The sequence below is a fragment of the Rhodoplanes sp. genome (genome assembly GCF_013377085.1).
GTDB lineage: Bacteria > Pseudomonadota > Alphaproteobacteria > Rhizobiales > Xanthobacteraceae > Rhodoplanes.
On the sequence record NZ_JACAAX010000041.1, the window covers coordinates 1 to 56,528 of the forward strand.

Genomic DNA, 56,528 nt, shown 5'->3' on the forward strand with positions numbered 1-56,528 from the left:
GGGTCATTTGCGGACTTATCGACGGCCGGAGAAGCGCCTTTCGCCCGTCCGTTCCTCATCGTTGAAGCCGAGGCCGGTTCGGTGGTGTGCCCGAACTCAAATTCGGTGTTCCCATCTCCGGAAAATAATCCTATAGTACTCCCGTCTCGCTCGTCGAGGGACGTCGACCGGTGACGTCGGGCGGCGGAGCGAGCCGGCGTTTTCGCGTGACGATCTCGCGCGGAAAAAAGCCGGTCGCCGGAACTCCCGGGAAATCCGGCCGGCGGATGCGGCGCCTGCGGGTCCGGCCTCGTCCGCCGGGCTCCCGGGGGTTTTTGGGGCTCCGCCCTCCGGGCACAACGACCCGGGCGCGAGGAGCATCGCTGAAGAGATCCGTCACCCCGGTCGGGCCGGATCGCAAGCGCGGCCCGAAAGCCGAAAATCGCCGCGGCGGAGCGCCGGGAGGCGGGCGCATCGACGCTTCGATGCGCGCTGCGCTTCTGGCGAAGCGCAGAAAAAGGTGTGGCGCCTGCCGGCGCTCCGCCTCCCTCGGCTTTTCAGGACGCCGGGGCACGGGTCATGGGCACACCCCGGGCGCGAACGCCGCGCCGCGGGATCAAAGGAGTTTTGCCTTCGAGCGCGCGCATACGTTCGGCACGAGGGCACGGCGGCGGAAAACCAGAACGGACCATGCCGTCATGTCCGGGCGAGACCTGCGTCCCTCCGACGAGAAAAGCGTCTGATTCACAAAATGATGGGTCGCCGGGTCGGAGCCCGGCAAGGCCGCCCGGAACGATCGGTCCCGGCACTCGCCCTGCTCTCGCCCCGATCGGGGGCCAGGAGAACCCCGGGGAACGGCTGTGGCGTCGGGGGACGCTGCGGCGGCATGCGGGATGACGGGCGATATGGGTTCGAACGAAACAGCGCTGTCGCGGCGGACGCTTTTGCGCGCCATGAGCTCGGCCGGTGCCGCGCTCGCGCTCGGCGGCTGCGCGGGGCTGGGCACCGAGGCGCCGGCTTTCGACGCGTCCGCTCTGGCGGCGCAGCCGAGCCTGATGGTGGCGACCAACCGGCGTGCCGTGAACGGCGCGCAGGCCCAGCCCTGGTTCGGATCGGAGCGTGGTTCCACCACCATCGCGCGGGCCCGGCTCGCGGCGCCGGACGGCGGCCGTTTCTCGCTCGCCGCGGTCGGGCTGTCCGACTGGAGCCTGACCGGCGTCGAGCGGGTGCCGCAGGTCGAGGATCTGTTCCGCGGCATGCCGACCGGCCGCGACGTCCTGGTCTATATCCACGGCTACAACACCACCTTCGAGACGGCGGTGCTCGACGCCGTGCATCTCTCCGACGGCATCAGCTTCCGCGGCTCGACCATGCTGTTCTCGTGGCCGTCGCGGGCCAAGCTCCTCGACTACGGCTACGACCGCGAGAGCGCCATGTGGTCGCGCGACTCGCTCGAGCGCGTGCTCGACCAGCTCATCGTCAGCCCGACGGTGGGGCGGATCAACATCGTCGCGCACAGCATCGGCACCATGCTAACGCTCGAGGCGCTGCGGCAGGTCTATGCGCGGCGCGGCGACGACCTGGTGTCGCGCATCGGCGCCGTGGTGTTCGCCTCGCCCGACATCGACATGGACGTGTTCACCTCGTCGGTCGGCCGCATCGGCGGCCTCGCGCCGAAGATCACGGTGGTCACCGCGACCAACGACCGGGCGCTCGCCGTGTCGCGCCTGATCGCCGGTGGCGTCACCCGGGTCGGCGCCGCCGAGAAGGCGCAGCTAGAGCGGCTCGGCATCCGGGTGATCGACGCCTCCGACAGCGGCTTCGGCGTCATCAACCACGACCTGTTCCTGTCGAACGAGGCGATCCGCGGCGTCATCCGGCGCGCCATCGAGACCGGCACCTATGCCGGCGTGCCGATGTCCGGCCCGCTGCCGGGCGGCCCCGCCGGTGGCCCTGTCGATCCGCTGTCGCCCGCCGCGGCGGCGTCTCTGCAGCCATACTGAGCCCGGCCGGTCGATCCGCCGGCGGCGCAGATTGTCGGCGCTGGGCCGGGCCGTTATGGTTTCGCGCCGGTCCGTGATCCTCCGTTCCCCCGACGGGCCGTCCGGACGGGAGTGCACATGCGACGACCTCTCAGGGCCGCGGCCGTCCGCTCGATCGGTCCGGCGCTCGTCGCGATCCTGTGCGCCCTGCTGCTGGTGGCGGTCGCCGCCCCGAGCGCGGCTGCCGAGGCGCGCACCGCGCTGGTCGTCGGCAATGCCGCCTACGGCTTCGCGCCGCTCGCCAATCCGCTCAATGACGCCACCGACATCGCCGCGGCGCTGCGTGGCGCCGGCTTCGAGGTGACGCTGGCGACAGACGCCGACCAGCCGACCCTGAAGGCCGCGGTGCGCCGCTTCGCCGACACGCTCAAGAGCCGCGGCGGCGTCGGCCTGTTCTTCTTCGCCGGCCACGGCGTGCAGGTCGGCGGCGAGAACTACATCGTCCCGATCTCGCCCCGCGCCCCCTCGGCCGAGGAGCTGAGGACCGCCTCGGTCACCGCCTCCGAGGTGGTCGACGCCATGACCAGCGCCGGCAACGTCCTCAACATCGTGGTGCTCGACGCCTGCCGCGACAATCCGATCGCCGGCACCAGCACGCGCGGCCTGTCGCGGATCGACAGCGGCGCCAGCCTGTTCGTTTCCTTCTCCACCTCGCCGGGCGCCGTGGCCCTCGACGGCTCGGGCCGCAACAGCCCCTACGCCAAGCACCTGACGCAGGCGCTGGCGACGCCCGGCCTGACCCTGGAGGACACCTTCAAGCGCACCCTGAAGGGCGTCTATCAGGAGACCCGCGGCCAGCAGACGCCGTGGCTCTCGTCGTCCTTCTTCGGGGACTTCGTCTTCCGCGAGGCGGCGCTCGCACCGCGGCCGATGCCGTCGCCGGCGCCTGCTCCGCCATCGTCCTCCTCGCCGCCGCCGGTCGCCGATCCGCGTGTCGCCCCGCGCGAACCGCGCCCCGTCCAGGCCGCCGTGGCACCGCGGCTCGCCGGCCTCTACCGCGCCGACGGCAAGAATCCCGACGGCAGCCGCTATCGCGGCATGGTGGCGCTGCAGCCGGCCGGGGAGGGGATGCGCTTCACCTGGTGGATCGGCCGCGACGTGTTTCGCGGCACCGGCGAGTTCGCCGGCCGCATGCTGGTGGTGAACTGGGGCCAGACCCATCCGGTGATCTACGGCTTCGGCGGCAGCCGCGATCTCGATGGCGAATGGGCCGACGGCACCGCGACCGAGCGGCTGACGCTGTTCGCCGCGGCCGCCGACCGCCCGGTGGCACCGCCGCAGGGCCGCTACCGGGTCGCCGGCCGCAATGCCGACGGCAGCCGCTATGCCGGCACGCTCGCCATGCGGCGCGAGGGCGACCTCTATCGGCTGAGCTGGCGGGTCGGATCGAGCGGCTATCAGGGCACCGGCCGGCTCGACAGCAATGTGCTCACCGTCGACTGGGGTGCGGCGACGCCGGTCGTCTACGCCCTCGCCGCCGACGGCACCCTGACCGGCCTGTGGGACGCCGGCCGCGGCGAGGAGATTTTGACGCCGGAGTGAGGCGTTCCCTCCGGTTGTGCCCAATCATCATGCGTCGGTCGTATTGTCGCGGCATGACGGCCCTGCGGGCCGGTGCGCCCGCGGGCGGCACCGGTGTGCTATCGGGGGTCGGCTTCGGACCCCGAGGAGACGCCGTGTTCGGCAATCCCGACATCAACCGGCTGGCCGTGCATTCCGGCCTGCGCCAGATCGCCTGGGGCCTCGCCGGCGTGTTCTTCTTCGCCGTGCTGCTGCGGGCCGGCTTGTCGCCGGCCGGCGCGTTCCTGGCTGTCGCGGCGACGCTTGCCGCGCGGCTCGCCACAAGGCCGCTCGCCTTCGCGTTGATCCGCGCCTACGGGGTCCGCACCACCATGCTGCTCGGCAGCCTGCTTTACGTCGTCGAGTTTCCCGTGCTGGCGATGACCGATGTCGGCCGGTGGTGGACGGTCGCCGCCTATGTGCTCGCCGTGGCGCTCGCCGACGTGACCTACTGGACCTGCTACCACGCGGTGTTTGCGGCCGCCGGCGATGTCGGCGAGCGTGGCGCGCAGGTCGGCGTGCGCACCCTCGTGCTGGTCGGGGCCGACGCCGTCGCCCCGGTGGTCGGCGGGCTCCTGCTGACCTGGCACCCCTGGGCCGCCTTCGCGGCGGCATCCGTCGTCGCGCTGGTCGCCATCGTGCCGTTCTGGTCCGTGCCGGTCCCGGCCGTCGACCTTTCCGGCAACCACGGCTGGGCGCCGTTCCGCGAGGGGGTGCGTTTGTTCGCGGCCGACGGCTTCCTGCTGTGCGGCATGGCGATCACCTGGGGCCTGATCATGTTCGAGGCGTTCGACCGCCGCTTCGACGCCTTCGGCTGGCTGCTCGGCGCTGCGGCGATCGCCGGGGCGTTGGGCGGGCTGGTGCTCGGCCGCCTGATCGACGCGGGTCACGCGCGCCGCGCCGTCTGGCTGAACCTCGCCGCCATGGCGGTCGTGGTGCTGCTGCGCACCTGGCTTGCCGACACCCCGACCGGCGTCGTCGTCGCCGCGCTCGCCACCCAGGCGCTGTTCGGCCTCTATGTGCCCACCCTGATGACGGCTGTTTACAACGCCGCCAAGAGGTCGCCCTGCGCGGTGCGCTTCCACTATCTGGCGGAGGCCGGCTGGGACGTCGGTGGGATCGTGGTCTGCCTGCTGACGGCGGCGGCCCTCGCCCTCGGCGTGCCGGCCCGCTTCATCTTGCTGCTGGCGCTGCCGGTGCTGGCGCTGCAGGCCTGGTGGCTCGACCGCGGCTATGCCGCGGCGCGTGAAGCCGATCGAACGCCCGCCACAGGGACACCGGCCGCCGCTGTGCTCGCCGGCCGGCTCGACTGAAACCGCACGGCCTCAGAGCGCGCGGCTCGAAAACGAATGCTCGACCGGGTCGTGGTGCAGCCGCTGGCGGGCGATCAGCAAGCGCATTGTCGCCGCCAGGCTGACGATCAGCAGCAGACCGATCAGGACCAGGCCGGCCTGCGACCAGGCGTCGGCCGAGACGTGCGTCGGGGCCTTGGCGATCGCCATCGCGACATGGGTGAGTCGTGCGATCAGGAACAGGCCGCCGAGACTGCCGACGAAGACGACGAGGCCGATCAGGGTTCCAGGTGTCCGATCCTCGTTCATTTCAACCTCCGGGATCGACCCGGCCGCCCGTATGCCGGGCAGCCGGATGACGACCAGAATCCTAAGCCCGCGCGGTGGGGCCGGGCATCGGGGTTTTCATGGAGGCCGGTCGCTTCGAGCCAAGTAAAGTGACCGCGACGAAGGATTGCTTGGGCAGAGGCCCGGGTTCGGGCCATGATGCCCCGAGAACCGGCCATCGCGTCGATGGTCGGCGGCTGTTTCGGAGGACCGTGATGCACGCGCCGGGCTTTCTCGATGGGTTCGACCGGCTGGTCGCCTTCGACGCCGAGACCACCGGCAAGCGCGCGCCCGATCCCGCTTTCATCCGCAAGCAACCGTTGGGATGGCGGCCGCCGGGCCTCGTCATCGAGGTCGGCTTCGTGGAACTGCGGCGCGAGGCCGACGGGTGGCGCAAGGGCGAGACCTGGCGCTCGCTGGTCAACCCGGACGCTCCGATCGATCCCGCCGCCATCAAGGTGCACGGCATCCGCCCGGCGGAACTCAAGAACGCGCCACGCTTTCCGGCGATCCTGCCGCAACTGCGCGACTTCGTCGCCGACTCGCCGATCGTCGCCCATGCCTGGGAGAACGAGCGGGACTTTTTGGATTACGAGTTCGCCCGGGCCAAGGTGATCGGCTGGGGCGAGCGCGCCTATGACGAAGCGCGCTATCTCTGCACCCAGAAGCTCTACGCCCAGATTTTCCCCGGTGCCTCGATGTCGCTCACCGCGATGTGCGACCGCCTGGCGCTGGACGCCAGCGAGCGTGACAACCGCCACGGTGCGCTCCTCGACGCCGACATGACGGCCGACGCGCTGCTGCTGCTCGACCAGATCCTCAAGGACGGCGGCAGCGGCAGCGCCACGCCACGAAGCTGGACGTTCGGAGGGTGAGGCTCGGTCGGCGTCGCGGCGGGCGCTCGACGGCTGCGGCGGCTGCGGGCCGCGATGCGATCATCCGTCTGGAAAGCCGCCGAATGCGCCGGTCACTTCAGCTTCATGTCGATGCGGAGCGTGTCGCCGCGGTAGAGCCCTTCGCCGATGAACACCAGGCATCCGTCACGATCGACGACCGTCCGGTGCACGATCGCGACCGGCGCGTTGAGGGAGATGTCCAGATATTTCGCGGTCTCCACGTCGGCGGTGCCGATCGTCAGGGTCTGACGGGCGTCCTTGATCTTCAGTCCCGGAATGTCGGCGATCAGCTTCAGGGCCGGCTTGCTCTGAAAGTCCTTCCTCGAAATCTTGCTGGCGAGGCGCTCGTCGATATAGAGGTCGCTGAGATAATACGGCGTGCCGGTGCGCGAATGCAGGCGGCGGATGCGCTGATAGGACGGCGCCAGCGTGCCGACCGGATGCATCACGTGGTGCGGCTGCATGCCGCGTTCCTCCGAGAGCGTCTGGATCACGGCGTTCTTGCGCGGCATCAGGAGGCCGGACCAGTCGGTCGCGACCTCGCACCAGAGCTGCACCTCCGGCCGCTTGCGGACGAACGTGCCCTTGGCGCGGAAGCGCTCGATCAACTGATCCTTCGCCAGGATATCGAGGGCCTGCCGAATGGTGGCGCGCGCCACGCCGACCTCGACGGCCAGCTCGTCCACGGTCGGGATCTGCTGCCCGACGGTCCACTGCCCGGATTCGATCCGACGCCGGAACAGACTGGCCAACTGGATGTAGCGGGCGACGGCGCTGCGGTTGAGGTCCGGAGCGGCGTCTGAGCTGGATGCTTTCATGCTCTATTCCCGGTCGACGCGCGTGCCACATGACGACGCGACGATCGACGCGACAGTCTGCGATGTCGAACCGCATGCATGTCCCGGACCACTGTCTGCGCTGGCGTCGTCGCTCGGCATGACCCGCGCGGCCGCCGGCGCGAGACGCTCTCGCCGGACTTTCGAAGACGACCGCGTCGTCATGCGTCGCACCCGACACCTAAAACAAGCAAAGCGTTCGGCGCCACATCAGACGGCCGAGATCGATGCCCTGAACCGATAGACCATTCGCCTAGTCAATGCAACTATTGCGGGTTGCGTCGCGCTTCAACTCTCGCCCGGCGCGCAGGTCGCGCAGGCGCTCGGCGTGGTTCCTCTGGCGCGAAGGCGCGGTGGAGGCGGGCCCGGCGCGCGGTACGAAGCCGTTTCGGCTCGATTCGAAGCATGCCTCCGGCCTCCCGGCGCCGGCGACTCTGCTCACGCTGCTGCCGCGATCGGGCCGCCGAGCAAGGCTGGCCCGATCAAAAAGTGCTGGACAGATCGGCGCATTAGGTCATATATCTGGCCTAACGGCACTTGGCTCCTCACCCCGGAGGTGCTCCGGCGTCGGAACTGGCGACGCAAGGCCGGCCGGTGTCGACAAACCCGCTTCGAGCGAGCATCGAACGGGTTATCTTTACGGACGCACGAACAGCCGGAGCCGTCATGGCCACCACAGCAGAATCACCTCGGGCCGCCGGATCGGCGGACAGCTCGCAGCCGCAGCGGGTCGGTCCGCTCGCCCATATCCGGGTGCTCGACATGGGCCGCATCATGGCGGCGCCCTGGGCGACGCAGATCTTCGCCGATCTCGGAGCGGATGTCATCAAGATCGAGCGTCCGGGCGTCGGCGACGATACCCGCGGCTGGGGGCCGCCGTTCCTGAAGAGTCCGGATGGCGCCACGGCAGGCGACGCCGGCTACTTCCTGTCCGTCAATCGCGGCAAGCGATCCGTCACGGTCGACATCACCAAGCCCGAGGGGCAGGAGATCATTCACCGGCTCGCCGCGACCGCGGACGTCGCCATCGAGAACTTCAAGGCGGGAACGCTGGAGCGATACCGGCTCGATGCCGCGTCGCTGCGGGCCGTCAATCCGCGGCTGGTCTACTGCTCGGTCACCGGCTTCGGTCAGGACGGCCCGCGCCACGAGCAGGCGGCCTACGACTTCGCCATCCAGGCGATGGGCGGCCTGATGAGCGTGACCGGCGAGCGCGACGACCTGCCCGGCGGCGGGCCGCAGAAGGTCGGCCTGCCGATCGTCGACATCATGACCGGGATGTATGCCGCCGTCGCCGTGCTGGCGGCCCTGACGCGCCGCGCCGAGACCGGGCAGGGCGAGACGATCGATCTCGCGATGCTCGATGTGCAGGCGGCCGTGCTGGCCAATCAGGCGATGAACTGGATGCTGTCCGGCAGGACGCCCAAGCGCGGCGGCAACCGCCATCCGAACATCCAGCCGCAGGACGTGTTTCCCTGCGCCGACGGGCATCTGGTGCTGGCGGTCGGCAATGACGGGCAGTTCGCCCGGCTGTGCAGCGTGCTCGAGCGGTCCGAATGGGCGAGTGACGAGCGTTTCAGCAGCAACGCCGCGCGCGTTCGCAACAACGCGGTGCTGACCGCGCTGCTGAGCGAGCGCTTCCGCATGGTCGGCCGCGCCGAGCTGATCAAGGCGCTCGACGCCGTGGGCGTGCCTTGCGCGCCCATCAACGACATCCCGCAGGTGTTCGACGACCCGCAGATCCGTCATCGCGAGATGCGGCGCGACCTGCCGCATCCGGTCGCCGGAACGGTGCCGCAGGTCGTCAGCCCGCTGCGTTTCGCGGACGAGCCGCTGCGCTTCGATCGCGCGCCGCCGCTGCTGGGCCAGCACACGCGCGACATTCTCGCCGAGCTCGGGCTCGACGATGCCGCGCAGAGCGAGCTCGCCGCGCGCGGCGTGACCTGACGCGACCGAGCCCGACACGGCTGACGGCTTGCACGACCGAAGGCCTGCACGACCGAAGCCTTGCACGAGCGAAGGCTTGCACGAGCGACCAAGGATTGCCGATGCCCCGCATCCCTCTCCCCGATCCGGCCGACATGACGGCCGAGCAACGCGCCGTGCACGACTCCGTGGTGTCGGGTCCGCGCGGAAAGATGATCGGCCCGCTGCGCGCCGTCATCCACAGTCCGGAGCTCGCCCGCCGCTGGTCGGCGCTCGGCGAGTTCCTGCGCTACTCCACCTGTCTGCCGCCACGGCTCAACGAGCTGGCCATCATCGTCGTCGGCCGGCGCTACACCAGCCAGGTCGAGTGGTGGGCCCATTCGGCCGCCGCGGCCAAGGCCGGCCTCTCGGTCGAGGTGATCGAAGCGATCCGGCTCGGCGAACCGCCGGCGTTCTCCGACCAGGACGAGGCCGCGGTGTACGAGTTTGCGCGTCAGCTCGTGCAAGCCGGCCAGGTGGACGAGGCGACCTATCGGGCCGTCGAGCGTCGCTTCGGCGCGCGCGGAGTCGTCGAGCTGGCCGGCGTCGTCGGCTACTACACGATGGTGTCGATGACGCTCAACGTGCACGACATCCCGCTGCCGGACGGTGTCGCCACCCAGCTCTCCCCGCTGCCGCAATCGAACGGGCTGCTGACGCCGTTGCCGGCGGCCCGCCCCCGCTGAGAGGAAACGCCATGCCGGGATTCGACATCGTCGCGGCGCCGCCCGTGTCGGCACCGACCGTCGCGCTGCCGCCGGGCGCCTGCGACGCGCACAGCCACGTCTTCGGCCCCTTCGATCGGTTCCCGCCGCTGCAGGCCTCGGTCTATGCCTTGCCGGACGCGTCGCCGGACGTGCATGCGGCAACACGGGCAAAGCTCGGCGTCGCCTATGGGGTGCTCACCCAGCCGGCGCCCTACGCCAACGATCCCGCGGCCATGCTCGATGCGGTCCGTCGCTCCGGCGGCGCCTTGAAGGCGGTCGCCGCCACCGACAGCGCGATCGACGATGCGACGCTCGAGGCATGGCGCGCCGGCGGCATCTGCGGCCTGCGGTTCGTCGAGATGCGGGCGCCCGGCGGCCAACGCTATCCGGGCAGCGTCGGGGCCGACCAGCTCGTCGCGCTGGCGCCGCGCATGCGCGCCCTCGGTCTCCATGCACAACTTTGGGCGAATGCGGCCGACCATGCCACGCTGCTGCCCGATCTGCTGCGTCTCGGCGTGCCGCTGGTGCTCGATCACATGGGCTGCCCGGATCCGGCACGCGGCCCGGGCGACCCGAGCTTCGGCGCGATCCTCGACGCGATGAAGACCGGTCAGGTGTGGGTGAAGCTGTCGGTGTGCCGGGTGTCGCGCACCCAGCCCGACTATCCCGACGTGAAGCCCCTGCACGACGCCCTGGTGGCGGCCATGCCCAACCGGCTCGTCTGGGGCTCCGACTGGCCGTATGTTCGGCTCGATCCGTCGCCCGACGCCGGCCGGCTGCTCGACCTGTTCGCGGGCTGGCTCGGCGACGACGCCCTGCGGCATCGGATTCTCGTCGAGAACCCCGCCGCGCTGTATGGATTCCCCGGCCCGAGCAAGCACGCCGCGGCCTGAGCCACTCAATCGGAGACACGCGATGTCCGACGCCGAAGCGGCCCTGCCGACCACCGTCCCGATCGCCGTGGTCGGCGCCGGAACCATGGGAAGCGGCATCGCGCTCGTCGCCGCCAAGGCCGGACACAAGGTGCTGCTGCACGATGCCAACGCCGAGGCGATCCAGCGCGGCCTCGATGGGCTGCGCAGCGGGCTCGACCGCCTGGTCGCGAAAGGCAAGATGACGGCCGCCGAACGCGACGCGCAGCTCGGCCGCATCGCGCCGACCCCGGATGTCGACGCCGTCGCGCCCGCCGGGCTGGTGATCGAGGCGATCATCGAGGACTTCGGCATCAAGCGCGATCTGTTCCGGCGGATCGAAGCCGCCGTCGCGCCTGATGCCATTCTGGCCACCAACACGTCGTCGCTGTCGGTGACGGCCCTGGCGGCCGTGCTGTCGCGGCCCGAGCGGTTCGTCGGCGTCCACTTCTTCAATCCGGCCCCGATCCTGCCGCTGGTGGAGATCGTCAGCGGCCATCTCACCGCGCCGGCTGTCGCCGCGACGGCGTTCGCCACCTGCCGGGCCTGGGGCAAGACGCCCGTCCACTGCCGCTCGACCCCCGGATTCATCGTCAATCGGGTCGCCCGGCCGTTCTACGGCGAAACGCTGCGCCTGCTGACCGAAGGCGCCGCCTCCCCGGCGACGCTCGATGCCATCCTGCGCGAGGCGGGCGGGTTTCGCATGGGCCCCTGCGAGCTGATGGATATGATCGGGCACGACATCAACTACGCGGTGACCCGGACCGTCTATGAGCTCCTGTTCCAGGATCCGCGATACAAGCCCTCGCTCGTGCAGAAGGAGCTGGTGGACTCCGGGCTCCTCGGCCGCAAGAGCGGACGCGGATTCTTCGACTATGCCGACGGCGCGACCGCGCCGGCGCCGGACGACGCACCGGCCGGCCCAAGGCCGGCGCGCGCCGTGATCGAGGGCGATCTCGGTCCGGCGGCGGCGCTTGCGGCGCTCGCCGACGCGGCCGGGCTGACGGTCGAGCGTCGCGACGGCACCGGCCTCGTCCGGCTCGACGGCGCCACGCTGGCCCTGACCGACGGACGCTGCGCCACCGAGCGCATGGCGGAGGCGGGTGGCCCATCCGTTCTGTTCGACCTCGCCCTGGATTACGGCACGGCCAAGCGCGTGGCGATCGCCCGCGCCGATCAGGCGCCGGCGACCGCGACGGCAGCGGCCGCGGGCTTCTTCCAGGCGCTCGGCAAGTCCGTGTCGGTGCTGGACGATGCGCCCGGCCTCGTCGTGATGCGCACCGTCGCGATGATCGTCAACGAGGCCGTCGACGCCGCGCACCAACAGGTCGCCAGCATCGACGACATCGACCTGTCGATGCTCAAGGGCGTCAACTATCCGCGCGGGCCGCTGGCCTGGTGCGATTCCCTCGGCGCCGCGCGGGTCGCGACCGTCATCGACTCGCTCGGGCGCACTTACGGGGAGGATCGCTATCGCGCCTCGCCGCTGCTCAAGCGTCACGCCCTGACGGGGCGCTCGTTCCACTGAACCCACGGATCCGGACACAGCGACATGACGGACTCTTCAGGCGCAAAGCCGCCGGTGACCAGCCGGTGCGACGGCAAAGGCGCAGCCATCATCACGATCGACCGGCCGGAGCGCCGCAATGCCTTGAACCTGGAGGTGAAGGGCCTGATCGCCGACGCCGTGGAGGCGCTGACGGCGGACGAGACGGTCGACGTGATCATCCTCACCGGCGCCGGCGGGTGCTTCGTCGCCGGGACCGATCTGGCCGAGATGGCGACCATGACGCCGCAGACCCATGTCGCACTACAGACCGACCGGGTGTTCAACGTCCTGCGCCATTGCCCCAAGATCCTGATCGCGGCGGTCGAAGGCTACGCGCTGGGCGGCGGCTGCGAGCTCGCGCTGTGCTGCGACCTGATCATTGCCGGGGAGGATGCCGCGTTCGGCCAGCCGGAAATCCGCGTCGGCATCATGCCGGGCGCCGGCGGATCGCAGCGGCTGCTGCGCGCCATCGGCAAGTACCGCGCCATGAAGCTGATGCTGACCGGCGAGCCGGTGCGGGCGCCCGATGCGCTCGCCATGGGCATGATCTCCGAGGTGGCGCCGAAAGGAGCCGCGCTCGAGCGTGCGCTGGCGCTCGCCAAGACGATCCTCGCCATGCCGCCGCTCGCCGTCCGCGCCATCAAGGAGGTCGTCACGCTCGGCCAGGACGCGCCGCTGGAAACGGCGCTGGCGCTGGAACGCAAGGCCTTCGTGATGCTGTTCGACAGCGCCGACCAGAAGGAAGGCATGCAGGCCTTCCTGGAGAAGAGGAAGCCGACCTACCAGGGGTGCTGAGCCGCGCGGTGCTCATTCCCGCGAAAGCGGGAATCCAGGAGCCACGCCCGGCGAGGCTCTGGGTCCCCGCTTTCGCCGGGACGAGCGGATTTGGTGGGCGATTCATCTCCAATAAAAATCTGTTTAGCCGCGGGGATCGGAGCAGCTACTTGCTCTCCGGCCCGGTCCAGCCTTCGCCGCCGGGGGGGCGCTGCAGCATCGGACGCTCGAAGATTTCGCCGAGCGCGGCGTAGAACGGCCCGCCCAGGCGGGCGATCGGCCGCATCTTCACGCTGTCGACGCGGCGGCCGTCGAAGATCTCCGGCGAGAGATGGAAGGCGACGACCTCGCCGATATACAGCGTGTTGATGCCGCTGCCGAGCACCACCACCTGGTCGAGACGGCACTCCATCTGCACCGGCGACAGCGCGATGCGCGGCGGCTTGACGTGCCGGCTCGGCAGCAGCGGAATGCCGAGCGCCTCCGCCTCGCTGACCTCGGGCGGGAAGTTCTGGCCGCTGCGATGCATCAGCTCCATGGTCGCTTCGGTGGCGACATTGACGACGAACTCGCCCGTCGCCTTGATGTTGCGGGCCGTGTCCTTGATGGCGTCGCCGGGCGCGCCGGCGCGCTTGGCGATGTTCATGGCCAGCATCGGCGGCGTGGTGGCGACGTAGTTGTAGGAGCTGAACGGCGCCACATTGACGAGGCCGTCCGGGTTGACCGTGGTGATCCACGCCACCGGACGCGGCACGACGCAGCCGACGATCAGGCGATAGGCCGCCTCGGTGTCGAGGTTTTTGGCGTCGATGGTGACGAAGTCGTCGGGCATGGCGCAATCCGGTGGGGGCGCGAGGAATACGAGGGCGAGCGGCCGGCGGCCGCCACGGGCGAGGCCTTGGTCAGCCCGCCTTGATCACCGGGCCTTGATCTGCGCGGTGGCGATGAGGCGGGCCATGCGGTCGGCATCCAGCTTCAGGTAGGCGGCGAAGTCCTTGGCGTCGAGATAGAACACCTCGCTGCCTTGCGAAACGATCTTCTGGCGCACGGCCGGCATGCTCATCACGGTGGCGAGCGTCGCGCCGAGCTTGTCGAGAACCGCCCGGGGTGTCTTCGCCGGTGCCGATATGCCGTACCAGGTGCCGATGTCGAAGCCCTTCAGGCCCAGCTCGTCGAGCGTCGGGACGTTAGGGAGCTGGTCGGCCCGCTTCAGGGTCGTCACGGCGAGCGCGCGCAGCGCGCCGGACTCGATGTGCTGCAGCAGCGGCGGCGCGTTCAGGAAGCCGAGATCCATCTGGCCGGAGACGAGGTCGGTCGTCGCCGGCGCGACGCCCGTGTAGGGAACATGCACCATGGTGGCGCCGGTCATCTGCTTGAACAGCTCGGCGGCGAGGTGGGGCTGGCTGCCGATGCCCACCGAGCCGAAGTTCAGCGTGTCCGGATGGGCCTTGGTGTAGGCGACGAGCTCGGGCACGCTGCGGATCGGCAGCGAGGCGCGGACCACCAGCACGTTGGGGACATTGGCCACCATCGCCACCGGCGCGAAATCGGCGATCCCGTCATAGGTCACCTTCGACAGCAGCGGCATGATGGCATGGGCCGTGGCGGTCGACAGATAGAGCGTGTGTCCGTCCGGCTCGGCATGCGCCACGAAGCTCGCGCCGATCGTGGTGCCGGCACCCGGCTTGTTGACGACGATCACCTCCTTGCCGAGCACGTCGGCCATGGCCGCGGCGATCGTCCGGGCCAGGAGGTCGGCCGAGCCGCCGGCCGCATACGGATTGACGAGCTGGATGGTGGTGCGCGGGAAGTCCTGCGCCTGTGAGGTACCGATCAGTGCGCCGGCCGTCAGCGCCGCGACGAGAAGCCCCTTCGTGATCATTGTTTCCCCCGTGATGTCCTGCCTTGACGGCTTTTCGGGCTTGTTGGGGCCCTGGATGTCTCAGTCCCCGACGGCAACCCGTCGGCATCGATGCCTTTCTGTCGCGCCCACAATCGGGCGAATCACCCGCTCCGGCTCAGTCGATCCGGATGCCGGCGGTCTCGATCACGCGCTTCCACTTCGTGGATTCTCTCTTGAGAAAGGCGGCGAGGTCCTCCGGCGTGCCGCCGGTCGGCACGGCGCCGAGCTCGAAGATGCGCTGCGCCAGCGCCGGCTCCTTGATGGCGACGTTGACCTCGGCATTGACGCGCTCGACGACCGCCCGCGGCGTGCCGGCGGGAGCCAGGAAGGCGAGCCAGCTCGACATCTCGACGTCCGGAATGCCGGCCTCGGCGTTGTTCGGGATGTCCGGGATCGCCGGCGCGCGATCCTTGCCGGCGATGGCCAGGGCCTTCAAGGTTCCCGACGTGATGAAGCTCATGACGCCCGGCACCGTGTCGACCGTGAAGTCGATGTTGCCGGCGAGCAGATCCTGGAGCATCGGCGCGCTGCCGCGGTAGGGGACGTGCGTGCCGGTGAGGCCGGTGCTCGACACGAACAGCGTGCCGCCGAGATGCCCGGTCGAGCCGACGCCGGCGCTGCCGTAGTTCGCACCCTGCGGAAGCGCCTTCATCTCGGCGATGAAGTCCTCGAGGGTCGTCGCCTTGACCTTGGGGCTGACGACCAGGACGCTCGGAAAGAAGGCGACATAGACCACCGGCGTGAAGGCCGAGGCGGTGTCGAACGGCATCTTCCGGTACATGAACTGGTTCATGGCGGCCGGGCCCGGCGTCGCCATCAGCAGCGTGTAGCCGTCGGGCTGGCTGCGGGCGACCACGGCGGCGCCGTTGTTGCCGGCGCTGCCGGCCACGTTCTCGATGATGACGGGCTGGCCGAGCCGGGTCTGCAGCCGCGCCGCGACGACGCGCGCGACCACGTCGGTGCTGCCGCCGGCCGCATAGGGCACGACGATGCGGACTGGTCCGTCCGGCCACGCCGCTGCGGTGCTCGATGCCCCTGAAAGCGCGACCGCAAGGAGCAGTCCGATCCAACCTGTCCGCATGGTCATCCTCCCTGAGCTCGTCGGCGGTCCGCCTGGACGGCGCCGTGTCGCCGTCGCCGACGAGCGCTGATCACGGCAGAGACCCGATCCAGTTCGCCAGCGCGTCGACCACGGCCTTCGGCTGCTCGGGGATGAGGGCGTGGCTGGCGTTCGGGATCACGGCGATGGTGACGCGCGTGCCGAACTCGTCCTTCATCTCGTTGCGCTTGGCCGCCGGCTTGAACGGATCCTGCTCGGCCTGGAGATCGAGCAGCGGCGCCGTGCCGCCCGACCACCACTCGCTCTGCTTCGTCGCGGCCACGGCCGCGCGCTGGGCATCGCGGACGCCCGGATGCCAGCCGTCGAGCCACACCCGCGGATCGTTGCCGGGCGCGAAGAAGCCGAACCGCAGGGCCGCGAGCCGCTCGTCCTCGGGCAACGACAGATCGCCGGCCTTGGTCACTGCGACGGTCAGCTCCGGGGCGTATTGTTTCGCTGCCGCGGCCGCGATGACGACCCCGCGCACCCGGGCCGGATGGTCGACGGCGGTCATCCGCGCGACCCAATTGCCGTAGGCGTGCCCGACGATGACGGCCCGGCCGCCGCCCACGGTCTCGATCACGGTCGCCACGTCGCGGGCGAAATCGTGCAGGCTGATGCCGGTCATCGGGCCCTTACTGCGGCCGATGCCGCGCGGCTGCGGACGCAGCACGCGAAAGCCGCGGGCGACCAGCCCGTCCGCCACGGCGTCGTAGTCTTCGGAGTCGCGGGCGAGCGACGGCAGCAGCACGATCGCCGGCCCGGTTCCGTCGACGATCACGTCGATCTCGACATCCGCGTACCGGACGGTCTCCCGGGTGCGTTCCGCGGCGGCCACGCTGGTCGTGAGCAGGGCCAGCGTGGCGGTCAAGATCGACAGCGACAAAACGAGGCGGTTCATGCGGTCGCGTCCTTTCGTCATCGGATCCATGGATGCAGCGAGAATGCGTTGCATCCGATGCTTCAGAGCTGATCAGCGAACAGGCTGGACCTCATCCGGTGCTTTCGTCGCGGCACTCGGCACCACGCGATGACCGCGCTCTGCATCGAGCGCCTTCATGATCTCGGGCAACCTCTCCTCGGCGGTCCGAGTGCACTGCTCGTAGATGCTGCCACCATGACTGTCGATCGCGACCACCAGCGGACCGAGGTCGGCGACCCGCAGCCTGACCAGGCGATAGTGCGAGATGAGGTCGTCCCAGGCGACGGCGACGACCGACTGGATGGCGTCCGTCAGCAGCGGGCAGCCACCCCCGAGGAACGACAGGTAGACGCACCCGACTTCCTGCATCGCTTGCGTGCAGGCCATGTCGAGGCCGCCCTTGCCGCCGATCAGCCGCAGCCGATAGTGGCGAATGAGCCCCGGCATCAGGGAATTGAACCGCGTGCTGGTCGTCGGGTTCATGTAGAGAACCTCGAACCGGCCGTCGGTCTCCTGGCTGTAGCTGCCGAGGTGGAACAGCGTGTCCCCGGTGATGTCGATCGGCAGCGGCCGCCCGGCCTCCATGTACTCGATGATGCGGCGGTGAGTGGGCAGGCCCGCCGTGATGGTGATGTCGCCGGTCAGGGTGACGAGGTCGCCGACGACCAGCTCCCTGACGCTCTGTTCCGTCATCGGGAGCGTGAGTGACTTGATGGCTGGCATGGTGTGGCGCCCCTACTCGAATGTCTCGATGCGGCCATCGTCGTAGATGCGCGCGCTCGCCCGACGGTTGATCCAACAGTTGAAGCACACGGCGACCGGGATGAAGCCGTGCGAGGCGGCATAGTCTATGTGGACGGCCAGCGCGGTGGTGTCGCCGCCCGTGCCCATCGGACCGAAGCCGGTCTTGTTCACGGCGTCGAGCAGGCGGGCCTCCATGTCGGCGAGGATCGGCTCGGGATTGACGAGGCCGAACGGCCGCAGCGACGCCTGCTTGGCGAGCTTGGCGCAATAGTCGAACGTGCCGCCGATGCCGACGCCGATCACCACCGGGGGGCAATGCTGCGAGCCGGCCTTGAGCACGCAGTCCATGACGTAGCGCTCGATGACGTCGAGGGTCGGGAAGCTGAAGATCTCCAGCGCGGCCCAGCGGCCGGCGCCGAGCCCCTTCGGCGAGCAGGTGATCTCGACATAGTCGGCGCCGTCGACCAGCTCGAAGCTGACCAACGGCATGCTCTTGCCCTTGTAGCCGCGTTCCAGCGTCAGCGGATTGGTCACGTGCTTGAGGATGGGCGGCTGGATGGTCGCGACGAGATGGTCGAACCCGTCGGAGATGGCTTGCCGGATATTGCCCTGCAGGCGCGCCGCTGTGCCGATCTTGACGAAATAGGTCGGGATGCCGGCGTCCGAGCAGAGATGGCGGCTCGCCTCCTCGGCCCGGCGGGCGCTGCCGAGCATCATCGACAGCACGTTCTGGGCGACCGGATTCGTCTCGGCCTCCCGGGCACGCGCCAGCGCCGCCTTGGTATCCTCCGGCACCTTCTTCAGGGCGCTTCCGTAAAGCTCGGCGGCGACGGTTTTCACCTGGTCGTAAGTGACTGGCACGACTGACGTCCTTCCATCTCGCCGAGAACCGAAAAGGAACGTGGATCAATGAGCTGGTCGGTCGACGGCGCCTTGCATGCCGCTGGTGACGGCGATGTTGAACCGTGTCCGCCGGCGCTGCACGCCGATCGGGCAGGATGCCGGCGAGCGCGAGACGACTGCGTTCGCCGGATGCGGTGTGGTGCCGGCGGATGCCGCGCCGTCAGGCGGGCTTGGCCGCCTCGCTGCGGGCCGCCGGAATTCCGGCCAGGATCACGACGGCTCCGATGAACATCAGGGCCGCATAGTAATACTGTCCGACGGCGAGCGATCCGGTGGCTGTCGCCATCCAGCCGACGATCCACGGGCTGAAGAAGCTGCCGATGCCGCCGAGCGTGGTGATCAACGCGATGCCCCCGGCGCGCGCCGGACCGGTCAGGAACGACGACGGCATGGTCCAGAAGGGTCCCATGGCGCCCAGGGTGCCGACTGCCGTCATGGTCAGCGCCACCATGGAGAGGGTCGTGCTCGTCGGGACGAACGGCAGCATGGCCCATCCGGCGGAAGCGAGCAACGCCGGTGCGCAGGCGTGCCAGCGGCGCTCGAGCGATCGATCGGAATGGAGTGCGATGAGTTGCTGGGCCGTGACTGCGACGATGAACGGAATCGCGGACAGAAGCCCGACCGTGAACACGTCCTTGATGCCGGAGTTCCTGATGATGGTCGGCAGCCAGAAGAAGATGCCGCCCGTGCTCGCCATCAGGGCTGTCGCCAGGCCGACCAGGATATAGAAGCGGGGCGCTTTCAACGCGGCACCGAACGAATGGTGGCTCTTGGTGCCCTGCGCCTTGGCCTCCGCCTCGAGGTCAGCGATCACCAGGGACTTTTCCTCGGCGGTGAGCCAAGTGGCGTCATGCGGCCTGTCGGTCAGGTAGAAGTAGGCCACCACGCCACAGGCGACCGAGGGGAGCCCCTCGACGATGAACAGCCACTGCCAGCCGGCCAAACCACCCACGCCGGCCAGGCTGGTCATGATGGCCCCCGAGATCGGCCCCCCGATGACGCCGGTGATGCCGATGGACGCCATGAACATGGCGGTCAGGCGGGCGCGGCGGCGCGCCGGCGTCCACAACGTCAGATAGTACAGGATGCCGGGAAAGAATCCGGCTTCGGCCGCGCCGAGCAGGAAGCGCAACGTGTAGAGGTGCCAGTCGGTGCTGATCAGGGCGAGGGCAGCCGCACAAAGCCCCCATACCACCATGATGCGCAGCAGCGTCTTGCGAACGCCGATCCTTTCGAGGACCAGGTTGCTGGGGACCTCGAACAGGACATAGCCGAGAAAGAAGATGCCGGCACCGAACCCGTAGACCGCTTCGGTGAAATTCAAGTCGTGAAGGAACTGCAGCTTGGCGAACCCGACATTGGTCCGGTCGAGAAACGCCAGCAGGTAGCAGATCGTCAGGAACGGGATGAGCCGCAAGTAGATCTTGCGATAGGCGGCATCGGCCTCGTTGACGACTCGAGGGGCAGCTTCGACGGCAGGTATGGCGGCCATGCCTTCCTCCAGGTGCAAACGGTGGGATGTTCACGACGGGGGCATGGCGGTGATCGCCAGAAAGGTCACTGTCATGACCTTATCAGGTCATAGAGCTAGCTGAAGCGTTCAAGATTGTCAACTCCGTGTTCGGTACGGATGGAGCGAATTCGCCTGGTGGAGTAGCCTTTGGCTGTCGTGTTCCAACCCTCTGTCTCCTCGGCGGATTCGACGATCCGCCTTCACCGATGCCGGACCGTCCGTCGACCGCACCCGCCCGGAGATCGCGGCGCCTCGAGCCGGGGCGCCCTCTGATCCGGACGCCTTTGAACCGAGCCGTTCTCCGTCCGGGTGGGGCCGTCGAAACCGTCATCGCCAAGCAGGGCCTGTCCCATGAAACTGCACTGGTCTCCCCGCTCCCCGTTCGTCCGCAAGGTGATGCTGTTCGCCCATGAAACAGGGCTGGTGGACAAGCTCGAGTGCCACCGCACCGTCGTGGCGATGACGAAGCCGAATGCGGAGCTCTTGCCCGACAATCCCCTGAACAAGATCCCGACGCTGATCCTGGACGACGGCTCGCCGCTCTACGACTCGGTCGTCATCTGCCAGTATCTCGACGGCCTGCACGCGGGACCCAAGCTGTTCCCGACCGAGCCCAAGGCCTACTGGACGGCGATGCAGCGGTGCTCGCTGGGCGACGGCCTGCTCGACATGCTGCTCCTGTGGCGCAACGAGCGCGAACGCAGCCACCCGGATCCGGCCTATCTGAGCGCCTATGCGGTGAAGTTCGACGCCTCGCTGGCCAACCTCGAAAAGGAGGCCGACGCGCTCGCCGCGACGCCGTTCGGCATCGGCCATATCGCCATCGGTTGCGCACTGTCCTACACCGACTTCCGCTTTCCCGACCTCGCATGGCGGCCGAGCCACCCGAAGATCGCGGCCTGGCTCGCCGACTTCGTGAAGCGCCCGTCGGCCAAGGCGACCGAAGCGCGCGACGGCTGAGCGGCGGCCGACCGCGCGGGCTCCGAGACAAAGAAAAGGACCGACAGGCTTTCGCCCGCCGGTCCTTTTCGCAGGCGGCCCGGAGGGGCAGCCTGCGCGGTCAATTCTTCAGGATCGTCACGGCGCAGTTGCCGCCGGCGCCCAGCACGTGCGCGAGCCCCACCTTGGCGTCCGCCACCTGCCGCTTGCCCGACTGGCCGCGCAACTGCGAGATGATCTCGACCACCTGGCCGAGATGCGAGGCGCCGACCGGCTCGCCCTTGCTGATCAACCCGCCGCTCATGTTCACCGGCATGTCGCCGCCGATCTCGGTGCGGCCCTCGTCGATCAGTCGTCCTGCCTCTCCGAGGCCGCAGAGACCGAGCTCCTCGTAGATCTCGATCTCGCAGAAGGCATCGGTGTCCTGGACCTCGAAACAATCGATGTCCTTCGGCCCGAGGCCGGCCCGCTCGAAGGCCTGCTTGGCCGTCACCTCGGTCGGACCCGGGTTGTTCGCCGTCGCGCTCATGCTGTCGGCCGGGCAGCGGAAGTCGGCGGAGAAGCGGGCGATGCTGTGGCAGCAGGCCGCGATGGTGATCGGGTGTCCGCCGATCTTCGCCGCCCGCTCGCGCGAGGCGACGACCACGGCCGCCGCGCCGTCGTTGGGCGCACAGATTTCGAGCCGGCGGATCGGATCGCAGACCAGCGGCGAGTTGATGATCTCCTCGAGGCTGAACTCCTTCTGATACATGGAGTTCGGATTATGCACGCTGTTGCGATGGTTCTTGTGGGCGACCTTGGCGATGTGCAGGTCGGTGGTGCCGAACTCGTACATGTGCCGGCGCGCCCGCATCGACCAGTAGCTCGGATTGAGCGACATGCCCATCTCGACCTGCCACGGGCTGTAGATCATGCGCGGGTCCATGAAGCCGCGCGGCATCTTCTCGGTTCCGAGGACGAGCACCAGATCGGCCTCGCCGGAGCGGATGGCGAGAACCGCCTGGCGCAGGGCGACGCCGCCGCTGGCGCAGGCCGCCTCGACGTCCACGATCGGGATGTCGGTGCTGCCGAGGCGCCGAAGGATGCGCGCCCCGGAGGTTGCCGGAAGATACATGCGCGACAGATAGGCGGCCTGGATGTCCCGCCACGCGACGCCCGCATCGGCGAGCGCGGCGGCGGCGGCGTAGGAGCCGATCTCCTCGTAGGTCTTGTCGAACCGGCCGAAGGGATGGATCCCGGCTCCTAGAATGACGACGTCGGACATGATCGAGAACCCCTCAGAGGCGCGGCGCGAACGCGAAGGCGACGACGTCCTCGCCGGCGGCCCCGGTGTGATGAACGGAAATCTTCAGGCGCAGCGGCGTGCCGACCTTCAAGCTGTCGACGTCGCCCTCGATCGGAGACACGACCCGCAACCCGTCGGGCAGCTCGACGAGGCCGAGACCGAACGGCTTGAACGGCTCGGGGCCGCGATAGTCTCCCGGCGGCTTGTGGCGCACGACCGTGTAGGTCCACAGCTCGCCGTGGTCGGCGAGCGCGACCGGGTCCATGTCGATGCCGCCGCAATTCGGGCAGATGGCGTTGCGGCCGAGCGTGACCTCGTTGCAGTGCCTGCAGCGGGAGCCCTGCAGCCGCACCTTGGCGAGATCGTCGAGCGGTTCCGTCAACAAGCCGTCGCGGATCGCCACCCTTTTCGGGGCCTGATGTTCAGTTGCCATGCCTGCCACGCTCCCATGCGAGGAGCCGGTCGCGGACGCGAGGAGGTTCTTCACCGCGCCGCCGGCTCACCCTCGACCGAATAGGACATAAAGCTAGCCTTTAGGTGTGTTGCCGTCAAGGCTCTCCTGGCGACTGCGGCCATGCGCGTGGCGGGGTTCCGCCCGCCGAGGGGGCGCAGCGTCGGCCGAATCATCGGCGAGACGGCGGAGGCTGGCAACCGGAGCCGGCATCGCGGTCGGGGCGTCGGGCCACCGCGTGCCGGCTGGCCCGGGCTTCGCTAGTCTTCGTCGGCGGGCGGAGCCAGCCACGCCTCCGGAGGCGCCGTGCCACCCGAGGCGAGCGAGCGCTGGACCATCACGACGTCGGTCCAGTGGCCGAACTTGTAGCCGACGGAGGGCAGATACCCGACTTGGCGGAATCCACATTGCTCGTGCAGCCGGAGCGACGGCGCATTGGCGGCGTCGATGTAAGCGATGAGCTGTCTGTAGCCGGCCGCCGCGCAGGCGTCGATCAGCGCCGGCAACAGGACCTTGCCGATGCCGGAGTGCAGATGGTCGTGGTGCACGTAGATCGAGTGCTTCACCGTGTAGCGATAGGCCGGCCGCTTGCGGAACAGCACCGCGTAGGCATAGCCGACGACGCCGCCGCGTCGATCGGCGACCAGATGCGGCAGGCGATGCTTGCGCATGTTGCGTCGCCGCCGCTTGAGATCGTCCGGCAGAAGGGCGCCGTCGTCACCGAAATAGGATGGATCGACGCCACGGCGGATATGGTGTCGGTAAATGGCGAGCATCGGCTCGATATCCGCATCGGTTGACGGACGAATGAGCGTCTGTTCGGGCATCACGTTCATGAGAAGTCCTTCGCGAACGGTGCAGGGGCGAGCACGTGGATGCGACGTCACTCCCGGATCACATAGGTGTGGAACCGGATCGTGCCGGCGGCATCGATCTCGCGGTAGACGCCCTGGATCTCTGCCTCGAAGCCCGGAAAGGCGTTGGCGCTGCGCTCGAAGACCTTGAGATAGTCGATCATCGGCTTGGCCCGGTCGTCGAGGCGCTCGCCGGGGACGATCGTGGCGATGCCGGGCGGGTAGACGACGAACAGCGTCGTCGCGATGCGCCCGTGAATGGCGTCGATCGGCAGGTAGTCGACATTGTTGCGCACCAGGTGCCGGGCCGCTTCGGCGGGAGCCATCGCCGGCTCGGGCAGGTGCTTGGACATGAATTGCGCCTTCTGCAGGGAACTGACATCGGCGGCACGGAAGAAGGCGTGCATCTCCCGGCAGAGATCACGCAGGCGCACGCCGCGATAACGGTTCCGCCGGGCCGCGACGAACTCGGGCATGACGCTGTCGAGCAGGACGTTGTCGTCGTGCAGCCGCTTGAACGCGACGAGCGCGCTGACCAGCGTCCCCGCCTTGCTGGCCTCGACGCCCGGCGTGAGCAGGAACAGCAGGGAGTTGAGGTCGTTCTTCTCCGGCACGACGCGGTTCTCGCGCAGATACTGGGCGACGATCGGGGCCGGAACGCCGTGCTCCAGGTATTCGCCGGTGCTGCGGTCGAAGCCCGGCGTCAGCAGCGTCAGCTTGTTCGGATCCGTGATGGCGAAACCGGGCGCGACGTGCTCGAATCCGTGCCAGCGCGCCCCCGGCGACAGCTCCCAGAACTGCGGGTGGCTGGCCAGTGCGTCGGTCGCGAGGCTTTCCCAGGCGACCTCGTGCACGCCGCCCGGGGAGGCGGCGTCCGGAAGCTGGATCTTGTCCGGCACGAAGGGATCGAAGAACCAGCGGCGCGCCGGGTCGGCCTCCTTGCGCTCGAATTCCGCCCGCACGGCCCTCAGCTTCTTGCGCAGCTCGATGCCGAGCCGGATGGTGTCGTCCCACAGCACCTCGCCGGATCGCCCCTTCATCATCTGGGCGCACACGTCGATCGACGCGAACAGCGGATAGAACGGTGATGTCGAGGCGTGCTGCAGCACGCTCTCGTTGAAGCGCCGATGCTCGACCCGGCGCCGCTGCCCGCGGATGTGGCTGTCCTTCACGTGGATCTGCGACCCCTGCGAGAAGCTGGCGAGCTGCTTGTGGGTGGACTGGGTGGCGATGATGCCGGGGGCCTTGTCGTCGAGGCCGTTCACCCCCATGGCGAAGCGGCCGGCATAGATCGGGTGGAACTTCATGAAGCCGGCCCAGGCCTCGTCGAACAGGATATAGTCGCAGAGCGGGCCGAGCCGCGCGAGCATCATCTGCGCATCGTGGATGGTGCCGTCATAGGTGCACTGCTCGATCACGGCGGCGCGGAACGGCCGCTCGCGGCGCCACGCCTCCGGATCCTTGACCAGCGGATTGGTCCGGATGGCGTCGCGGATCGCGGTCTCGTCGAGGGCTTCCGGATGGATAGGCCCGATCAGGCCGTGGGCGTTGCGGTCGGTCGGCAGGAAGATCGGGATGCCGCCGCCGAGCAGCAGCGCGCCGTGATGCGCCGCCTTGTGATTGTTGCGGTCGAACAGCACCAGGTCGCCGTCGGCGACCAGCGCCCCGAGCACGATCTTGTTGGACGCCGAGGTGCCGTTGAGGACGAAATAGGTCCGCTCGGCGCCGAAGATCGCGGCGGCCTCCTTCTGGGCCTGGAGGGCGGGGCCTTCATGGGTGAGCAGGTCGCCGAGCTCGAGCACCGAGTTGTCGAGGTCGTCGCGGAACACCGCCTCGCCGAGATGCTCCTTGAAGATGCGGCCGATCGGGCTGCGGCTGTAGAAGATGCCGCCGTTATGCCCGGGACAGGTCCAGAGCTGGTTGCCCTCCTCGGCGTAGTCGACCATGGCGCCGAAGAAGGGCGTCTTCAGCGTCTCGGCGTACTGGGTCAGGCGACTGACGAGGTTGCGGGCGATGAACTCCGGCGTCTCCTCGGCGAGGAAGACATAGCCGTCGATGAAGTCGAGCACCTCGACCGGCACGTCCTCGAAGCGGGTCCGGCGCACCAGCAGCACGATCGGCATTTCCAGGCCGCGACGACGCATCACGTTGATCAGCGAGGCCGCCTTGCCTTCGAGCCCCTTCTTGCCCCAGTCGACCACCAGGCAGCCGATGGCGGCGTCGGTCTTCACCGCCATCTCCGCATCCTCGATCCGGCGGGCCCGGACCACCTGGAAGCCGAGCCGTTCGATGGCGCCGATGATCTGCTGGATGCGCAGCCCTTCGAGGTCCTCGGCATCGAAGCTGGGAGCGGAAAACAGGAATGTGAAGCGCTGGGAGAAGTTCATGGTGATGCCAATCTCGGGGTGGGAGCCGCACCGTCCAGAGCCGACATGACAGCCGTGTGACCGAAGCGGGCGAGACGCGAAAGTCGCGTCCGAGATGCTACCTGTCCCCGGCCGATTCGCCAGTGTGGTCAGCTCTGATAGCCTGAGCGAATCGATCCTCGGCCGGCTCGGATCGACCGGCGGTCCATCGGGCGGCCGTCACGGGGGTGAATCGTGAGAGTGCTGATACGCCTGCTGCAGCGATTGCTCATCCTGGCGCTGGGCATTTTCAGCGTCTGGCTGATCGTCTTCGTGGTGTTCGACACCGCGGACCAGCGGCTGCCGTGGACCCTGGCCGTGGCCGTCACGTATGGGATGGCGGCCTATGTCATTCTCCCGCGCGTCGTTCGCACGGGCCTGAAGATTCTCCAGCGCAAGAGCATCCCGAGCTTCACGGTGACGGGCGACGGCTTGCCGGGCGACCCCGTCAATCTCGTGCTCGTCGGCACGCTGACGCAGCTTCGGGCCGCCTTCGCCGCCGCGGGCTGGACACAGGCGGATCCGCTGGGGCTGAAGAGCTCGTGGCGTATGGTCAAAGCCTTCGTCCTCGACGCACCTTACCCGGCGGCGCCGTTCAGCACCCTCCATCTGTTCGGCCGCGGCCAGGACATCGGGTTCCAGAAGGCGATCGGCGACAGCCCGCGCAAACGCCACCATGTCCGCTTCTGGGCCTTGAGCCTCGATCGTGCCGACCTCGCCATGGCAACAGCCGACTTCTGGCTGAACACCGATCGACCGCCCGAGGATGCGCGCGTTCTGTGGGTCGGAGCCGCCACCAAGGACACCGGACTCTCGCTGACCAGGCTCACGTTCCAGATCACCCACGCGACCGACGACGACACCAATGCAGAGCGGGATTTCATCGTCGCCGAGCTGAGGGACCATCGAGTCGTCGGCGAGGTGACGTCAGTTCAATCCGGCCAAAGCCTGCCGGTTGCACGCGTCAACCATTACATGACCGATGGCGAGGTCACGGTGGCGAGCCTCGTGGTCGAAGGGTGACGCATGTCGGTTTCCCATGACGAATGCAGGCGCGTTGGTCGGCGTCGACGCTGACTTGCGTGTGCGCCGCTGGGTGGTGGTGGACGTGCTCCCGAGCGAGCACGTCTCCACCCGCCGAGTCCCGGCGGTCCGCTCGCGCGCGCAACCGAGCTGCCGCACAGCCGCGAGAGGACGTGAACCCGGTCGTCGATCGACGCGGGCAGGTCTTCCTTCGGGCCTGCGCGCTTCGGCTCGACGCCTCTCCGGCGGCGAGTACCTTTCGTTTTCTGGACGCCGGCACGCGGTCTTGCGCCAAAGCGATCGAAAATCGCTCTAGCGCGGCATGATGCCGGTCACGCGCATCATGCTGCCACGGCCTCCTTGGTGAGCTCCCACGCCTTCTTCAGCTTGGCGGCGCGCCTGTCGCGATCGGCAGTCAGCTCGTCGATGCGCTGCTCGATGCGCATCTTGGTATCGGCGTGCGCCTTCGCGAGCTGGTCCTTCAGCGCCCCGATCCTTGCATCCGTCTCCCGCTTCAACATCTCCAACCCGGTCTGCGCTCGACCGGAAATGTCCGAGACCTTCGCGTGAGCGTCGTCGAGGCGGATCCGCAGCTTGGCCTTCATCTCGGCCTTGGCGTGAGAGAATTCGGCGATCAACCGCTCCTCTTCCAGCCTGCGGTCGGCGGCTTCCCGCGCGATCAGATCCTCTTCGAAGTCGGATCGCCATTCACGCACGACCGATCCACCGATCGCCTCCATGCGGGAATCGAGCGGGATGACCCAATCCTCGGCGATGTCCGCGATCACCGCGGTCGTGCCCGGCGCGAGATCGTCGGAGACCTTCTGAAGAAAGGTCGTTCCGACCCCGGCATTGAAGAGATCGCGGATGCCGCCGAACAGCGCGCCGCCGGCAATCCCGACGGTGGCGCCGATCGGCCCACCCAGAAGTCCGACCAGGCCGCCGACCAGCCCGCCGACCGCCATGCCGAGCGGCCCTTCATTGGCTTTTCGCTTCACGGACAATGTCCCGTCCGCATTCTTGGTGATGACGGCCACGCCGTAGAGACTGAGAGATCCTTCCGTATGAAGGTCTCTCAACACGCGTGTTCCTTCGTATGCCTTCTCTTCATCGTGAAACATGATGACGATGTACTTGCCCATGTGCCGATCCTTTGGATTGTTCTTGTTGCTGTCGCGTCGACGATGCGGACACCTCCCACCGTCACGTCAGTCATTCTTCGGTGTCGGCTGCATTGAACGAATGATTGCCGATCTGCGGATGGTCGTGCAGAACGACGTTCAACAATGAGCTGTGGACTTCGATCCGGCCGTTGTAGTCGATGAAGCCGAGCTTTCGGAACTTGTTCATGAAGAAGCTCACCCGGGATCGCGTCGTTCCGATCATCTCGGCGAGCGTCTCCTGGCTGATCTTCGCGATGATCGGTTCCGGCACTCCGTCCTTGCCGAAGTTCGCCAGCAGCAGAAGCAGCCGCGCAAGACGCTTCTCGCTGGAGTTGAACAACTGATCGACGAGATCCGCCTCGACCCGGGTGGTTCGACCGAGAAGATAGGCGATGAACATCGCGGAGAACGCCGGCTCCCGATGGATCAGGTCGACCACGGTGGCCTTCTCCAGACGCACGATGATCGATTCCGTCATGGTTGCGGCGGTCGCCAAGCGCCGCGGCTGTCCGGTCAGGCACCCTTCACCGAAGAAATCGTCGGCTGCCAGAATGGCGACGACGGCTTCCTTGCCCTGTTTCGAGACGACGGTGACCTTGACCTTGCCTTTCTGGATGAAGAACACGGCGTCCGCAGCGTCGCCCTGGGAATAGACGACCTGATTCTTGGGGTGCGTGGTGATGGTCCGGCCCCCACCGACCTTGGCCAGAAAGGCCTTCGGCTCGAACGACGACGTGTGCGTTGTCACCATGAGGTGGACTCGAGGCTTTTGTTTCAGGCAGATGGACGGTCCGCAGATGACGAGGCCGGGATCATCCACCGCGGACCCGAGCCGGGGGATGAGCGAGGGCGGCCTGGGCAGCCTCGCTCATCGTCGCATTTGCACGGCTGCCACCCGGAGCGTGTTCTTTCCAGAGGGAATCGGAACACGCTCCGGGTTTATAGACGTGGTCACATCGTCAACGGCGAAACGGCTCCCGTTTCGCCGGACGATGCTCTAGGCCGGGATCACCGCGACGATCCTGAGCGTGCGGGGATCCACGATCAGGATCTCGTCGCCCACCAGGATGTATTCGTACCCGCGGTATTGCGGGGCATATTCGATGATCCGAGACGGCAGCCTGTTGAGGTGGACCGTCCGCGGGACAGCCTGGCCGACCGTCACGGAAAACTGTACGTTCGTCAGCGGCGCAACTTTCTGGTTGCGGATGGTGTCGCGGACTTGCGCGCGGTGCTCGGCGGACAACGCCGCCGGGGTGCCGGGGGTCGGCTGTGCCTCTGCGGCGGCGTTCGGAGCGCCGCGCTCGTTCGAGGGCTGCGCGGAGGGCTTCGCCGGCTGCGTGCTTCCGCCCTGTCCGACGGTTTCAGACTTGGGACCGGTCTGCTTTTCCGGCAACTGTGCGGTCGGGGACGGCTTTATCGATTCCGATGCCTTCGGCGCATCGGGCGTCTGCCGGTTCGCCTTGCCGTCCGGTGCGATCCGCTCCGGCGCCGTTGCGGCGGGCCGTTCCTGCCGCTCGTTGAGGCCTTGTGCCGATGCCAAGCCTCCTGCTGCCACGAGCGCGGCGACAGAAACGGTCATCATCAAAGAGAGTCGCATCGTGTCGCTCCAATATTGGTTTTCGGTGATCGTGGGATAAACGCAAGGAAAAATGAATAGTTCCGTTGAAAAACAAATATAGAACGGAAATGCGAGGTTGCAGTCACGTTGCGGCTCGGGAATAGCGCGCCAAAACAAGATGTGTGCGGCCTGACGGGGCGCCCCACTGGCGGATAAATATTTTTCGCCGACAGTCTCCGGCGCCGCCAGCCCTTCAAATTACTGATGGTTTTGCTTCGCGCATCTCGGCCGGGGCCGAAGTCCGGCTCGACCGAGATGGCGATCACGGATCATCGAGGCCTGAAAAAAAAACGGCTCTGACCTCGACCCGATCGGTTCCTCGATGCGCAAGCTCGTCGGAGCGAGGTCATCCAACAGCGGCTTCTCGACGTGCGCGCGTCGGCCGCGAGACGGCAATCCGACGTCAGGCGGCCGGCTGTTGCGACGGGAACACGGCGTGGGTGATCGACACCGTCCTACCGTCGGGATTCATCTGGATTTCGACGTGGGCTTCGAGTTGCCGGGCCAGCGCTTCGATGATCGTCGTGCCGAGCCCGGGAGTGCCCTGCTCCGATTGGCCGCTCGGCCTCCCGATTCCGTCATCGGAAACCGTGAGCCTCCAGTTCTGATCGACAAACTCATAGGTCACCGTCACCGTGCCGGCACGTCGATCTTCCGGGAAGGCATGCTTGATCGCGTTGATCACGAGCTCGGTGACGATGAGACCGATGCTGACGGCCTGCGTCGAGGTGACGGTGCCGCCATCGACATGAACCTTCAAGGCGACCGGCCGACGATCTCCGATCATCGAGGCCGCCAGGGTCTCGCACAGCCGCGACAGATAGGAACCGATCTCGATCATCGTACCGGGCTCGGAGACCAGCAACTGCTGTTGCACGGCGGCGACCGACATGACGCGCTGATAGGCTTCCTCGAGGTGCTGCCGGGTCTCGTCCGATCGCACCGTCCGCGCCTTGATCAGGAGAATGCTCGCGATGATCTGCAGACTGTTGCCGAACCGATGCTGCATCTCCCTCAACAAGATGTCCTTCTGTTGCAGGAGATCCCGGAGCTCGCGCTCCCTGGCGCGCCGGTCGGTCACGTCCTCGACAGCCAGAAGAACCGTGCCGAGGGCGCTGTCCTCGTAAAGCAATTCCCGGGCATTGAGCAGCATGGTGCGGCGCCCGATACCGGCAAAGTCCTGCACCACCTCGTAAGCGTCCATCACGCCATGCTGCGGCGCTATGCGTTCCAGCAGGGCCCGCAGCGCCGGGATATCCCACTGGCCGTCGCCCAGCGCATGGAGCGGCCGGCCTTGGACATCCTGACGGTTCATCTTGAACGTCGAATAGAACGCGCGATTGGCCGTCACGACGCACAGGTCGCTGTCGAGAACCAGCAGGGGCTCGCGGATCGTATCGACGATGGCCTGCGCGAGCGCCCGCCCGTCATCGAAGTCCACCTGCGCCGAACCATGGGACAAGACCCGTGCATTCGTCGGGAATTGAGATAGTGGCTCGGTCTGCGTTTCCATTCCCACCCTCCCGTTGAATGCCAAACGCGCTCGACGCTACGAACCGCTCACCATCAACCGTTTCCCACGTCTGTCCCGTTCTCTCCGCCATTCGCCTCCTCTGTGGACGGGCCGGATGATCGACGACAGGCCCGGACCCGACAGCGGCGATTACGGTCGCCGCGAGAAGGGGACCAGATTGGACGCCGCGCTGGACAAGGGGCCTGCTGCCATCCGGCCATGAGGCCGAAACTCAGGGCGAAGAATCCGCCGCCCGAAATGCTCGATCTCGGAATTCCCGGATCTCGACCGAATCATGTTATATTGGTGCATTCACCGAAACTGAGCAGAATTGCTCACTTCCGCCAGCGTCGCCCGTGCCGGGCGATCAAACATCTTCGACGGTTAAGTATCTTTGACGGTAATACATATCATTGAAGATCAAAAAGTATTCGAAGCCCGTATGCCATTGAGGTGAAAATGCTTTTGAAGGTCGAGAAGAGCATCTTCGAAAGTGAAGGTACCGTCGCGCAGCCGCTTGTGTCGGCCGGCGCGGGTCGCGCATGCTCGACCTAGGCCCCTGGTTGCGTTACGGCACGTGCGTGACTTGCCGGGCCTGCCGGCGTCACCCGCGCCGCGGGAGCCTATCTGGCTCCGCGGCGCTGTCGCCAGGCGGTCATGCGTGGCAGCTCATGGATCGAGCGACTTCAGCCAAGCGTCGATCTGCCGGTTTGCCTCCTCCTTGGTGATTCCATACCGCACCTGGATCTTGCCGGCGAGCTCGTCGCGCTGCCCCTTCGCCACCTCGAGATCGTCGTCGGTGAGCTTGCCCCACTGCTGGCGGGCCTTGCCGGTGAACTGCTTCCAGTTGCCGGCGATCTGATCCCAGTTGATCGCGACGCGGACGGGCGCCTCCGCGCGTGGCGGCGTGGGTCCGGTCTGCCACCCCTCGCTCGTGGCGGCGAGCGCCGGCCCGGCAGACAGGATCAGCAAAGCCACTGGAACGATCGACTTGCGCATCATGGACTCCTCCGATGGTGTCGAGCGAAGCAAACCTCGCGGTTGCTCCAGCATGCGGTTTTCGTTGTATGAGGCCGCGACATCTCTGCATCGGCCCATCTGGACGTCTGCTCCTCACTGGTCTTTCCGCCGAAATGCTCTTCGGGGGCCACTCGGACAGACAGGCGCAGCCGCTCGATCGACCGGGTCGAGGCTCAGGGCTCAGTTGACGAAATGGTAGATGCCGTTGAGCCCGATCAATCCTGTCACGATGAGGTAAATGGCAACGATATACGCCAACAGCCGCGGCGCGATCAGGATCAGGATCCCGGCGATCAGGGCGACGACGGGGGTGATGTGACCGACGGAGATATCCATATCAACGCTCCTTGATGTGCTCGGGCTCACGACGACCGGATCGTGGTCCCGTCCGGGCCACCAGCGGCGGCTGCCCGTTTGAATCTGAGTGCATGAGTACGGGCGCGACGAATTCGGCGCGCTGCGCAAAAGAGAGCTTGTCTCGACAGGCACGTCTCACAGGCGGCCCAACAAGGCGAGCACGAGAACGATCACCAGCACGACACCGACGACGCCGCCGGGCCCGTAGCCCCAACTGTTGCTGTAGCCCCAGGTCGGCAGCGCGCCGATCAGCACCAATATGAGAACGATGATCAGAATGGTCGATAACATTGGCCGTCTCCATCGGTCGTTCGAGTGAAGAAGCAGCATAGGGATGACGGTAGTATCAACCCACCACGGCAGCGAAGGTTCCCGCCATGCCGTCACTCCGGATCATCGCTTGTCGGCGCCGCGGCTGAGCAGGAGCCCGACCGCGAACGCGCCGACGAGCCCGATCCACGCGGCGCGCCGCGGCCCGAGAGTCTTGCCGAGGCTGAGCACGGTGGACAGGACCTGTGGGTCGAGCCACGCGGGCGGCGCTGCGTGCGCAGCCTGTTGCGCAATCCGAGCCTCGCGTCGCCATACGCTCCGCCGAAACACCAAAAGGCCGATCACGGCGATCAGCGCCAGCGCCAGGAAAAACGCCGCAAATCCGAGGCACGTCCGGATCGCGCCGTAGATCTCCTGCGCCCATATGAACAGTGCCGCGCCGAGAAAGGCGAACGATACGAGCAGCGCGAAGGTGGCGACCGCGACCCAGAGGCCGCTTTTGACGACGGCGTCCACCTTCGCCTGCCAACGGAGAACGAGTCCCTCGAGCACGATGGTGATCCCGCTGCAGGGTCAGCGTCGCAACAGGGCGCCGACCAGGACGCCGAGACCGAGCGCGACCGCGACCGTGGTGAGCGGCCGCGACCGCACGGTCTCCTCGACGGTCGAGCCGATCGATTCGGCGAAATCGGTCACGGCGTCCCGACCGCGCTCGCCGGCGTCGTGAACGGCTTCGCCCACGCTGTTCAAACGTCCCTTCATGCCGTTCAGGGTCGCGTCACCCGACGCCGAGATCGCCGTCGAAACCTGCTCGGCGAGACGCGTGACGTCGTCCTTCAGGCTCTGAAGATCCTTGCGGATGTCGTCGACAGTTGCTGCTGGTCCGTTCGTCGATGCCATCGGAGTGCTCCCGTTCAATTCGGTTCGACCGTGCTGTCCGCCCCGACGGCGAGCAGCGCTGCACATTCATGAAAGCCGGTTCCGAGGGCGGATCAGGAGCAGGGCCGTGGTCGTCGTCCCGCAACCGGCAAAGCCCATTGGCACGGCGGGCGTGCGGACAGACGCCGTCAGTGCTGCCGTTCCAAGTCCGCGGCTCATCCGATCAACGCGTTGCCCGGTGGTCATTTGCACCGGGGAACCAGCTTCCGCCGCACCGTCGCTCCCAGGCCAGCGTCCGGTGGCGAGCCTGCGAGGCGACGACGCGATGCAATTGCTCGGTCCCGGCGGCATGTCGCGTGCCGCCGGGCGGAGACTCACGCCGCCGACATCACGGACAGGGATGGCGCAAGCCGTCGAAGCCGAGATAGGTGCCGGAGCCGGGGTCGTACGACCTGAATCGCTGCAGGCAGTAGGCGGCGTCGCCACCGCCGCCGCCGTAGGGCGACACGGCGACGTAACCGGGTGCATAGCCGGGCGCATACGCATATCCGGGCGAATAGGCGTATCCGGGACCGTAGCCGCCGGAGCCATAGTAGCCGTAGGGCTGCTGCGTGGCGCCGATGATCGCCCCGCCGAGCAGGGCTCCCGCGGCGAGGCCGAAAGCCGCGCCACCAAATCCGCCGCCCCGATAGCCACCACCCTGATAGCCACCACCCCAACCACGCCGGTACTGAACGGCTTCGATCGACGGGGCGATCGCATTCTGCAGCCCGATCGGCAACGAAATCGGTGTTGCGGCGGCAGGCGCCACGAACCCCGGCGCGACCGCGATCGTCAGCGCGGCGGCAAGGAGTTTGATCGAGGATTTCATGAACAGCTCTCCATACACGATCTTGCCCCGCCACCACGCCAATCGTGGCAACGTTGCTGCGGGGGTCATGTCTGCATCGTGATCTCAGAATACGGGTACCACGCGATTACGCTGCGAGCTGTTCAAGATTGCTCATCACGTGAGAGACCTGCGCCTTATTGGTCGATGACCATTTCATTTGCGCCGTATCCCGTAAACGCCTGGTGCAGGCTGACGATGGAGAGTTCGCGCTTGGCATGGCGGCTCGGTCGAAGCGTTTTTGACGCCGCTCAATGCAACGAGATCGATCCAGTACAAAGCTATTTAATCATCATTGGCCGACTGCAGAGATGTCGTGGAACGCGCCCCTTGGCAGCGAAGTCCGTATCGGCACTCTCGTCATCGCCAATGTCCAGGCGTCGTTCTCGATGCCGCGCGACTTGGACGTCTCGGTCGACGCATCCAAGGCAGAGTGCAGAAGGCCTCGACGTACGGCGGGGGCCTGTAAAAGGAGATAATGCCATGTCATTGCTGGGACTCGTTCTCGTTATTCTTCTCATCATCTTCTTGCTCGGGGGCGTCAGCGGTCGCTTCGGCGGCTACGGCTACGGTTTCGGTCACACCGGTGTCGGCCTGATCGGCACGATCCTGATCATTCTCGTCGTGCTGATGCTCATCGGTCGGCTCTGATGCGCCGGGCGAGATGTCGCGCAGTCGCGTGAAGGCGCGCCATCTCGGGTCGTCTGCTCCGGAGGCCGGGGCATCCGTCGTTGACGGCGGCGCGAGACCGCTGTGTGTGGCCGGCGCCGGTGTCCCCGAAACCAGACAGCAGGAGTGAAATCATGAACTGGGACGAGGTCGAAGGACATTGGGAGCAGGTCAAAGGAAAAGTCCGGTCGCAGTGGGGCAAGCTGACCGAGGACGATGTCGAGGTCGTCAAGGGCAAGCGCGAGGAGCTGCTCGGCATTCTTCAGGCGCGGTACGGCCACGCCAGGGCGGAGGCCGAGCGCGAGGTCGACTCCTGGGCCGAGCAGGTCAAGTCCCTGTGGGCCAAGAACGTCAAGTCCGGTTGAGGCCGGCTCGCGGGCCTCGACCCTCATGTGCCCGCAGTCGACCGGCGTCAAAGGACGTCGGCCGACTGCGAGCGCGTTTCGTTTCGGGCGCCGCGCCGGCGCGGGCCGCGGCAGGCGCGATGCCCTGCGCATTAGGCGTCTTCATCGGCCGTCTTTGCCGAAAATCTCGCACGCGTGGTCAAACTCGAATAGGGTGCTCCCGCAATTGACGCTCGCCAGCATGATTTCGAGGAAAGCATGAGCCGTCTTCGCCGACACCCCGAGAACCATCTCGTCGACCGCATCGGGTGGCTGCGGGCTGCGGTGCTGGGGGCCAATGACGGCATCGTCTCGACCGCGAGCCTGATCGTCGGTGTCGCAGCCGCGGCGGCGACCCGAAACGATGTCCTGATTGCCGGTGTGGCCGGCCTGGTCGCCGGTGCCATGTCGATGGCCGCCGGCGAGTATGTATCGGTCAGCTCGCAATCCGACACCGAACGCGCCGACCTCGGACGCGAGCGCCAGGAGCTGCGTGACAATCCCGCCTACGAGCTCGACGAGCTTGCCGACATCTATGTCGAGCGAGGCGTCGATCAGGCTCTCGCGCGGCAGGTTGCCGAACAGCTCATGGCGAAGGACGCGTTGACGGCCCATGCCCGCGACGAGCTCGGGATCTCGGCGTTCACCACCGCTCGTCCGGTCCAGGCCGCCCTGACCTCGGCCGCGACATTCTCGGTGGGCGCAGCCATGCCATTGCTGATGGTCGTCGTATCTCCGGTCGGGATGCTGGTTCCGCTCGTGTCGGCCGCCTCTTTGGGGTTTCTCGCCGTTCTGGGTGCGATCGGGGCAAAGGCAGGCGGGGCAAACGTCTGGCGTGCCACCGCCCGCGTGACGTTCTGGGGCGCGCTGGCGCTGGCGCTGACGGCCGGCATCGGCAAGCTGTTCGGCACGGTTGTCTGATCGCCGGCCGACGAGTGGGCTCCCTTCCGAAAGTCCGGTTGAAGTGACATGAACGGCAAGCATCGAATTCCGACGCCTCCTCACCCCCAAATGCGGCGTGAAGCGCTTCCCTGGCAACAGCCGAAGGCAGCCGAGGAGGATCCGGAGGCCTTGCAACGTGTACGGGCGATCCTGAACAGTCCGAGCTTCCGGAGCGCCGACAAGGACGTCGACTTTCTGGCACGAGACGGCGTGCGCGGCGTGCGCCTGCAGATCGACTACCTCAAGCCCGAGCTTCTGCTCGAAGAGAACGAGATCGATCATACGATCGTCGTGTTCGGGAGCACACGGATTTGCGAGCCGGGGGCCGCGCGTCGCAAGGTCGATGCCCTGCGCACAATGGTGGCGGCTGATCCGGACAATGCCGAGCTGGTGCGCCGGCTCGCGATCGCCGAGCGAATTCATTCCAACAGCCGCTATTACGAGGTGGCTCGGGACTTCGGGCGCCTCGTCGGCGCGGCGAATCATACCGATCGCGGCCCCCATACCGTGGTCATGACCGGGGGCGGCCCGGGGATGATGGAGGCTGCCAACCGCGGCGCCTTCGATGCCGGCGCCAAGTCCGTCGGCCTGAACATCAGCCTGCCGCACGAGCAGTATCCAAATCCGTATGTGACGCCCGAGCTTTGCTTCACCTTCCACTACTTCGCGCTGCGCAAGCTTCACTTTCTGCTGCGGGCCAGGGCGCTGGTCGCGTTTCCGGGAGGCTATGGCACGTTCGACGAGTTGTTCGAGGTGCTGGCTCTGATCCAGACCCGCAAGATCAAGCCGATGCCCGTCGTGCTGGTGGGCGAGGCTTTCTGGCGGCGCGCGGTCGATATGGACTTCCTGGTCGACGAGGGAGTCATCGATCCGGAGGATCGCGACTTGTTCTGGTATGCCGAGACGGCGCAGGACATCTGGAGCAGCATTCTGCATTGGCACGATGCGGCTGGAGCACCATTGCACGTCGCCACGTGAGCGGCCTGATGTGCTGCCCGGTGCGGGGGCGGATCGATGCGCATCCGAACTGGCGAGCGAACAGGAGAATAACGTGAAACTATCATTTCATGGCGCCGATCGCACCGTCACCGGCTCCTGCCATCTGGTCGAATGCGCGGGCCGGCGGGTGTTGATCGACTGTGGAATGCGCCAGGGCGGCCGCGCATTGCACGATGAGAACGCCGAGCCGTTCGGTTTCGATGCCGCCGGAATCGATCACGTGCTGCTGACCCATGCCCACCTGGATCATTGCGGCCGTCTGCCGTTGCTCGCCAAGCGGGGATTTCGCGGCGAGATCATCACCACGTCGGCGTCGCGCGAGCTGGCGCGCCTCGTCATGCTGGACGCGGCCCATCTCCAGGAGGAGGACGCGCGCTACCACGCCCGCAAGGCCGGGACCACCGGGGCGGCCCACGCCACGGCCGGGCCGCTCTATTCGACCCTCGACGCCCTGAACAGCCTCGACTTCTTCGGCCGAACGGCGATCTACGGGGAGGCGCTCGAGGTTGCCGCGGGAATCCGTGCCACCTTCATCGATGCCGGGCATATCCTCGGTTCGGCCAGCATCGTCCTCGAGCTCGAAGAGCAGGGTCGACGATCCAGCGTGCTGTTTTCGGGAGACCTCGGAAACTCCGGGCGTCCGCTGTTGCGCGACCCGACGCCGCCTCCGCACGCCGAGAACGTCGTGATGGAGTCGACCTACGGGGACCGCCTGCACAAGCCGATGGGTCCGTCCATCGAAGAATTCTACGGGGCGATCACCGAAACCTTCGCGCGCGGCGGGAACGTCATCGTCCCGACCTTTGCGTTGGAGCGCGCGCAGGAAGTGCTTTATTTCCTGAGCCAGGGCGTTGCGCAGGGGCGGCTGCCGACATCGACGCAGGTGTACCTCGATTCGCCGATGGCGATCTCGGCCACCGAAATCTTCCGCCGCCATCCGGAGTGCCTCGATCCGGAGACCGTGGCGCTGCTGCAAGGGGGGCACGATCCTCTCGATATGCCGGGCCTGCACTTCACGCGCGAGACGGCCGAGTCCATCGCGATCAACGACGTCCGTGGGGGCGCCGTCATCATGGCCGGTTCGGGCATGTGCACGGGCGGCCGCGTGTGTCACCACCTCCAGCACAATCTCGGTCGTGACAACTCCAGCGTCGTCTTCGTCGGCTACGCCGCCGACGGAACGCTCGCGCGCCGAATCATCGACGGCGCCAAGCAGGTGAATATTTTCGGCGAGCCCGTTCCGGTTCGGGCGCGCATCTACACCATCAACGGCTTTTCGGCCCACGCCGACCAGGCGGAGCTGCTGGCCTGGCAAAAACGGACCAGCGCGAAACGGACCTTCCTGGTTCACGGCGAAGACAAGACCATGACCGCCTTCGCGGCGCGGCTGTCCGGCACTGTCGTCGAGATGCCGAAGGCCCATCAGGCATTCGACCTGTAAAACCAGCCGTTACATAGTCCGACTCGTCGTACGCGGGCTCGACCCGCGTATCCGTCTCTGGAAAGGAAGATATTTTTCGTAGCTTGATGGATGGCCGGGTCAAGCCCGGCCATGACGCGCGGGAGGCAAGCCAGCGTAGGCTTGTATAAGGATGGCGGTTGCAGGTCACGCCTGGTTTGTCGGTCCAGGCAGCTCGCGCCAGTCGAGGCCGAGCTCTTCACACGCACGGCGGACGACCTCGTGGTCGAGGGTCTGGCGCGATCCGCCGAGAGGAACCTCCGCCGTCCGCCCCTCGCGGTGGACGGTCACGGCCACCGGACCGTCACCGCGCTTTTCCTCGTGATGGTCGAACCGGCACCCGCGGTCGGTCAGCCATTTTCGAAACGTTGCGGCTTCCATCGATCGTCTCCTGTCTGTCGTGCCGTCGCGTCCATGGGGATGCGACCGTTCAGTTCAGCCCGTACCGTCTTATGAACCATGTCTTCACCAGATGGGTGAGGACGACATAGCTCGGCAGGATGAGGCCGAGCGCGATCCAGTATGTCGGCGGCAGCGGGACGAAGCCCAGGAAGCTGCCGAGCCAGGTGAAGGGCAGCGACATCCCCATCGCGGCGACCACGATGGTCGTGATGATGAGCGACGTGCTGGCCCGGCTCTCCAGGAACGGGATCTTTGCCGTCCGGATGACATGGATGATGAGGGTCTGAGTGAGAAGGGATTCGACGAACCATCCGGTCTGGAACAGGGCGGGATTGGTCCATGCGTCGAAGACGTAGAGCATGGTGAAATAGGTCACGTAATCGAAGATCGAGCTGATCGGGCCGATCAACAGCACGAACTTGGCGATGTTGCCGATGTCCCAGCGCCGGGGCACCGCGAGATAGTCGGCGTCGACGTTGTCGGTCGGGATGGTGGTCTGCGAGAAGTCGTACAGCAGGTTGTTGGTCAGCACCTGGATCGCCGTCATCGGCAGGAACGGCAGGAAGACGCTGGCGCCGAGGACGCTGAACATGTTCCCGAAGCTCGAGCTGGCCCCCATCTTGATGTATTTGGTGATGTTGCCGAACACCTTGCGGCCTTCGATGACGCCGTCACCCAGCACCGCCAGGTTCTTCTCCAGCAGGATGATGTCGGCGGAGTCCTTGGCGATGTCGACGGCGCTGTCCACCGAGATGCCGACATCGGCGGCCTTCAGGGCCGGTCCGTCGTTGATGCCGTCGCCGAGGAATCCGACGACATGGCCCTTGCGGTGGAGGGCGTCGATGATCGCCGCCTTTTGCGACGGCGACACCTTGGCGAACACCGTCGTGGTCTCGGCCAGGCTCGCCAACGCCTCCGGCGACAAGGCCGCCATCTCGCTGCCGAGGACGATGCGATCGACGGGCAGGCCGACCTCCCGGCAGATCTTGCGGGTGACGATGTCGTTGTCTCCGGTCAGGATCTTCACCTGCACGCCGCTGGCCTTCAGGGCGGCGATCGCGGCCGCGCAGGTCTCCTTCGGCGGGTCGAGAAAGGCGATGTAGCCGAGCAAAGTGAGGTCGGCCTCGTCGGCGGCCGAATAGGTCGCCTGGGTCGGCGGCATCTCCTTGGTGGCGACGGCGATGACCCGGAATCCGTCCGCATTGAGCCTTGCCGTCGTCTCCATCGCCGCGGCGAAATGGCTCTCGTCGAGCGGGCCCGTCTCGCCGTCGATCGCATAGTGCCGGCAAACCGCGAAGATCTCCTCGACGGCGCCCTTGCAGATGAGGATGTGAACCCCGTCATTGCGTCCGAGCACGACCGACATCCGCCGCCGTTCGAAGTCGAACGGCATCTCGTCGATCTTCTGGAAGCGGGCCTGGACGTCGAGCCCGCCTTCGAGCTCGGCATGCTTCAGGACGGCCACGTCGAGCAGGTTCTTCAGACCGGACTGGTGGAAGCTGTTCAGATAGGCATATTCGAGGACGCGGTCCGACTCGGCGCCCCTGATGTCGAGATGGCGCTTGAGGATGATCCGGTCCTGCGTGAGCGTGCCGGTCTTGTCGGTGCACAGCATGTTCATGGCGCCGAAGTTCTGGATCGCATTGAGGCGCTTGACGATGACCTTCTTTCGCGACATCGCCATCGCGCCCTTGGCCAGATTGACCGTCACGATCATCGGCAGCATCTCGGGGGTGAGCCCGACCGCCACGGCGACGGCGAACAGCAGGGCTTCGAGCCAGTTGCCTTTGGTCAGGCCGTTGATGACGAACACGAGGGGCGCCATCACCACGATGAAGCCGAGCATCAGCCAGGTGAACCGGGTGATGCCCTTGTCGAAGCTGGTGAGCTCGCGCCGCTCGGAAATTGCGTTCGCCACCACGCCGAAGGCGGTGCGTGGGCCGGTGAGCACGACGACACCGCAGCCGATGCCGCTGACGACGGCACTGCCCATGAAGCAGATGTTAGGGAGATCGAAGGGTGTCTCCACCGCGCCGGCATGAGGCGCAGCGACCTTTTCGAGTGGCATCGCTTCGCCCGTGAGGGTCGACTGGTTGACGAACAGGTCCTTCGCGGAGATCAGCCGGAGGTCGGCCGGGATCATGTCGCCCGCCGACAACAGAACGATGTCGCCGGGCACGAGCTGCTCGATCGGCACGTCCACGTGATCGGGCGCGACATGGTCCGGCCCGGCGGAACCCGGCCCGGCTTGGGCCGCCCGACGCCGCACGGTCGCGGTGACCAGGACCATCCGTTGCAGCTTGTCGGCCGCAATGTTGGATCGGTGCTCCTGGATGAAGCCCAGCGAAATGCTCAGGACCACCATCACGGCGATCACGATGGCGGCCCGCTGATCGCCCAAGAGCCAGGACGCGGTCGCAAGCGAGAGCAGGAGGAGGTTCAGCGGGTTGATCGAGCGGCGGACGAGCTCGCCGACGATCGTGTGGTGCGCCTGCTGGGCGATCTGATTCCGCCCCACCGAAGCGAGCCGCTCGTCGACCTGGCGGGCCGTGAGGCCGTCCGCTGCGCTGGACAGCCGGTGCAGGGCGTCGTCGGGGGAAAGGCACGCGATGTCGCCCAACGCATGCCCGCTGGTGGCGGACCCCACTGGGGTTTCCAGCGTTTGGGGCGGACCGGGGGACGTGGTCGGTGTCATGACAGCCGGGCCGATCATTTTCACCCTTGCGCCTCCTTGTACGGATCAACTCCGTCTACCGCTCGAGCGGAATGCGCTTCGATCGTCAGGCGTCGATGGCTCCTCGCGGGGCGGCCGGACGTGACGATGCGCCCTCCGGGCCGCTCGATAGGGTCTGTCCGTAGACGACCGACACCTGCACCTCGCCGACGTTCCGCAGCACCCGCAACGCGACCTCGTCGCCGTGGCGGTAGAGCGCGAGGTCGACCCGCGACCCGGCGAGCTGCAGATCCCGGATGGTGACCTCGGAGAGGAACGACGGCAGTCGCGGGTTGTGGAGCTTGATCGTGCGTTTGTCCGGGTCGAAGGCGAGGCCGAGCGACGCCTGCAGCAGCGAGAACGGGGTTGCGGCCGCCCACGCCTGGGGCGAGCAGGCGACCGGATAGAGCGTCGGGCCACGGCCGGCGCGCCGCTTGAAGCCGCAGAACAGCTCCGGCAGCCGACGGAGGTCCATAGCGGTGGCGGCGTCGAAGAGGCCCTGGAACACCCGCTCGACCTCGGATTTCAGATCGTAACGGGCGAGCCCGAGCGCGATCAGGGCATTGTCGTGGGGCCACACCGAGCCGTTGTGATACGACATCGGATTGAAACGCGCCGCCTCGGTCGCCACAGTCCGAATGCCCCAGCCCGAAAAGAAGCGCCGGTCCATGAAGCCGCGCGCCACCGCGTGCGCCCGCTCGGGCCGCGCGATGCCGGTGAACAGGGCGTGGCCGGCATTCGAGCTGCGCACGCCGCACTGCGACTTGTCGCCGTCGAGGGCGAGCGCATAGGTTCCGATGTCGGGGCGCCAGAATGCGCGGTCGAACGCCTCGGCGAGCTGCACCGCCTCCGCCGCGAGCGTCAGGGCCCGCTCGCGCCGGCCGAGCGCCTGGGCGGCGCGGGCTGCGAGCTGCTTGGCCGCGTAGACGTAGCCCTGCACCTCGCACAGCGCGATCGGTCCTTCCGCCAGGCGTCCGTCGGCATGAAAGACCGCGTCATACGAATCCTTCCAGCCCTGGTTGGCGAGCCCCTGATCGGTTGCCCGGTCGTACTCGATGAAGCCGTCGCCATCCTTGTCGGCCGGGCCGTCGATCCAGGCGAGCGCGGCCTCGACATGCGGCCACAGGTTTCGCAGGGTGTCGAGATCGCCGGTGCGCTCGGCATAGAGGCAGGCGAGCATCACGAACAGCGGGGTCGCGTCGACGCTGCCGTAGTAGAGCCTGAACGGCACCTCCCCGAGAAGCGCCATCTCGCCGCTGCGCATCTCGTGCAGGATCTTCCCGGGCTCCGCGTCGGACTCGAGATCCAGTGTCTGCGCCTGGAAGGCGGCGAGTCGCTGCAGCACCCCTTTCGCGATCGAGGGGTCGCACCACAGAAGCTCCATGGCCGTGACGAGACCGTCGCGTCCGAACGTCGTCGAGTACCAGGGGATACCGGCATAGGGATAGCGCCCCTCGGCCGTCTGGGTCACCAGCATGGCGAGGTCGGCAGCCGATTGGCAGAGGATCTCGTTGAAGATGTGGTTGGAGGTGGTGACCGAGGTGGCGCCGGCGGCTTGCTCCCGACGGTCGCGCAGGTTCGCCCGCATCGCCTTGAGGAAGGGTAGCGGCGGCTCCTTCTCCTCGTGGCAGGTCGCCGCGGAAAAGATCGACACCTGCCCGCCGGGCGCGAGCCGAACCGCATAGGCGGCAATGTGCTTGCCGAGCGTCGTCGGCGGCGGGTCGAACACCAGCCGGGTTTGGCGCAGCTTGTGATCGAGGCCGCGATAGGTGAGGTCGACACCGTCCGTGCCGTTCACTGCCGAGGAGCACTCGCCGCGCCGCTCGCGCCGCATGCCGCGGACCTCGAACAGGTCGGCGAAGTCGCTTGCAAACGCGAAGGAGAGGTTCAGCTCGATGGTCTGGTCGCCGAAGTTGCGCGCCGACAGACGTTGATGCGCGGTCGAATCCCACAGGAAGATGGTCCGGATGACGTGGACCGTGTCCTTCGGCAGCACCAGCCGGTCGTCGAAATAGATGTCGGGATTGGTGAGGTCGACCGTGAGGACGGCATTGTCGTCCCGCACATTGGAGCCGAGCAGCAGCGGCTGGTGGCCGTTGAGGGCGAACTCGAAGCGCGAAAGATGGCGGGTGTCGCAGTTGAACAGGCCGTCCTGGCCGGTGGGGGCCGCGCCGATGTCACCAAAGCTGTCGAACACCGCAAACGTGTCGCCGTGCTTGAGGATGCGCCGCGGACGCTCGGCCACACTCCGGGTGGCGATGTAGAACGGTGTTTCGGCGGCGGATTCGGCAGGAACGCGATGGTGATCCACGACCGCCTCAGTCAGCATGTCGTCCTGCCCCTGGCAGCATATGGGCAGGCGGCAGCAAGAATTCCAGCGAGGTGCCGGCCTTGGTGCTCTGCCCTCTCACGAGGGCGCGATAGACGTTGACGTAATCCCTGGCCATGCGGGCCGCCGTGAACCTCTCCTCGAAGCGCCGGCGCACCGCCCGGCGGTCGAGCCTGATCACCTTGGGAAGGGCGGACATCGCCTCGTCCATGGTCGACACGATGTATCCCGTCACCCCGTCCTCGATGATCTCGGGCACCGAGCCGTTGCGGAAGGCGAGGACGGGCGTGCCGCAGGCCATCGCCTCGATCATCACCAGGCCGAACGGCTCCGGCCAGTCGATCGGGAACAAGAGAGCCAGCGCTTCGCCCAGGAACGCGCTCTTGGCCCGCTCGTTGATCTCGCCGATGAACTCGATCCCCGGCCTGTCGAGCAACGGTTCGATCGTCTCCCGGAAATACGCCTCGTCGGCCTTGTCGACCTTGGCGGCGATCTTGAGCGGGATGCCGAACGTGCTGGCGAGCGCGATCGCACGATCGAGGCCCTTCTCGGGCGAGATACGTCCCAGAAAGGCGAGATAGCCGCCGCGCGGGTTGATGGCAGGTCGGAGCAAGTCGATTGGCAACCCGTGCAGCACGGTCGCGGCAAAGTTCGCGTTGGGGATGGGCGCCCGCTGGGCGTTGGAGATCGAGATCAGCGGCATCTCGGGGAACCCCGCATAGAGCGCCATCAGGTCGGGGCTGTCCTGGCGGCCGTGCAGGGTCGTGAGCGTGCGTCCCGCGATCGGACGAAAGAGCGGAAACTGGAGCTGATCGATGTGGAAGTGGATGACGTCGAACTTCTCGGCAACCCGGCACAAGCGGTCCAGCATCAGCATGAAGTAGGGGATCGGGTCACGGACGGCGCGGTTGAGCCGCAGGGCGGTCGGGACGCACGGAACGAGCTCGGCCGACGTCATCGAATCGCCGCTCGCGAACAGCGTGACGTCGTGGCCCAGCTTGACCAGCTCCTCCGTGAGGTAGGAGACGATGCGCTCCGTGCCGCCATACAGCCGGGGCGGAACGCTCTCATACAGCGGCGCGACCTGCGCGATCTTCATGTGAAGGCCTCTGGCGTAAGCGGAAACGCATGGCGAAGCTCTCTTCGCCGTGCGGTATTCGACACGGCATTCGATCTGCCATTCGGGACGGCGGTCGCTCCGGCATTCGAGACGGTATTTCAGGCTGCGCCGATCCGGTCAGCCGCCGTCACGGCCCTCCTGCAGCGACACGCACAAACCTCAACGCCGCAGATCGCCACAAGTTCGGCTGCCGCCGTGTTCATTTACCGCGAAGCGTATCCTTGAGACCGCCGACGGCGTTTTGAATCTTGCCTTCGGCCTTGTCGACTTTGCCCTCTGTCTCCAGCTTGGCGTCTCCGACGGCCTTGCCGACCACCTCCTCGATCGTGCCCTTGACCTGCTTGGCCGATCCGACGATCCGGTCCTTGTCCATCGTTTTCATCCTCCGATGCGTTATCCGCCCCCGCTCGGAAGGCGTAACTCCGTCGTGCTTCGGCCTCTCGAAGCGGAAGGGAAAAAATCCCATAAATACATTCATTGTCTGTGCAAAACAGCACATGCCGAGCGCCGCCGTGCAGTTAATAATCGCGGTGACAAGGGGACAACAGTTTATGGTCAGCGAGTTGACTCGGCCGTTACAGTCGTCTCTGGAGCGCATGGAATCGTCCGACCGGGGCATGACCACGTCGGGATTCGGAGTGTCTCTGGGCGAGATGATCGCTGGCGAAACATGAATGCACCTTCTGACAAGATGGCAGGAAGCAACCGACTGCTGGGTGCTCTCGAGATCGCCAGCCGAAGGCGGATCGACGCGTATCTCGAGCCCCTCACGCTCGAGCTCGGGAAAGTCGTCTGCGAGGCGGGCGGACTTCTCAACCACGCCTATTTCCCCCGAGGCGCCGTTCTCTCGCTGTTGACCGTCCTGGAGAACGGGTCTGCGATCGAGACCGCGAACATCGGAAGCGAAGGAGCATTCGGCCTCTTCGCCGCCATGTACAGCCGGGTGTCGTTCAACAGGTGTCTGGTGCAGTTCGCGGGAGCCGCGGATCGCTGTCCGATCGAATGGCTTCGGGCGGAGTTCAAGCGCAGCGAGCACGTCCGTGATCTCTTCGTCAGCTATTCGGAGACGCTTCTGTCACAGGTCCAGCAGACGGTCGCGTGCAATGCCCTGCATTCGACCGAGGAGCGGATGTGTCGATGGCTCCTCATGATGCATGATCGCGCCGAGGGCGAAGCTCTGCCGTATACGCACGAGTTCCTGTCGCATATGCTGGGCGCCAATCGAAAATCCGTGACGCTGGCAGCGCTGTCGCTGCAGAACGCCGGCCTGATCAGCTATCGACGCGGGAAGATTCAGGTGCTCGACCGTGCCGGCCTCGAGAAAGCGTCGTGCGAGTGCTACGCGATGGTGCGGGAGCGCTTCGATGCCTTCCTGACGCCGCCGTCGACAGCGGTCAAGGGAGACACAAAAGGACGTCGCCCGAAGTGAGCGAGACGCGGGGGCCTTTGCACCTATGCTGGACCGTAGGTCGAGGACGAACGCTCGAGCCGAACGCGCGAGCCCTCGATCAGCTCAAAGTTCCACCTGCCGAGGCCGCATATCGGCCGGGGCGGAGATTTCGCCAAGAGTGCTCGGTGTCTATGGCGCGAGGGCGCCGCGCGCCTGCCAGGGCCGACCAGCGGCGGTCAATTCATGTGCCGCGCGTGTGTTCCCGGGCCCCGTTCGGCTCTGGTGGTCCATTCTCCAGCCATCCGAATGAAGAACGACTGTAGGGTCGGATCCGGAATCTCCCTCGCCGCCTGCGTGCAATCCGCTGCCAGGCGCAAGCATTCCAATTGAAGACGTCTCAAATTGTCGGCGTCGGACATCGCGTCACCATGAAAAATCGATATTCGATCATGGCACGGCATCGCTGGTCTTGTCGGTGGCGTACACCACAGAGTGATGCCGACAGATGTGGGGAGCGCTTGCGTCTGTCATATCGAGAAGGTCGCCTGCGCCAACGTACTCACGAAAATTATATCCTCATCCGAATACAAAGAACGTGCAGAATTGGTCACCGCAGCCCTTGCCCGCAGCTTTGCTGTCTCCGGAACGCCGCCTCGTGACCGCTGGTCGGAGACCCGCATCGTCGAACCCGAAGGGCAATGATCGGGGGGACCGCTGTCCGGCCGAACATCGTGGAACAATATTTATTTTGCCCGGGTGTTCAATTTTGAACAGACATGCACCCGATAGGTTCCGTCCATGATGCCAGGGCACGGCATAGAAGGTCCGCCCGCCGAGGCGATGAGCCGTTGATATATCGAGCTATTTGCCATTCTGGCCACTAAAGCCAGGATGGTATCGAGGTGAAGGTCCAGGCTCCCGACGGTGGTCGTCTTCGTTGGCGCGCTTGGGTGGCCTCGCCTTCGGCGGCACTGCGGCATAGATCGAATCGTGGCAATCGGCTGCGGCGCGAATCGAAACCCGTCGCCCAACGACCAGAAAGGCGATCGATGCCATATCTTTGATCTGGGTCATTCGGTTCGGCTGCGTAAGCCTAAAAAAGGAACTCATCGGGCCTCGTTGTGCGATGTAATGTTCTGCTGACATCCGAAAGCTATTTGAACGGCAGGTTGCGTCTTGATGAGCGAGCCGACATCGTCTTTTGATCCGAAACTGTTTCTGGCCAAGGTCGACGGCGGCCGGACCATCCATTCCTATGCCAATGGCGAGATCGTCTTCTTGCAGGGGGACCCGGCCGATGCGGTCTTCTACGTCCAGAGTGGAAAGGTGAAGGTTGCCGTCGTCTCGGAGCAAGGCAAAGAAGCGGTCGTCGCCATTCATGGCCCCGGCGATTTTTTCGGCGAAGGCTGCCTTGCCGGGCAGCGGGTCCGCATGGCGACGGTTGCGGCGATATCCGAGGCCGTTGTCGTGCGGCTGGAGAAGGCGGCCATTGTGCGCGTTCTCCGTGAAGAACCGGCGTTCAGCGAGCTGTTCATCGCCCACCTCATCTCACGGAATATTCGCGTCGAGGCGGATCTCATCGATCAGTTGTTCAATTCGAGCGAGAAGCGGCTCGCCCGGCTCCTCCTGCTGCTGGCGAACTTCGGAAAGGACGGAAAGCCGGAGCCGATCCTCGGGACGCTGAGCCAGGAAACGCTCGCGGAGATGATCGGAACGACCCGGTCCCGCGTGAGCTTCTTCATGAACCGGTTCAGGAAGCTCGGCTTCATCGATTACAATGGGCACATCGAAGTCCACAGCTCGTTGTTGAATGTCATTCTTCATGACAATTCCGAGACCGGGATCCATCCCGACGATATCGACAATAGAGACGATTGAAGGCCGCCAGAGCGGACCTGCCTCCGATCGCGGCGACCGACCCGCCGATGCGCCGGCTCGACGAGCGGAATCACGCTCCTCTGCCGAAGGCCGCCAGGGCAACGGGTGAGCGGTTTTATACAGACGCCGATCGGTGATCATACGTAGCTTTACGGGAGTACCGCCCTCTCGTGCAGGAAGTCGATCATGTCGATGCAGCAACGTTCGGCGAACCAGGTCGCCTGTCCGCCACCTTGGATGCTGAGTTGTACGGAGTGCGGGCGGCCGATGAGAATCCGGATGGCGGCACCAGCCGAAGACGGTCGGGAAAACCGAGTGTTCGAGTGCGCCTGCGGTCAAGTCGACAGCGTGAATGTTGCCCTTCATCGAACGAACCCGCTCGAGCCGGCGGCTTTAAGAGCGTCCGCCACCGCTGTCGCTCAGGCCAAGCCGGTCTCGGCCAAAGCTGATCGAGGCGTCCGGGATGGTGCGGCGACGGCCCGATCGCCGCGAGCGAGAGCCGAGACGGCGCGCTCCCCCGTAAAGGCCGAACCGAACCGATCTGATCGACTTCAAGCGTCCGTCCAGGATGCGATGTTGTCGGTCGTGCCGAGTCTGCGCGCCTTCGCGATTTCCCTCTGCAGAGATGTCGATCGCGCTGACGACTTGGTGCAGGAAACGCTGATGCGGGCGCTCGCAAACATCCGCTCGTTCCAACCGGGAACCAACATGTCGGCGTGGCTGTTCACGATTCTCCGCAATCAATTCCTGACGGAGTATCGCAAGCGCCGGCGCGAAGTCGAAGACAGTGACGGCAGTTACGTCGAAAGCCTGAAGTCGCCCCCCGAGCAGCAAAGTCGGGTCGATTTCGAGGAATTCCGCGCCGCTCTTGCAACGCTGCCGGTGGAGCAGCGAGAAGCTCTTCTGCTGATCGGCGCGTCTGGCTTCTCGTATGCCGATGCGGCCTCGATCTGTAAGGCTGCCGTCGGGACGATCAAGAGCCGCGTCCATCGTGCCCGCATGCGACTCTGCACGCTTCTCGCCCTGGAAGGCGTCGGTACGTTCGGTCCGGATCAAGCGACGTTTGCTGTCATGACTGCGGTCCGGCGCGGCTGATCCGGATCTCCGTCTGCGGCGGCCTCTCGTCGGTCGACCGAGACTCGATGTGGCGATGAATGGGAGCACGACATGAACGCACGCAGGATCTGTGTCTTCGCGGCGCTTTTGCCGTGGCTCATGTCGAACGCGGTGTCCGCCGACGAGCACCCCGTCTTGGGACAGGGAAATGTCACGTGTAGCGTGTGGCTCGAGGGTCGCCAGGCGGAAAACGTCAATGCGACGAGCAGAACCGCCTGGGTTCTCGGCTATCTCACAGCGTACAACGAATACGGGCCCAAAGAGCATTTCGACGTGTCCGATGCGAAGAGCACGGAAGAATTGACCGAGTGGATCGATAAATATTGCCAACAGCATCGAGAGAACAGCCTGCACAAGGCCTCGGCGGCATTCATCGAGACCTTCGCCGAAAAGGCGGCGCGGTAGATCGCCGAGTCCGTTCGGATGGCGCGATCGCTCCTCCGTGGAGAAGGCGCGGCTGCCTGGTCGCGAAGCACTGGACGGGACCCGTAGTCACCCGGCCACAGTCTTGGTCCGGCATCAGCCAAACTGCGCGCCGCTGCTGTCCACCATGGCGCCCCGACCCTGATCGATGGCGCCGCGAGAGTGCGCGGCGGCACGTCGGGCGTGCGCGGGTATGGCCATCTCGCTCGATATGCGGCCGACACCGGCGCACCAGGCAGGCGACGGCGTCCAGTCGAATCCGGCGAACAGCCGATTTCGCACGTCATTGTGACCGCAGGTGGCCGAGGGGGCTAACGTTCGCGCGGCAACGACCCCATATGAGGTGGGTAAACAAAAACTTGCCTCGCCAGATCGTCGCGCCGGTTCCACCGGTTAGTGACCAAATTTCGCACGACTGTCGCGCTGTGCGCGCTCGAGGACGCCGCACTCGCGCGGCCGTCGAGGCGACAGGGTGGCGCGTTTCCGGTGAGCCGCACCTGCGACGATCTGCTTTCGATAGCCCGACGTTGCACCGGACGATGTCACGGTCGCGTCGGTATCTGTGCACCTTTGGATAAGCCAGACAGACGCGTTTACAGGAGGACTCCATGAAGTTTCGTCCGCTCCACGACCGGGTGGTGCTCGAGCGCATCGCCGCAGAGGAAAGAACGTCCGGCGGGATCATCATCCCGGACAATGCAAAGGAAAAGCCCCAGCAGGGCAAGGTCGTCGCGGTAGGCCCGGGTGGGCGCGACGAGGCCGGAAAGCTCGTTCCTCTCGAATTGAAGCCCGGTGATCGCGTGCTCTTCGGCAAATGGTCCGGTACCGAGGTCAAGCTCGATGGCGTCGAATACCTGATCATGAAGGAAAGCGATGTCATGGGCGTGCTCACCGAGGCCGAGGCACGCCAGAAGGCGGCCTGACGCCGCAATACGCGCCCCGAACAGTTGATCGTCGCTCCTCCGGTCGTCGCCTGTCACCCCAACGGGGCAGGGCGGCGACCGCGGCCGCGACCTGAATAAGGAACAAGACAAATGACAGCGAAACAAGTTCGCTTCTCGGTCGACGCACGCGACAGGATGCTGCGTGGCGTCGAAACGCTCGCCCACGCGGTCCGCGTGACGCTGGGTCCGAAAGGCCGCAACGTCGTGCTCGACAAGTCATGGGGAGCGCCACGCATCACCAAGGACGGCGTCACCGTCGCAAAAGAGATCGAGCTCGACGACAAGTTCGAGAATATGGGCGCCCAGATGGTGCGCGAAGTCGCCTCCAAGACCTCCGACCTGGCTGGCGACGGCACCACGACGGCGACCGTATTGGCCCACGCGATCATACGCGAAGGAGCCAAGGGCGTCGCTGCCGGCATGAACCCGATGGATCTCAAGCGCGGGGTCGACTTGGCGGTCGCCGCCGTCGTCGCGGATCTGCAGAAGAACTCCAAGAAGGTCACCTCGAACGACGAGATCGCCCAGGTCGGCACCATCTCGGCCAATGGTGACGCCGAGATCGGCCGCTTCCTCGCCGATGCGATGAAGAAGGTCGGCAACGAGGGTGTGATCACGGTCGAGGAGGCGAAGTCTCTGGAGACCGAGCTGGAAGTGGTCGAAGGCATGCAGTTCGACCGGGGCTATATCTCGCCGTACTTCGTGACGGATGCCGAGAAGATGCGGGTCGAGATGGAGGATCCCTACATCCTCATCTACGAGAAGCGGCTCTCCGGCCTGCAGGAGCTGTTGCCGCTGCTCGAAGCCGTGGTGAAGGCGGGCAAGCCGCTCGTCATCCTGGCCGAGGATGTCGAAGGCGAGGCGCTCGCCACGCTCGTGGTGAACAAGCTGCGCGGAGGCCTGAAGGTCGCCGCCGTCAAGGCTCCGGGCTTCGGTGATCGCCGCAAGGCGATGCTCGAGGACATCGCCATTCTCACCGGCGGGACCCTGGTGTCGTCCGATCTCGGCATCAAGCTGGAGAACGTGACGATCGAGATGCTCGGCAGGACCAAGAAGCTGGTGATCGAAAAGGAAAGCACCACGATCATCAACGGCGCCGGCAAGAAGGCCGACATCGAGGCGAGGATCACGCAGCTCAAGGCGCAGATCGAGGAAACGACCTCCGACTACGATCGGGAAAAGCTTCAGGAGCGGCTTGCCAAGCTGGCGGGCGGGGTTGCGGTGATCCGCGTCGGCGGCGCGAGCGAGATCGAGGTCAAGGAGCGCAAGGATCGCGTCGACGATGCCATGCACGCGACCCGGGCGGCCGTCGAGGAAGGCATTCTCCCGGGCGGAGGTGTCGCGCTCCTGCGGGCGACGAAAGTCCTGGAGACGCTCGAGGGCGACAACGAGGACCAGAGGCACGGGATCGACATCGTCAGGAAGGCGATCACCTGGCCGACCCGCCAGATCGTCCTCAATGCGGGCGACGACGGCTCGATCGTCGTCGGCAAGATTCTGGAGAGCGACACCTACGCGTTCGGGTACGACGCGCAGAACGGCAAGTACGGAGACATGGTGTCGAAAGGCATCATCGATCCGACCAAGGTCGTACGGGCGGCGTTGCAGGGCGCTGCATCGATCGCCGGCCTTCTCATCACCACCGAGGCGATGATCGCCGAAATTCCGCAGAAGGAGTCGGCAGCGCCGATGCCCGGCGGCGGTGGCATGGGCGGGATGGACTACTAGACCATCGCGGTCTTGTCGGCGACGCGAGAGCCCGGATGACACATCCGGGCTCCTGCCTCGACGGCCGCTCCGGCGGCCGCGTCGTGTGCGCCGGCGAGCACGGGGCATGTCGACGCGCATCCGGACAACGAACAGGAGATGATGGTGGCACGAAATACGAAAGAGACCCGGGAACGGGCGGAAGCGAGCTTCAAGAAGAAAGCCCTTCAGGTTCGGGTGAGCTCGCAGGCCATGGCCGACTACGAGGCTGCAGGCGTCGCCGTGAGGACCAAGACCGAGCGACTGAAATCACTGCGGTTGGCAAAGGAGGTCAACGACCTGGTCACCCAGACGACGGCCGAACCAGCGAAGAAGACGCGGACTTCGGTGAAGACGTCATCGGGTTGAGACATGCGCTGAGTCGAGCTTCACGTCGATACACGATCCCGCACCGGCGGCGACCAGCACCAAGCCAGGCCATTCGGTCGGTCGCGCCAAGGACGGCCATCGTCGTCAGTTGCTACGATCGCGGGGACCGTGTCGACGACTTCGGGAGATCCGCGATTGCATCGGCGGACGCGGCCATCTCCCGATCATCGACGTCAAGTCGCGCCAGACTGCGGGATCGAGCAGCAAGAGGCGCGGGAGACCGGTCTCCCAATGCGAGGCAGAAGACAAATAATTCTCTGCACTGGCAGGATTATTGCCAGCTCGAAACGCTTCTCGTCATCCCGTCGTGCCGAGCCCGCGCGCGATGGCATTGACGGTGAGCAGGAGGGGGTCAGCAGCCGCTCGGCCTCCTCCGGCGTGTCCGCCCGTCACCAGCGGCGCAACAGGCGGATCTGCTCCATGTGCAGGACCCGCAGGGCGACCGCCCGCAGCTCGATGGAGCGCGCCAGCGTCGGGCGTTCGAGATCGAGCCGGCGGCCATATATCTCCTCCAGCCGCTGCTGCGTCAGCGCATACTCGGCCTTGATGGCGCCGAGGAAGCGCGCTCGCACGGCCTCGTCCTCCACCAGCTCCGCATAGGCCGCCATGGTGTCGGGGCAGGCGGTGGCGATGCTGGTGGTGACGTTCGCCAAAAGATAGTGCAGCGCGGGCCAGGCGTGGATCTGCTGCGCCTTGGCGAGCGCGTCGAAGCCGTCGGGATCCTCCGTCTTCAGCACGGTGAGGCCGCTGCCGACGCCGTACCAGCCGGACAGATAGAAGCGTGACTGGCTCCAACTGAACACCCACGGGATCGCACGCAGATCCGCGATGGTGCGGGCGCCCGTGCGGCGGGACGGCCGTGAGCCGATCCGGCTCCGTTCGACCACGTCGATGGGCGTCGCCTGGCCGAAGAACGTGACGAACCCGTCCGCCGTGACCAGCTCGGCATAGGTGCGACGGCTGGCGGCGGCGAGCCGGTCCATGGCGGCCGCGACCGGGGGATCGTGCTCGCCGTTGCGATCGTCGAGCAAAGTGCGGCGTGCGGCGCCTGCGGCCTGGAGCTCGAGATGATGGGCCGCGGTGATGCGGTCGGCGAATTTCTGGGAGACCACCTCGCCCTGCTCGGTCATCCGCAAGGTCCCCGAAACCGAGCCGGCCGGCAGCGCGTCGAGGAACCGGTGGGTCGGGCCGGCGCCACGGCTGACCGTGCCGCCGCGACCGTGACAGAAGCGCACCCGCACGCCGGCCGTTCGCCCGACTGCGATCATCGCCTCCTGGGCGCGGTGCAGCGCCCAAAAGCTGGCGAGGATGCCGCCGTCCTTGTTGGAATCGCTGTAGCCGATCATCACCTGAACGCTCGGCGGCTCGCCGCTCTCGCGCGCCTGCTCGATGACGCTCGCGCGGGTGATCGGGTGGTCCAGGAAGCCGGCGAGGATCGCGGCGCCATGCTCGAGATCGTCGATGGTCTCGAACAGCGGCACCACCGGCAGCCGGCAGAACACGCCCTTGGCGTCCTGCTCCAGGAGTCCGACCTCGCGCGCCAGCAGGTAGACCACCAGCAGGTCCGAGAGCGAGCGCGTCATGCTCACGATGAGGGCGCCGAGCCCGCCCGGTCCATGCTGGTCGAGCTCGTCGAGCACGACGCGGTAGCAATCGAGGATCGCGCTCGCCTCCGGGCCGATCTCGAGGTGCGGCCGGGTGAACGGCCGCGGCGAGCGCAACTCGGCGGTCAGTAATTCGAGGCGGCGAGATTCCGGCCAGTCCGGAAATTCGGCCGCCCCCTCGACGCCGGCCGCCAGCATGAGCTGCGACAGTGCGAGATCGTGGAAGCGGCTGTTCTGGCGGATGTCGAGAGCCGCGAGATGAAAGCCGAAGCTGCGGACGGCCTCTGCCACCGGCGCGACGTCGGTGCGCACCAGGCGCGCCGCACCGCAGGCGGCGAGCGAGCGCGCCAGCACGTCGAGATCGGCGAGCAGGTCGCCGGCGCAGCGGTAGGCGCCCGGACGGTCGCCGGCGGCGTCCGGCAGGCGCGCCACCATCAGATTGATGAACTGCCGCCACGGCTCGCCCGGATTACGTTCGATCTGCGCCGTGCCGATGTCGCCGAGCGCTGCCGCGTGGCGCGCCAGGCATCGCGCAGGCGGCGCGACAGCAGCGGCCGCACCGACGGGAACACGTTCACGAGGTAGTGCCGGATGTTGCGGACCTCGGAGGCGATGTCGGGCTTTTCGAGGTAGACTTCGCCGGTTCGCCACGCCGTTCCAGCACCGCCTTCATCTGCTCGCGGATGTCGTCCTGCTCGCCCGGCGTCCACATCTGGTTCTCGCGCCGCACCAGCAGCAGGTAGAGCTCGCGGTGATGCTTGATGACGGTCGCGCGCTTGGCCTCGGTCGGATGCGCGGTCGACACCGGCTCCACATGGATATGGGGAAGCGCGGCGGCGATCTCCTCCGGCGACAGGCCGGCGGCGACCAGCCGGGCCAAGGTGTTCTCCCAGGTGTGCCGGACTGCGTCCGCAGCGTGCCGGCGGTCTGCATGGCGCGGTGTGCCTGCGCGTAAGCGTTCTCCTCCGCCATGTTGAGCAGCATGAAGGCTGTGGAATAGGCCTGCGCGATGCGCTCGGCGTCGGGCGCATCGGCGGCCGCCGCCGGCTTGCCGACCCACGGCAGGCGTGCCGCGATGCTGCCCTCGCCGAGCTCCGCCAGAACCTCGCGGAAGCAGGTGATCAGGAATTCGAGGTCGCGGCCGACCTTGGCCAGGCGCTCATAGGCATTGAGGCGTTCGACAATCGGCATTGGTCGGCTCGATCTTCACGGGAATCGTCATGACAAGCCGCATAAATCGAATGGAGCGGCTGTCGACCGAGATTGCCGTGGGGGTCCTGCATGCGCAAGCCGTGGCGACCCCGCGCGGGGCCGCGCCGGTCGAGTGGGCGGACGGCGCGTCGCATTTCTTCGCCGGCGCCTTGAATGCATCGGCCCGCTTCGGGCTGTCCTTGATGCTGCGAACGCCCTGCTCGGTGAAGCAGGCGAGC

General features: G+C 66.6%; 53 protein-coding genes and 1 pseudogene (1 of these 54 running past the window's edge). 24 read left to right on the forward strand and 30 right to left on the reverse strand.

All coding sequences use genetic code 11. The annotated features are described in order from the left end of the window. Nucleotides 1-884 precede the first annotated feature (884 nt). From HXX10_RS23090 to HXX10_RS23100, 3 genes are all read left to right on the forward strand, one after another. Nucleotides 885-1,982, forward strand: coding sequence for an alpha/beta hydrolase (locus HXX10_RS23090; protein WP_296525617.1), 1,098 nt, complete (start codon nt 885-887; stop codon nt 1,980-1,982). A gap of 117 nt (nt 1,983-2,099) precedes the next feature. Next, nucleotides 2,100-3,563, forward strand: a complete 1,464-nt coding sequence (locus HXX10_RS23095) for a caspase family protein (RefSeq protein ID WP_296525618.1) — start codon at nt 2,100-2,102, stop codon at nt 3,561-3,563. Between the two features lie 134 nt (nt 3,564-3,697). Beyond that, nucleotides 3,698-4,894: an MFS transporter gene (locus HXX10_RS23100; RefSeq protein ID WP_296525619.1), complete on the forward strand. Its 1,197-nt coding sequence runs from the start codon at nt 3,698-3,700 to the stop codon at nt 4,892-4,894. A 12-nt stretch (nt 4,895-4,906) separates the two neighbouring features. Here the strand turns inward: HXX10_RS23100 and HXX10_RS23105 are convergent, their stop codons facing one another. Then, nucleotides 4,907-5,182, reverse strand: a complete 276-nt coding sequence (locus tag HXX10_RS23105; RefSeq protein ID WP_296525620.1) for a hypothetical protein — start codon at nt 5,180-5,182, stop codon at nt 4,907-4,909. Between the two features lie 233 nt (nt 5,183-5,415). On the opposite strand from HXX10_RS23105, the gene HXX10_RS23110 reads away from it, so the two are divergent. After that, complete coding sequence (locus HXX10_RS23110; RefSeq protein WP_296525621.1) at nt 5,416-6,075, forward strand: exonuclease domain-containing protein; 660 nt, start codon at nt 5,416-5,418, stop codon at nt 6,073-6,075. 92 nt (nt 6,076-6,167) lie between these two features. On the opposite strand, the gene HXX10_RS23115 is transcribed toward HXX10_RS23110, so the two are convergent. Continuing rightward, nucleotides 6,168-6,914: a GntR family transcriptional regulator gene (locus HXX10_RS23115; protein ID WP_296525622.1), complete on the reverse strand. Its 747-nt coding sequence runs from the start codon at nt 6,912-6,914 to the stop codon at nt 6,168-6,170. Between the two features lie 684 nt (nt 6,915-7,598). Here HXX10_RS23115 and HXX10_RS23120 point away from each other — a divergent pair. The 5 genes from HXX10_RS23120 to HXX10_RS23140 all read left to right on the forward strand — a co-directional run bounded on the left by HXX10_RS23120 (nt 7,599) and on the right by HXX10_RS23140 (nt 12,859). Beyond that, a complete protein-coding gene (locus tag HXX10_RS23120; RefSeq protein ID WP_296525623.1) occupies nt 7,599-8,879 on the forward strand; it encodes a CaiB/BaiF CoA-transferase family protein in 1,281 nt (426 codons plus the stop codon). A gap of 101 nt (nt 8,880-8,980) precedes the next feature. Then, a complete protein-coding gene (locus HXX10_RS23125) occupies nt 8,981-9,583 on the forward strand; it encodes a carboxymuconolactone decarboxylase family protein (protein ID WP_296525624.1) in 603 nt (200 codons plus the stop codon). Between the two features lie 11 nt (nt 9,584-9,594). Continuing rightward, entirely contained in the window at nt 9,595-10,497 is a 903-nt protein-coding gene (locus tag HXX10_RS23130) for an amidohydrolase (protein WP_296525625.1), read from the forward strand. Between the two features lie 22 nt (nt 10,498-10,519). Then, nucleotides 10,520-12,043, forward strand: coding sequence for a 3-hydroxyacyl-CoA dehydrogenase PaaH (paaH, locus tag HXX10_RS23135; RefSeq protein WP_296525626.1), 1,524 nt, complete (start codon nt 10,520-10,522; stop codon nt 12,041-12,043). 24 nt (nt 12,044-12,067) lie between these two features. Continuing rightward, nucleotides 12,068-12,859, forward strand: a complete 792-nt coding sequence (locus tag HXX10_RS23140) for an enoyl-CoA hydratase-related protein (protein WP_296525627.1) — start codon at nt 12,068-12,070, stop codon at nt 12,857-12,859. Nucleotides 12,860-13,004: 145 nt separating this feature from the next. Here HXX10_RS23140 and HXX10_RS23145 read toward each other — a convergent pair whose 3' ends face one another. The 7 genes from HXX10_RS23145 to HXX10_RS23175 all read right to left on the reverse strand — a co-directional run bounded on the left by HXX10_RS23145 (nt 13,005) and on the right by HXX10_RS23175 (nt 19,901). Next, nucleotides 13,005-13,670, reverse strand: coding sequence for a flavin reductase family protein (locus HXX10_RS23145; RefSeq protein ID WP_296525628.1), 666 nt, complete (start codon nt 13,668-13,670; stop codon nt 13,005-13,007). 84 nt (nt 13,671-13,754) lie between these two features. After that, nucleotides 13,755-14,720, reverse strand: coding sequence for a tripartite tricarboxylate transporter substrate binding protein (locus HXX10_RS23150; RefSeq protein ID WP_296525629.1), 966 nt, complete (start codon nt 14,718-14,720; stop codon nt 13,755-13,757). Nucleotides 14,721-14,856: 136 nt separating this feature from the next. Beyond that, on the reverse strand, nt 14,857-15,822 hold the full coding sequence (locus HXX10_RS23155) for a tripartite tricarboxylate transporter substrate binding protein (protein ID WP_296525630.1): 966 nt from the start codon (nt 15,820-15,822) through the stop codon (nt 14,857-14,859). 70 nt (nt 15,823-15,892) lie between these two features. Then, nucleotides 15,893-16,741, reverse strand: coding sequence for an alpha/beta hydrolase (locus tag HXX10_RS23160; protein ID WP_296525631.1), 849 nt, complete (start codon nt 16,739-16,741; stop codon nt 15,893-15,895). 72 nt (nt 16,742-16,813) lie between these two features. After that, nucleotides 16,814-17,485, reverse strand: coding sequence for a fumarate hydratase C-terminal domain-containing protein (locus tag HXX10_RS23165; RefSeq protein ID WP_296525632.1), 672 nt, complete (start codon nt 17,483-17,485; stop codon nt 16,814-16,816). Between the two features lie 12 nt (nt 17,486-17,497). Next, entirely contained in the window at nt 17,498-18,367 is an 870-nt protein-coding gene (locus HXX10_RS23170) for a fumarate hydratase (RefSeq protein ID WP_296525633.1), read from the reverse strand. Between the two features lie 202 nt (nt 18,368-18,569). Continuing rightward, nucleotides 18,570-19,901: an MFS transporter gene (locus HXX10_RS23175; protein WP_296525634.1), complete on the reverse strand. Its 1,332-nt coding sequence runs from the start codon at nt 19,899-19,901 to the stop codon at nt 18,570-18,572. Between the two features lie 372 nt (nt 19,902-20,273). Here HXX10_RS23175 and HXX10_RS23180 point away from each other — a divergent pair, with 372 nt between their 5' ends. Beyond that, complete coding sequence (locus tag HXX10_RS23180; protein WP_296525635.1) at nt 20,274-20,882, forward strand: glutathione S-transferase N-terminal domain-containing protein; 609 nt, start codon at nt 20,274-20,276, stop codon at nt 20,880-20,882. 100 nt (nt 20,883-20,982) lie between these two features. On the opposite strand, the gene HXX10_RS23185 is transcribed toward HXX10_RS23180, so the two are convergent. From HXX10_RS23185 to HXX10_RS23200, 4 genes are all read right to left on the reverse strand, one after another. Beyond that, nucleotides 20,983-22,125, reverse strand: coding sequence for a thiolase family protein (locus HXX10_RS23185; protein ID WP_296525636.1), 1,143 nt, complete (start codon nt 22,123-22,125; stop codon nt 20,983-20,985). A 13-nt stretch (nt 22,126-22,138) separates the two neighbouring features. Then, a complete protein-coding gene (locus HXX10_RS23190) occupies nt 22,139-22,579 on the reverse strand; it encodes an OB-fold domain-containing protein (RefSeq protein WP_296525637.1) in 441 nt (146 codons plus the stop codon). Nucleotides 22,580-22,857: 278 nt separating this feature from the next. Then, nucleotides 22,858-23,433: a GNAT family N-acetyltransferase gene (locus HXX10_RS23195; protein WP_296525638.1), complete on the reverse strand. Its 576-nt coding sequence runs from the start codon at nt 23,431-23,433 to the stop codon at nt 22,858-22,860. Nucleotides 23,434-23,480: 47 nt separating this feature from the next. Beyond that, complete coding sequence (locus HXX10_RS23200) at nt 23,481-25,838, reverse strand: Orn/Lys/Arg decarboxylase N-terminal domain-containing protein (protein ID WP_296525639.1); 2,358 nt, start codon at nt 25,836-25,838, stop codon at nt 23,481-23,483. Nucleotides 25,839-26,051: 213 nt separating this feature from the next. Between HXX10_RS23200 and HXX10_RS23205 the strand changes: the two genes are divergently transcribed. Then, nucleotides 26,052-26,879: an LssY C-terminal domain-containing protein gene (locus HXX10_RS23205; protein WP_296525640.1), complete on the forward strand. Its 828-nt coding sequence runs from the start codon at nt 26,052-26,054 to the stop codon at nt 26,877-26,879. A 341-nt stretch (nt 26,880-27,220) separates the two neighbouring features. Here HXX10_RS23205 and HXX10_RS23210 read toward each other — a convergent pair whose 3' ends face one another. From HXX10_RS23210 to HXX10_RS23255, 10 genes are all read right to left on the reverse strand, one after another. Further along, nucleotides 27,221-28,021 carry a DUF1269 domain-containing protein gene (locus tag HXX10_RS23210; protein ID WP_296525641.1) on the reverse strand — a complete coding sequence of 267 codons (801 nt, stop codon included), beginning with the start codon at nt 28,019-28,021 and terminating at the stop codon, nt 27,221-27,223. 70 nt (nt 28,022-28,091) lie between these two features. Next, the gene (locus HXX10_RS23215; RefSeq protein ID WP_296525671.1) at nt 28,092-28,793 is read right to left on the reverse strand and encodes a Crp/Fnr family transcriptional regulator; all 702 of its coding nucleotides are present in this window, start codon (nt 28,791-28,793) and stop codon (nt 28,092-28,094) included. Nucleotides 28,794-29,039: 246 nt separating this feature from the next. Further along, complete coding sequence (locus tag HXX10_RS23220; protein WP_296525642.1) at nt 29,040-29,642, reverse strand: DUF1236 domain-containing protein; 603 nt, start codon at nt 29,640-29,642, stop codon at nt 29,040-29,042. Between the two features lie 424 nt (nt 29,643-30,066). Continuing rightward, nucleotides 30,067-31,176, reverse strand: a complete 1,110-nt coding sequence (locus HXX10_RS23225; protein WP_296525643.1) for a histidine kinase dimerization/phosphoacceptor domain -containing protein — start codon at nt 31,174-31,176, stop codon at nt 30,067-30,069. A 669-nt stretch (nt 31,177-31,845) separates the two neighbouring features. Continuing rightward, nucleotides 31,846-32,049, reverse strand: coding sequence for a CsbD family protein (locus HXX10_RS23230; RefSeq protein WP_296525672.1), 204 nt, complete (start codon nt 32,047-32,049; stop codon nt 31,846-31,848). Nucleotides 32,050-32,376: 327 nt separating this feature from the next. Continuing rightward, complete coding sequence (locus HXX10_RS23235) at nt 32,377-32,532, reverse strand: DUF3096 domain-containing protein (protein ID WP_296525644.1); 156 nt, start codon at nt 32,530-32,532, stop codon at nt 32,377-32,379. 156 nt (nt 32,533-32,688) lie between these two features. After that, on the reverse strand, nt 32,689-32,844 hold the full coding sequence (locus HXX10_RS23240) for a DUF3309 family protein (protein ID WP_296525645.1): 156 nt from the start codon (nt 32,842-32,844) through the stop codon (nt 32,689-32,691). Between the two features lie 102 nt (nt 32,845-32,946). Beyond that, nucleotides 32,947-33,375 carry a hypothetical protein gene (locus HXX10_RS23245; RefSeq protein ID WP_296525646.1) on the reverse strand — a complete coding sequence of 143 codons (429 nt, stop codon included), beginning with the start codon at nt 33,373-33,375 and terminating at the stop codon, nt 32,947-32,949. Nucleotides 33,376-33,396: 21 nt separating this feature from the next. After that, nucleotides 33,397-33,723, reverse strand: a complete 327-nt coding sequence (locus tag HXX10_RS23250; protein ID WP_296525647.1) for a DUF883 domain-containing protein — start codon at nt 33,721-33,723, stop codon at nt 33,397-33,399. A gap of 367 nt (nt 33,724-34,090) precedes the next feature. Next, on the reverse strand, nt 34,091-34,642 hold the full coding sequence (locus HXX10_RS23255) for a BA14K family protein (RefSeq protein WP_296525648.1): 552 nt from the start codon (nt 34,640-34,642) through the stop codon (nt 34,091-34,093). Between the two features lie 432 nt (nt 34,643-35,074). On the opposite strand from HXX10_RS23255, the gene HXX10_RS23260 reads away from it, so the two are divergent. From HXX10_RS23260 to HXX10_RS23280, 5 genes are all read left to right on the forward strand, one after another. Next, the gene (locus HXX10_RS23260) at nt 35,075-35,242 is read left to right on the forward strand and encodes a DUF3309 family protein (protein ID WP_296525649.1); all 168 of its coding nucleotides are present in this window, start codon (nt 35,075-35,077) and stop codon (nt 35,240-35,242) included. Nucleotides 35,243-35,394: 152 nt separating this feature from the next. Further along, entirely contained in the window at nt 35,395-35,625 is a 231-nt protein-coding gene (locus HXX10_RS23265) for a CsbD family protein (RefSeq protein WP_296525650.1), read from the forward strand. Between the two features lie 237 nt (nt 35,626-35,862). Further along, complete coding sequence (locus tag HXX10_RS23270) at nt 35,863-36,564, forward strand: VIT family protein (RefSeq protein ID WP_296525651.1); 702 nt, start codon at nt 35,863-35,865, stop codon at nt 36,562-36,564. 48 nt (nt 36,565-36,612) lie between these two features. After that, complete coding sequence (locus HXX10_RS23275) at nt 36,613-37,563, forward strand: TIGR00730 family Rossman fold protein (protein ID WP_296525652.1); 951 nt, start codon at nt 36,613-36,615, stop codon at nt 37,561-37,563. Further along, nucleotides 37,529-39,025 (forward strand): MBL fold metallo-hydrolase, encoded by a 1,497-nt coding sequence (locus HXX10_RS23280; RefSeq protein ID WP_296525653.1) that lies wholly within the window; start codon nt 37,529-37,531, stop codon nt 39,023-39,025. The genes HXX10_RS23275 and HXX10_RS23280 overlap by 35 nt, the downstream gene beginning before the upstream one ends. Nucleotides 39,026-39,190: 165 nt before the next feature. On the opposite strand, the gene HXX10_RS23285 is transcribed toward HXX10_RS23280, so the two are convergent. The 5 genes from HXX10_RS23285 to HXX10_RS23305 form a co-directional block, all read right to left on the reverse strand. Beyond that, nucleotides 39,191-39,424: a hypothetical protein gene (locus HXX10_RS23285; protein WP_296525654.1), complete on the reverse strand. Its 234-nt coding sequence runs from the start codon at nt 39,422-39,424 to the stop codon at nt 39,191-39,193. 49 nt (nt 39,425-39,473) lie between these two features. Beyond that, entirely contained in the window at nt 39,474-42,092 is a 2,619-nt protein-coding gene (gene mgtA / locus HXX10_RS23290; RefSeq protein WP_296525655.1) for a magnesium-translocating P-type ATPase, read from the reverse strand. 133 nt (nt 42,093-42,225) lie between these two features. Beyond that, nucleotides 42,226-44,469 (reverse strand): amylo-alpha-1,6-glucosidase, encoded by a 2,244-nt coding sequence (locus HXX10_RS23295; protein WP_296525656.1) that lies wholly within the window; start codon nt 44,467-44,469, stop codon nt 42,226-42,228. A 7-nt stretch (nt 44,470-44,476) separates the two neighbouring features. Further along, the gene (locus HXX10_RS23300; RefSeq protein WP_296525657.1) at nt 44,477-45,586 is read right to left on the reverse strand and encodes a glycosyltransferase family 4 protein; all 1,110 of its coding nucleotides are present in this window, start codon (nt 45,584-45,586) and stop codon (nt 44,477-44,479) included. A gap of 220 nt (nt 45,587-45,806) precedes the next feature. Next, complete coding sequence (locus HXX10_RS23305) at nt 45,807-45,980, reverse strand: CsbD family protein (RefSeq protein WP_296525658.1); 174 nt, start codon at nt 45,978-45,980, stop codon at nt 45,807-45,809. Between the two features lie 297 nt (nt 45,981-46,277). Between HXX10_RS23305 and HXX10_RS23310 the strand changes: the two genes are divergently transcribed. The 7 genes and pseudogenes from HXX10_RS23310 to HXX10_RS23340 all read left to right on the forward strand — a co-directional run bounded on the left by HXX10_RS23310 (nt 46,278) and on the right by HXX10_RS23340 (nt 53,473). Then, nucleotides 46,278-47,036, forward strand: coding sequence for a Crp/Fnr family transcriptional regulator (locus HXX10_RS23310; RefSeq protein ID WP_296525659.1), 759 nt, complete (start codon nt 46,278-46,280; stop codon nt 47,034-47,036). A gap of 1,140 nt (nt 47,037-48,176) precedes the next feature. Then, nucleotides 48,177-48,875, forward strand: coding sequence for a Crp/Fnr family transcriptional regulator (locus HXX10_RS23315; RefSeq protein WP_296525660.1), 699 nt, complete (start codon nt 48,177-48,179; stop codon nt 48,873-48,875). Nucleotides 48,876-49,433: 558 nt separating this feature from the next. Beyond that, nucleotides 49,434-49,970, forward strand: a pseudogene (locus tag HXX10_RS23320) (sigma-70 family RNA polymerase sigma factor); the annotation flags it as partial. A 72-nt stretch (nt 49,971-50,042) separates the two neighbouring features. Continuing rightward, a complete protein-coding gene (locus HXX10_RS23325; RefSeq protein ID WP_296525661.1) occupies nt 50,043-50,396 on the forward strand; it encodes an HdeA/HdeB family chaperone in 354 nt (117 codons plus the stop codon). 626 nt (nt 50,397-51,022) lie between these two features. After that, nucleotides 51,023-51,337 carry a co-chaperone GroES gene (gene groES, locus HXX10_RS23330; protein ID WP_296525662.1) on the forward strand — a complete coding sequence of 105 codons (315 nt, stop codon included), beginning with the start codon at nt 51,023-51,025 and terminating at the stop codon, nt 51,335-51,337. 111 nt (nt 51,338-51,448) lie between these two features. Further along, complete coding sequence (groL, locus tag HXX10_RS23335) at nt 51,449-53,086, forward strand: chaperonin GroEL (protein ID WP_296525663.1); 1,638 nt, start codon at nt 51,449-51,451, stop codon at nt 53,084-53,086. Between the two features lie 138 nt (nt 53,087-53,224). After that, entirely contained in the window at nt 53,225-53,473 is a 249-nt protein-coding gene (locus tag HXX10_RS23340; protein ID WP_296525664.1) for a hypothetical protein, read from the forward strand. 410 nt (nt 53,474-53,883) lie between these two features. Here the strand turns inward: HXX10_RS23340 and HXX10_RS23345 are convergent, their stop codons facing one another. Continuing rightward, entirely contained in the window at nt 53,884-55,533 is a 1,650-nt protein-coding gene (locus HXX10_RS23345; RefSeq protein WP_296525665.1) for a phosphoenolpyruvate carboxylase, read from the reverse strand. Between the two features lie 139 nt (nt 55,534-55,672). Beyond that, complete coding sequence (locus tag HXX10_RS23350; protein ID WP_296525666.1) at nt 55,673-56,158, reverse strand: phosphoenolpyruvate carboxylase; 486 nt, start codon at nt 56,156-56,158, stop codon at nt 55,673-55,675. A 130-nt stretch (nt 56,159-56,288) separates the two neighbouring features. On the opposite strand from HXX10_RS23350, the gene HXX10_RS23355 reads away from it, so the two are divergent. Further along, a protein-coding gene (locus HXX10_RS23355) for a hypothetical protein (protein WP_296525667.1) crosses the window boundary here: on the forward strand, nt 56,289-56,528 show its 5' portion. It continues 18 nt past the right edge of the window; 240 of the gene's 258 nt are visible here — the first part of the coding sequence; the start codon lies at nt 56,289-56,291; its stop codon lies off the right edge, out of view.

Excerpts from the sequence above, each read along its gene's own strand:
- HXX10_RS23220 (WP_296525642.1), bottom strand. The coding sequence starts at position 29,642 with ATGCGACTCTCTTTGATGATGACCGTTTCTGTCGCCGCGCTCGTGGCA.
- paaH (WP_296525626.1), top strand. The coding sequence starts at position 10,520 with ATGTCCGACGCCGAAGCGGCCCTGCCGACCACCGTCCCGATCGCCGTG.
- HXX10_RS23185 (WP_296525636.1), bottom strand. The coding sequence starts at position 22,125 with ATGTCCGACGTCGTCATTCTAGGAGCCGGGATCCATCCCTTCGGCCGG.
- HXX10_RS23130 (WP_296525625.1), top strand. The coding sequence starts at position 9,595 with ATGCCGGGATTCGACATCGTCGCGGCGCCGCCCGTGTCGGCACCGACC.
- HXX10_RS23235 (WP_296525644.1), bottom strand. The coding sequence starts at position 32,532 with ATGGATATCTCCGTCGGTCACATCACCCCCGTCGTCGCCCTGATCGCC.
- HXX10_RS23345 (WP_296525665.1), bottom strand. The coding sequence starts at position 55,533 with ATGGTGGCGCGCCTGCCGGACGCCGCCGGCGACCGTCCGGGCGCCTAC.
- HXX10_RS23165 (WP_296525632.1), bottom strand. The coding sequence starts at position 17,485 with ATGCCAGCCATCAAGTCACTCACGCTCCCGATGACGGAACAGAGCGTC.
- HXX10_RS23340 (WP_296525664.1), top strand. The coding sequence starts at position 53,225 with ATGATGGTGGCACGAAATACGAAAGAGACCCGGGAACGGGCGGAAGCG.
- groES (WP_296525662.1), top strand. The coding sequence starts at position 51,023 with ATGAAGTTTCGTCCGCTCCACGACCGGGTGGTGCTCGAGCGCATCGCC.
- HXX10_RS23305 (WP_296525658.1), bottom strand. The coding sequence starts at position 45,980 with ATGGACAAGGACCGGATCGTCGGATCGGCCAAGCAGGTCAAGGGCACG.
- HXX10_RS23175 (WP_296525634.1), bottom strand. The coding sequence starts at position 19,901 with ATGGCCGCCATACCTGCCGTCGAAGCTGCCCCTCGAGTCGTCAACGAG.
- HXX10_RS23120 (WP_296525623.1), top strand. The coding sequence starts at position 7,599 with ATGGCCACCACAGCAGAATCACCTCGGGCCGCCGGATCGGCGGACAGC.
- HXX10_RS23140 (WP_296525627.1), top strand. The coding sequence starts at position 12,068 with ATGACGGACTCTTCAGGCGCAAAGCCGCCGGTGACCAGCCGGTGCGAC.
- groL (WP_296525663.1), top strand. The coding sequence starts at position 51,449 with ATGACAGCGAAACAAGTTCGCTTCTCGGTCGACGCACGCGACAGGATG.
- HXX10_RS23115 (WP_296525622.1), bottom strand. The coding sequence starts at position 6,914 with ATGAAAGCATCCAGCTCAGACGCCGCTCCGGACCTCAACCGCAGCGCC.
- HXX10_RS23095 (WP_296525618.1), top strand. The coding sequence starts at position 2,100 with ATGCGACGACCTCTCAGGGCCGCGGCCGTCCGCTCGATCGGTCCGGCG.
- HXX10_RS23260 (WP_296525649.1), top strand. The coding sequence starts at position 35,075 with ATGTCATTGCTGGGACTCGTTCTCGTTATTCTTCTCATCATCTTCTTG.
- HXX10_RS23325 (WP_296525661.1), top strand. The coding sequence starts at position 50,043 with ATGAACGCACGCAGGATCTGTGTCTTCGCGGCGCTTTTGCCGTGGCTC.
- HXX10_RS23155 (WP_296525630.1), bottom strand. The coding sequence starts at position 15,822 with ATGCGGACAGGTTGGATCGGACTGCTCCTTGCGGTCGCGCTTTCAGGG.
- HXX10_RS23210 (WP_296525641.1), bottom strand. The coding sequence starts at position 28,021 with ATGGGCAAGTACATCGTCATCATGTTTCACGATGAAGAGAAGGCATAC.
- HXX10_RS23315 (WP_296525660.1), top strand. The coding sequence starts at position 48,177 with ATGAGCGAGCCGACATCGTCTTTTGATCCGAAACTGTTTCTGGCCAAG.
- HXX10_RS23270 (WP_296525651.1), top strand. The coding sequence starts at position 35,863 with ATGAGCCGTCTTCGCCGACACCCCGAGAACCATCTCGTCGACCGCATC.
- HXX10_RS23090 (WP_296525617.1), top strand. The coding sequence starts at position 885 with ATGGGTTCGAACGAAACAGCGCTGTCGCGGCGGACGCTTTTGCGCGCC.
- HXX10_RS23310 (WP_296525659.1), top strand. The coding sequence starts at position 46,278 with ATGAATGCACCTTCTGACAAGATGGCAGGAAGCAACCGACTGCTGGGT.
- HXX10_RS23195 (WP_296525638.1), bottom strand. The coding sequence starts at position 23,433 with ATGAACGTGATGCCCGAACAGACGCTCATTCGTCCGTCAACCGATGCG.
- HXX10_RS23180 (WP_296525635.1), top strand. The coding sequence starts at position 20,274 with ATGAAACTGCACTGGTCTCCCCGCTCCCCGTTCGTCCGCAAGGTGATG.
- HXX10_RS23225 (WP_296525643.1), bottom strand. The coding sequence starts at position 31,176 with ATGGAAACGCAGACCGAGCCACTATCTCAATTCCCGACGAATGCACGG.
- HXX10_RS23300 (WP_296525657.1), bottom strand. The coding sequence starts at position 45,586 with ATGAAGATCGCGCAGGTCGCGCCGCTGTATGAGAGCGTTCCGCCCCGG.
- HXX10_RS23145 (WP_296525628.1), bottom strand. The coding sequence starts at position 13,670 with ATGCCCGACGACTTCGTCACCATCGACGCCAAAAACCTCGACACCGAG.
- HXX10_RS23160 (WP_296525631.1), bottom strand. The coding sequence starts at position 16,741 with ATGAACCGCCTCGTTTTGTCGCTGTCGATCTTGACCGCCACGCTGGCC.
- HXX10_RS23240 (WP_296525645.1), bottom strand. The coding sequence starts at position 32,844 with ATGTTATCGACCATTCTGATCATCGTTCTCATATTGGTGCTGATCGGC.
- HXX10_RS23275 (WP_296525652.1), top strand. The coding sequence starts at position 36,613 with ATGAACGGCAAGCATCGAATTCCGACGCCTCCTCACCCCCAAATGCGG.
- HXX10_RS23265 (WP_296525650.1), top strand. The coding sequence starts at position 35,395 with ATGAACTGGGACGAGGTCGAAGGACATTGGGAGCAGGTCAAAGGAAAA.
- HXX10_RS23255 (WP_296525648.1), bottom strand. The coding sequence starts at position 34,642 with ATGACCCCCGCAGCAACGTTGCCACGATTGGCGTGGTGGCGGGGCAAG.
- HXX10_RS23250 (WP_296525647.1), bottom strand. The coding sequence starts at position 33,723 with ATGGCATCGACGAACGGACCAGCAGCAACTGTCGACGACATCCGCAAG.
- HXX10_RS23150 (WP_296525629.1), bottom strand. The coding sequence starts at position 14,720 with ATGATCACGAAGGGGCTTCTCGTCGCGGCGCTGACGGCCGGCGCACTG.
- HXX10_RS23280 (WP_296525653.1), top strand. The coding sequence starts at position 37,529 with ATGCGGCTGGAGCACCATTGCACGTCGCCACGTGAGCGGCCTGATGTG.
- HXX10_RS23110 (WP_296525621.1), top strand. The coding sequence starts at position 5,416 with ATGCACGCGCCGGGCTTTCTCGATGGGTTCGACCGGCTGGTCGCCTTC.
- HXX10_RS23105 (WP_296525620.1), bottom strand. The coding sequence starts at position 5,182 with ATGAACGAGGATCGGACACCTGGAACCCTGATCGGCCTCGTCGTCTTC.
- HXX10_RS23125 (WP_296525624.1), top strand. The coding sequence starts at position 8,981 with ATGCCCCGCATCCCTCTCCCCGATCCGGCCGACATGACGGCCGAGCAA.
- HXX10_RS23215 (WP_296525671.1), bottom strand. The coding sequence starts at position 28,793 with ATGGTGACAACGCACACGTCGTCGTTCGAGCCGAAGGCCTTTCTGGCC.
- HXX10_RS23285 (WP_296525654.1), bottom strand. The coding sequence starts at position 39,424 with ATGGAAGCCGCAACGTTTCGAAAATGGCTGACCGACCGCGGGTGCCGG.
- HXX10_RS23190 (WP_296525637.1), bottom strand. The coding sequence starts at position 22,579 with ATGGCAACTGAACATCAGGCCCCGAAAAGGGTGGCGATCCGCGACGGC.
- HXX10_RS23200 (WP_296525639.1), bottom strand. The coding sequence starts at position 25,838 with ATGAACTTCTCCCAGCGCTTCACATTCCTGTTTTCCGCTCCCAGCTTC.